We start from the raw sequence: 57,671 nt of genomic DNA on the forward strand, positions 1-57,671 counted from the left end.
TCATTTACGCACCGGCATAATTGTGTCCAGATTTTGTTCAAGCTATTTGGTGGAAGTTAACCATTGTCACGTAGGTCTCTCTTTAAAATTTATGATGTCCGCTGTAAAATAAGAGGCTGACCACTTATTGGGCAGCCCTGTTCCTCAAGCATTTTTTAGTTATATACCCTTTCACTTTATCCGCATGAACAGGCTTCCACCTCAAGGCCTGAGCAGAGGTGGGAGTCTTACGTTCCTGTTGGTGAGAGCTAGCTAAAGTATCACATCTATGTGACTACGTTGGCATTAGCATGTCCTGCCCATCAAAAACTTTACTGATTAAGATTTCATTTTGTTACTTCTACAATAGTATTTGCCATTTCTTCTGCTTGATGTAATGCCGATAATGGGTCAGAGGCAAAATAGTATTCTGGCGCTAACTCTATCGTTTCATTGTTTTTCACCACATCTAGATTTGTCCATGTTGGTGGAAATTCTCCGTCTTTATTGAAGAAATTTATGACAAACACATAGTCACCTACATAATCTCCTACTACTTCGTAGGAAATCTCATAGCGTCCTCCACTTGATTCTTTTGTCTCAAAGAGCTCTTGTACTTTTTCTTGTGGCTTCATTTCGAGAACTTGGAACAACGCTCGACCACCTGACACACTATCATTCGCCACAATTGTTGCGTTCTTTTCAAATAAATCAAAAATTGTAAATGTAGCTCCTTCTGGTATAGACGAATAAATTTTCTCTTTAGCAGCTTTTATACGCTTTTCAAAATCATTCACAAATGTCTCTGCCTCTGCTTGTCGTCCTAAATATTCACCCATTGCTTTTACCTCTTCTACAGCAGACTGATGTGCCGATTCAGAAAATACAATAGTTGGTGCAATTTTCTCGTATTTTTCTACATCTTCTTTATTCCATGTAATGATTAAATCGGGTTTTAACTCTACTACCTTTTCCAACGATACATTGCCGTCTGTACCTATGTTCGTAATCTCACCATCTTTATAGTACGGTTTTAAAAAGGCTGCATAATCTAAATTTGCTATAACCGCTCCTACCGGCACAACATCTAGTGCTAACACTTGTCCTAAATACCAATCTGTTACAATTCTTTCAGGCTTTATTGGAATTTCAACTTCACGCCCTACATCATCTGTAACAATTGTTGTTGCCTTTTCTGTATTAGGTTCATTATTCTCTTTAACAGCTTTTTGCGCTGTGTCATTTCCACATGCTGTTAACAGCAGCATTAAACTGAATAAAAAGGGAGTTGTTAATTTTTTTAACATTTGTTCATTGCTCCTACTCTCAAATGATTTTGCTTGCGCAAGCTGAATATTATTATAATGAAAATGATTCTCATTATTAATAGATAAATCAGACTTCATGCTGACACTTTTCTCCGAGAATTCACTTGGTGTCATCCCAGTCCATTTTTTAAATATACGACTAAAGTATATTTCCGACTCAAAGTGCATTGCTTTTGCAATATCTTTTATTTGATAGTTAGGCTTTCGCAAATAGTTTTTTGCTAATTGTTGTTGCTGCTCCTGTATGTATTTCTTTGGACCATGTCCGAAATGCAATTGGAACAACGTAAATAGCTTTTGTGTAGAGAGTTGAGTATAGCGAGCAACATCCTGAACGGTAATCGGATGATATAAATGTCGTTCTATATACATTAACGCTTGCTGTAATTTGTTATTATCGTATTCTTGCTGCTCAATTTCCTCAAAAATTCGCGCAATTAAACCGTGAAAATATGCCTGTACCCCCAACATTTGCTGCTTCTCGTATTGACGATAAAGACTGTCGACCATTTCTATTACAATCCAAGGATTTGTTAATGTATAGCAGGAAATTGGACGGCTAATTGAAGCTTGTTGTTGGAGTGCCTTCAACAATTCATCCTGATGAGGAATTTTGCCGATATAAAAAATCACATAGATTCTTGCTGCTGTCGTAGCTTTAATTGAAAGGCTGCCATGCAGTGTAAGATGAAGCATTTGGAAGCCAGTAATATGATGTCTTTGCTTATTAATAGAGAGGAGGATATCACCATGTACAACAACAATCCATACATTTGATTGAACTGTATTTTTAAAATCAATTGAAGTAGACTCGATATGCTCTACAGAAAGCACCTTAATAAACATATTTTCCAATAATAAACGATTCGTATTATGCTCCATTAGTGCACCCCCTGCTGACATATCTTATCTCTTCAAAGTGAAAGAGCTTGCGGACAATTATTCTGTCAACATAGTTGGAAACCTCTCTAATAACATATTACTTGTCGTCATATCAGTATAATTCCATTTATCTTCAATATAATGTACCTTATTATTTTTCACGGCAGGTAGAGATTTCCATAAAGGTTTTTCTTGTAACTCTTTAAAAGAGTTTTTAGCTTCCTCATCTACAGATATCAGTACAAATAAATGGTCACCGATAAGTAAGTCATGCATAGTTTCTTCAGAAATCTCGATATATGGTCCGCTATTTGGTTGTAATTCCTCTACCTTTTCATCCATAGCAAACCCCATAGGAGAATAGATTAAATCGGCTACACCACCTGTTTTCATCACATACATCATTTTATTCCAATAATATTGAAGCACTACTGCCGTCTCTCCTTCAGCTATTAAACCATTTGCTCGAAGTTGTTCCCACATTGCTTCTACATTTTCCTCATAATTTTTAAGTACTTCCTCTGCTTCTGTTTTTTTCCCAATAATATTTGCAACAATAGGCAATCTTTCTTTGAGTGGGAGCATACCATTGAACACAACGGTTGGTGCAATTTTAGATGCTTCTTCTACTTCATTTTCCAGCACATATCCTAGCATAATTAAATCTGGATTTAGCGTTACTACTTTTTCTAAATTTGTTGGATAACCGATATCTGCTGCAGCAATTTTTCCATTATTCTCTATTACTCCACTATCAATAAAGCGACGGTCTACTCCAACAGGTTCTATGCCAAGTGCTAATAAATCTCCAATAGCATTTCCTTGTAAGACGATTCGCTCTGGATTTGTTGGAATTTCTATCTCTTCCCCTGTCAGATCTGTTATTACACGTGTTTCTGCTTCCCCTTTTATTACTTGCTCTACTTTTTTCTCTGTCTCATCATTACCACAAGCTGCTAATAATGCGATTAAGCTGATGATAAATGGTACTCTAATGCTATGAATAAATGTTTGTTTCATTAGTCTATATTCCCTGCTTTCTAATCGAATTGCCTGTACAAGCTGATTCTCATTGTATTGAAAATGATTATCATTTGTAATAGGGAAATCAGACATATTAGCTAGATATTTCAGCCTGAAAGCAGTCGGTGTTATTTGTAGTTGCTTTTTAAAGACTCGACTAAAATAATATTCATCCTCATAGCCAAGTGCGGCTGCAATTTCTTTAATACTCATTGAATTGCTCTGTAAATATTTTTGGGCAAGTGTTAGACGCATTTTTTGTAAATAATTTTGTGGACCCTCCCCATAACGCTCTCTGAAAATACGTAGTAGATGGCGAGTACTTATATTTAATGAGTCTGCCAGCTTTTGTACCGTAACAGCTTCATGCACATGCTGTTCGATGTAACGGCGTGCTGTTTCCGCTAAATCTACTTCATGTGACTTTCCTTGTCCTTCTGTAAATTCACGAAAGATTCGATAAATTAATTCGTAAAAAATTGCCTTAACAGATAAATGTTCCTGAAACGACTCTGTCTTCCATTTGTTGTACATATCTCGCAGCAATAATTCAATGGCAATTGGATTTGCAGGTAGACAAGAAAAATTAGTATGAAAAGGTCGGTACTCTATATATAAATGCTGGATAAAAGCATCTAGATAAATAACATCTCCTTGATAATAAATCATGTAATAACTATAGCTTTCAGTAGTTTTCATATCGAGGAATTCAGATTTCCCTACATGAAATATACTAAAATTTTGAATATGATAAGGAGTTTGGCCTAGACAGAGGTCTACATTACCACCGACGATGACTAGCAAGGCACTGTATGGCATCACTTGTTGAATTGTTGCATTTGTCTGATATGCATAATCTATTTTCTTTATTTTTGCATATGTATTTTCCCACAACAGCATATGTGCTTCATAATTCATAATGCTTACCTCCAATTTATTACGTTTCAGGGTAATTACACTTCGCCTCGTCTTGGTGCCTTTGGACATTCATTAAAAACGCTCATTTTATCGCCTAAAGATTATGAGGTGGGAGACTTCTGTACCCGTCACCTTGCTATCGGCACAAAAAATATGTGCTCCTGCGGTGGTCACAATAAATTATCACGTAAAGCGCATGTCTCAAAATAGCTTTCAGACCGCTCCTCTACATTTATCCCGCATTAACGGGCAGCAAGACGCCCACTGATTGAAGTTTCACTTTATCACTTTTCTACTACTTCAATTATTTTTTGTGCCATTTGCTCTGCTTGATTAATAACTGAGATTGGGTCTGCTAGGAAAAAGTACTTGCCATCAAATGTAATGACTTTATTGTTCTTGACAACATCTAAGTTTTTCCATGTAGAAGTAGCTTCATACTGCGCCCCGTAATCTATAACACCTACGTAATCCCCTACATAGTCGCCTACGATTTCCCATGAAATACGGCGCTTTTGCCAATCTCCATTGCTGTCTTCAATCAATTTTTCAACAGAGGCTGGTGCTGTAAGTCTCAATAAATCATACATTGCCTCGCCACCAGATGTACCACTTGGGATTACTGCAATATCCTTATCTGATAATGTGAAAAGTGAAAATGTTACACCTTCTGGTATAGAAGCCTTTATTTTTTCTTCAGCTGCCTTTGCACGTGCTGAATAATCTGCCATAAATTTTTTAGCCTCTTCTTGACGATTTAAAAACTCACCTATCGCTGTCATTTCTGCCTCCACATCAGCATAAGCAGCTGTACTAAATACGATAGTTGGTGCAATTTTCTCATATTGCTCTATTTTTTCTTCCCCATATGTAATGATTAAATCTGGCTTCAGACTAGTAGCAGTTTCTAAAGATACGGCATCCTCATTCCCTAAATCAACAATTTCTTGCCCCTGATAATAATCTTTTAAAAACTCACCATAGCCCATAACCTTTGTAGTTGAGCCTACTGGTACAATGCCTACTGCTAACACATGACCTAAATCCCAATCCACGATGATACGCTGCGGATTTGTCGGTATTTCTACTTTACGACCTACCGAATCTGTTACTGTACGTGTCATGTCATTTACCGTATCTTCAGAAGTATCCTTATTTTTATTACTACATGCTGCTAAAATGAACAGCATACTAACCGCTATTATTACGAACAATGATTTTTTAATATAAAGCTTCATTAATGCTCCTCCTCGTTTTATCTATAATACTCCCTCATTATAACGATAATGATTCTCATTATCAATGTAATTTTAAAAAAGACTGTCCAAAAAGGTATTCCTTTTCGGACAGCCTTAGTTTCTATATTAAAGCTTCACTATGTAAGAAGTGGCATCCTAATTTTTTACTCAGTTTCTCTAATAATGCTCTCAGAGATATATTGTTCAATTTGCTGTAACCAACTGGACATGCTCTCTTTAGCATATAAGTTTTCTACATTGCTTAGTAGGATGACAGTATAGCCTGCCTCTAGATAACTAGCTAACATAGTTGAATAGCCTGGCCATCCCCCACTATGAGAAATTCGTATTCCTATGTTAGGAATATTATCGATAAACCAGCCATAGCCACAAGGCGTTTTTTGACCATCTTCTGTCAAAATTGGTGATAAAGCTAAATCTAATGAAGATGCACTAAGTAAATCACCGCTTCGTAGCTTAGTGTCCAAAGAAAGTAAATCTATAATTGTTGAATGAATCATGCCATCCCCTTGAATACCGTCTAAATATTTGACAAATTCATAGCCTGGTAGTCCATCAGGCAAAATGAGTGGCGAGTTTTCCGCGCTCCGAATAAAGCCATAGGCAAAATCCTCGATAAATTCAGGCTTATATCTACGATTCATTATTTTTGTACGGTGCATTTTAGCAGGGGTGAAAACATAGTTCTGCATAAAGGTTGAATAAGGCATACGGGCTGCCGCTTCAATTACACTAGCTAAACAAACATAGCCTGTATTACTATACTGATATTTCTCCCCAGCATTAAAATAAGGTTGGGGTCTATATGTAGCTAATAAATGTAGAACATCTGTATTTGTCGCAATTCGCTGATAATCCCAATGCTTTTCAAACAGCTCCATATAATCAGGTAAGCCAGATGTATGTGTCAATGCATGTCGCAAAGTAATGCGAGGATATGGGAAATTAGGAAGCCATTTTTCAATAGAATCACTATAATTAAGCTTTCCTTGCTCCACTAAAATCCCAATACCAATAGCTGTTAATGGCTTCGTAACAGAGGCAAGCTCAAAGATAGAGTTGCTTGTAAGCTGTTCTTCACTATAGTAATTCGATAAACCGAATATCCCTGTATAGAGCACTTTACCATCTTTAGCTACTAGCACATTCCCTGAAAATAGCCCCCGCTCGAAACTAGTGGAAAACAGTTGCTCAAGTTTTTCTGATATATTCACATAGTTCCCCTTTCCGTTGTTGTTTTACTTTATCGTTTGCATTGCCGCTTCTAAAATGCGGATTCGACCATTTAATGTACCGCCCCCCATAACGAGTGGGTCAATCTTGTTAACAAATACTTGATTGCTTTGAACTGCCTTTAGCCCTTTCCACACCTCACTCTGCTGCAGCTCATCTAGTATACTTCCATCCATATCATTTTCATATAAATCATATTGAATAAAAATGTAATCTGGATTAGCCTGATAAAGACCTTCTAACGAAATCACTGTTTGCTGATTTACTTGTTGAATGCTTTTTGGTACTCGGAGATTTAATTCGCCGTACAGTACATCGTTCAGGAAGACATCTTCAGGATAAACCATCATCTCGCCACCCCTAACACGGATTGCCATTACATCTTTCTCTTGGAAAGAGCTTAAATAGCTAACTGCTTCTCGCTTATCTTGATGATAGTTTTCAATAAGTGCTTTCGCTTTCTCTGTTTTTCCCGTCACCTCTGCAAGCATTTCAAGATTCGCCTGCCAGTCTGGTCCATAATGCGATGTTGGAATTACTGGAGCAATTTTCTCTAGCTGTTCTAAAATTTTAGGGTCTTCCATATCCGTACTAATAATTAAATCTGGCGCTAGCTTCAAAATATATTCCAAGCTGTCACCACTTGTTTCTAGGAGTGGAATTGTATTGGTTGTTGTTTCCCCAAAAAAGCTAGGAAAAGGCTCTTCCTCATCCCCAATTGCACTTGCTGCATATGGCTCAACCCCTAAAACAATTGCATCCTCTATTGACTCAAAAGCATTTAAGAAAATAATTTTTTGCGGTTTGGCTGGAATTATATAGTCATCGTTTAAATAAGTAATTGTTTTTGTTTGTTCCTCGTTTTGTAAACTAGAGCCCTGCTGCTTTTCTTTACATGCTGATAATACAAAAATAAACATGAAAATACTCAATATAATCATTGTTTTCTTCATCAAGAACGCCTCCTCTACACTTAGCCCCAATGAGAATGAGAACTATTATCAATGATAAATAAATAGTTCCCTCTCGTCCATGTAGAAAAGGAGGTTGTTATGATGAACTTTTGGAGGTTAACCGTTTTTCTATTTCCTTCACCATGAGATAATGTGGTAAAGGTGCATAATCACGCCACGGGAAATGTGTCAGCCTATATACATTTCGATTGCGTACAGACTTCAATTCAAGCCATGTTTCATCCACTTGCAGTTCACTCCATGTTTGCATAGATTCCTCATCTTCATAAACAAGAACCATTATAACGTCTGGATTTATTTTCGCTAACTGCCCCACCGTAACAGATTGCTTTTCCCCGCCCGTTAATGTATTTGCAAGTCGTAATCCTAAATCCCCCAACAAAACCTCTTGAATGCTACGATCCTGATACTGATAACATTTATTGCCCATCACTAATAAAAATAAAAAGGTTTGCTCATGATAAGTTGTTTCTAGGCAGGCTACAGCCTTTTGCACAGCCTGCTCATATTCAATTAGCCAATTATTTGCTTCATTTTCCGCATCTAAAAGCCGAGCCACTTCTAATAATTGTTCTCGCCATGATAAACGAGTCCATGCTAATTGATATACATGACCTAGCTTTTGCAATGAAGTGAGCTGTTCCTCGTTGATATTATCTAAACAGAGTATGAGGTCGTATTGAATATTTTTTCGCTGTAGCAGCATAATATTTTCATTTAAAATAGGAGGTGTTCTACCGACAACTAAATGAGTCACTACATGATTGCCGAACTCCTTATAATAATAAAATCGCCATGTGGGGTGAAGAGGTGCTGCAACTGGAATATAGTGTAAAGGTGCAAGTAAACCAAAAAAGGAGCTATCTAACACAACGATATTCTTTCTACGACTTTTCATAAATAACGAGGGGGAAACCCCAACTTCTTGCTTAAATCTTCTGCTGAAATAAAATTCATCTTTATAGCCTACCTCACTAGCTATTTCCCGAAGCGTTTTATTCTCTTTTATCAGCAGCCATTTCGATGCTTCAATTCTCACTTTCGTTAAATATTGGGTAGCGCTAAGACCAAATTGTTTTCTAAATAGCTCCATATAATACTTAGAGCTTATATTCATCATTTGGGCTAAATCCTTCACTTGAATGGATTCATGAAAATGATATTGTATATGTTGCTTTGTTTTTTCTAGCATACCTAGTAAATTTTTATCTGAAGATATACGATTTTTTACAATAGCATGTAGCAGCATATAAAAATTGGCTTGTCCAAGCAGTTGGTCTTCTTTTATTGGACTTTTCGAGAGCCAGACAAGTCGGTTGCATAGTTCAATAATTTCTCCTGTTTGTGCTAAATAGATTTTTTCACCTGCTTCCTTTACAGGTATAATGTTTTGCTCCTTTTCATGCATGTCAAAGCGAATAAGATAAGCAGTGACAACATTCTCTAAATCTATCTGAAGTGCAAGATGTTTCTGCTTAGAGCAAATATACATGCTATTTTTAGTTAAGTAATATTGTTTGTCATCTTTAGTAACATTGACCTCTCCCTTTGTGACAAGCAATATGTAGTTACTTTCAAGATTTTGCTGTTCATATCGTTTCAATTTGCTATTCAACACTTCAATATCAAGAAAATGAAACAACGCCATTCCCCTTTCTTTTATCGTTAATAGCAGGCTTGTTGATTATCCTTTATTTTACAGATAATACCTAAAAATCATCGTTTTCCGTTGCAGGTGCGGCTTCAACTAATTTATTTCGGCAAATACCGAAATAAATGGATTTACAGCTCGCACTCTTTCTGCTGGAAAGTTTACTTTGCGACGAGTAGCCACTAGGAGCACTCGCCATCCTCTACTTCAATCAACAAGTGTAAAGTATTTCTCCCTAAAAACACGCCAATCAATAGGAGGCATTTACATAATCAACACGCCTACGTTAATAGGAGAAAGTCCATTTTGTTTTGACGATGCATTGAAATAAAAGTTTTCATCGCTTCTCTTTTACGAAGAGAAACACTGCTAAAGCGAGTGTTCGTCACACTTGCAAATGAGACCTTCCGTATTTATATGAGTCAACACTTTTGTAAAAAATTATCGCTACTGTCCCAAAAGCCGGCTATGCACGGCTTTTTGGGACAGCCCCTATCAAAGTAACTGAATTTCGTCTAACTACAAGAAAAACAGCAGATTTTTCTCGTGCTTAAGGCTACGAGCTTTATCTGCTGTTCATAATCTATCAAGTATTCGATGCGCTGTTCCCTTCTATCAAAAATTCAAGCACACTAGCGTGCTTATCATACGAAGTGTGGGAAATTGCACCATTCAGTGAAAATCAGCTTATTGCAAAAGGTTTATCACCTATAATAACCCTTTACCATTCGTTGCTTTTTTCATGTCCTCATTGAGCTTGTCGAAAAATTCCTCGTTTGTTTCCGTTGTGCGCAACTTGCGTAAAAACTTTTCAGCAAAGTCTGGTGCATCACTAAATGTTTTGCGAATTGCCCATAGTTTATCTAGCTGCTCTTTTGGAATAAGCAATTCCTCTTTTCGCGTACCCGAGCGGCGAATATCTAAAGCAGGGAAAATTCGACGCTCTGCTAAAGCTCGGTCTAAATGCAGCTCTAAGTTCCCTGTACCTTTAAACTCCTCATAAATAACTTCATCCATACGGCTTCCTGTATCAACTAAAGCTGTTGCTAAAATTGTTAAACTTCCACCCTCTTCAATATTACGGGCTGAGCCGAAGAAGCGTTTTGGGCGATGGAATGCGGCAGGATCAATACCGCCTGATAATGTACGTCCACTTGGTGGAATAACTAAGTTATAAGCGCGCGCTAGACGAGTAATAGAGTCCATTAAAATAATTACATCACGTTTATGCTCTACTAAACGACGCGCACGCTCTAGTACGATTTCCGCTACCTTGACATGATTTTCAGGTACTTCATCGAATGTCGAGGAAACAACGTCCGCTTTTACGGAACGCTCAATATCTGTTACCTCTTCAGGTCGCTCATCGATTAATAATACGATTAACTCTGCCTCAGGGTAATTTGTCGTAATCGCATTTGCAATTTCCTTTAATAAAGATGTCTTCCCTGCTTTCGGTGGCGCGACAATTAAACCGCGCTGGCCAAATCCTACCGGTGCAATTAAATCCATGATACGTGTAGATAATTTTTTAGATGTTGTTTCTAGTTTAATTTGACGGTCTGGATAAAGTGGTGTTAAGGCAGGGAAATGCACTCGCTCTTTTGCAACTTCAGGGTCTTCACCATTTACTGCATCTACCTGTAATAAGCCATAATAGCGCTCATTTTCTTTTGGTGGACGTACCTTCCCTGAAACTTTATCACCATTACGTAAATCAAAACGTCGAATTTGCGAGGCAGAAATATATATGTCTTCTTTAGAAGGTGAGTAGTTGATTGGACGTAAAAATCCAAAGCCTTCCTGCGATACAATTTCAAGTACCCCTTCCATAAAGAAGAAGCCTTCCTGCTCGGAACGTGTTTTTAAAATCGCAAAAATTAATTCTTTTTTTGTTAATTTGCTATAATATGAAATTTTATAATCTCGTGCAAGAGCGTAAAGCTCTTTTAATGTCATATTTTCTAATTGCCCAATTGTAAGAGCTGTCATATGATGACCCCAGTCTTTTTAAAATTTTACTTGTCGGAGAATTGTTCTTAAGAAGAGCAGGGCTGATTCAACTCAGCCCTATCGTAGAGAAGCTTAATACGTTGGTTTTTTCTCAATGCTGTGACGACCTTCAATAAATCGTACAGTTCCCGATTTAGCACGCATTACAACTGAATGTGTTAAGGCATATGCTCCTTTGTATTGAACGCCTCGTAAAAGCTCACAGTCTGTTACAGCCGTTGCTGCAAAAATAGCATCATCACCTTTTACTAAATCGTCCATATACAATACTTTATTCACATCAATGCCCATTTTATTACAACGTTCTAACTGTTCTTCATTTTCAGGTACAAGTTTCGCTTGGAAATCGCCACCTAAGCATTTCAACGCAACTGCTGAGATGACACCTTCTGGTGCGCCACCGATACCAAACATAATATCGATACCTGTCTCATCGAATGCTGTATTAATTGCTGCGCCTACATCCCCATCTTGAATAAACTTAATGCGCGCTCCTGCCTCACGAATTTCATCGACAATCGCTTGATGGCGTGGTCGATCCAGTAATGTAGCCACAACATCGGAGACATTTTTATTTTTTGCTTTGGCAACTTGTAATAAATTATATGTGACAGAAGCATTAATATCAATTTTACCCGCAGCCTCGGGGCCAACAGCAATTTTATCCATATACATATCTGGTGCATTGAGCAAGTTACCCCGGTCTGCAATTGCTAACACTGTCATTGCGCCGTTTGCTCCTTTAGCAATAATATTCGTACCCTCTAATGGGTCTACAGCGATGTCAACCTCTGGACCACCGTTGCGTAATCCAAGCTCTTCGCCAATATAAAGCATTGGCGCTTCGTCCATTTCGCCTTCCCCAATTACTACTGTCGCGTGCATTGGAATTGTATCGAACATCGTACGCATCGCCGTTGTAGCTGCATCATCGGCAGCTACTTTTTCGCCTCGTCCCATCCATTTCGCAGAGGCAATCGCTGCTGCTTCTGTTACTCGTACTACTTCCATTGATAAACTGCGTTCCATGTTTCCTTTTCCTCCTGCTATCATACCTTCACGGTTTCTTTTTCGTCGATTGTAAACAGTCAATTATTTGCTTGTATGTACAATTGTTTCACGGTGAATTTCCGCTCCAAGTGCACAAAGTTTTTCAATCAATCCACCGTAACCCCGCTCGATATGGTAAATGTCGTGAATTTCTGTTTCGCCTTCTGCAATTAATCCAGCTAATACTAATGCTGCACCCGCACGTAAATCTGTGGCAGTGACAGTTGAGCCTTGCAATTGTGTAGGCCCTTGAATAATTGCTGTATTGCCCTCAACTCGTGCATTTGCATTCATTCTACGCAGCTCGTCAATATGCTTAAATCTTGCAGAATAGATTGTATCCGTTACTTTTGAAGAGCCATTTGCTTGTGTTAGTAGCACAGATAAAGGCTGCTGAATATCTGTGGCAATACCAGGATAAACAAGTGTTTTTATATCGACAGCAGTTAAATCAGTTGTTTGCTTTGGTATAAAAATACTTTCTTCTCCTATTTCTACTTTAACGCCCATTTCCCTTAATTTAGCTACTAATGACTCTAAATGCAATGGGATGACGTTATCAATTGTGACACCATCACCAATAGCTGCCGCCATAATCGTAAAGGTAGAGGCTTCAATACGGTCGGGAATAATCGTATGATTTGTACCATGTAAGTCCTCTACACCATCAATGCGAATCACGCTCGTACCTGCACCTTTAATTTTCGCACCCATATTTGTTAACAATGTGGCAACGTCGATAATTTCTGGTTCTTTCGCAGCATTCTCAATAACTGTGCGTCCTTTTGCGCGAACAGCGGCAAGCATAATATTAATAGTTGCACCTACACTTGCTACGTCTAAATAAATTTTCGCACCTATCAATTCGTCAGCACGTAAATAAATTGCACCATGCTCATTTGACACTGTTGCACCTAATGCCTCAAAGCCTTTAATATGCTGGTCAATTGGGCGTGGTCCTAAGAAACAGCCTCCAGGTAAGCCAATAACTGCTTTTTTAAAGCGACCTAGCATTGCGCCCATCATATAGTATGAGGCACGTAGCTTTTTCACATTGCCATTTGGCAGTGGCATTGCTGTCATCTTGCTTGGGTCAACTGTCATTTGCCCGTCCTCGAATGACACTTCCCCACCAATTTCTTCTAGTAAAGCTTTCAATGTCCATGCGTCTGAAATTGCAGGGATTCCTTCAATTGTGACGGAGGAACTCGCTAGGATTGATGCCGGAATTAAAGCAACTGCACTATTTTTGGCTCCACTAACTTTCACTGTACCTTTTAAACGTCGTTGTCCTGTGATTTTATAAACATCCATAACGAATCTCCCTCAAAGTGAAAGTGTTTTTTATTGTCCTTGGCGCTTTGACCAGTCCGCTAAAAACCCTTCAATTCCTTTATCTGTTAATGGATGGTTGAATAATTGCTGTAATACTTTAAATGGTGTTGTTGAGATATGAGCACCAGCTAGAGCTGCGTCTGTAATATGCTGTGGGTGACGGATTGATGCAGCAATGATTTCTGTTTTAATATCGTGTATCGTGAAAATATCTGCAATTGTAGAAATTAACTCTACACCATTATGTCCGATATCATCTAAACGACCTAGAAATGGAGAGACGTAAGTTGCACCTGCGCGGGCAGCCATTAAAGCTTGATTGGCGCTGAAAATAAGCGTTACGTTTGTTTTAATACCTTTTTCAGAGAAATGTTTACATGCCTTTAAACCTTCTGGCGTCATTGGTAGCTTCACTGTAATATTTGGATGAATTGCAGCTAGCTCCTCGCCTTCTCTAATCATTCCTTCAGCATCTAAAGAAATAACCTCACCAGAAACTGAGCCGTCAACAAGCTCTGCGATTTCCTTTAGGCGATCATGGAAGTTAACACCTGGCTCCTTTGCTACTAGCGATGGGTTTGTCGTAACACCAGATAAAATCCCCCATGAGTAGGCTTCTTTGATTTCTTCAAAGTTTGCTGTATCAATAAAAAATTTCATTTTATAATATCCTCCTAAATAACAATTTCACTTCAAACAAAAAATGAAGAGAAGGTCAAGCTTAATAATCTGACACTTCTCCTGCGAATAATTCATTGTTTCCAAATTTTTTGGATGATTTATCTCGCATATACAGGCAAGTGGTCCTATATTTGCTGAAAAACAGTTCAAATGGACGATAAATAACCTGAATGATTGATGAAAACTAACAATCAGTGGAGGATGAGGACCCACCCACTGATTGCAATTGCATTTTATGCTTTTTGAGAGCTGCCGAATTCACGCATTTTCCCAACTACTGTTGTTTTAATTGCTTCACGTGCAGGTGTTAAATATTTACGTGGGTCATATACTTTTGTATCATTTGCTAGCACTTCACGAATTGCTTTTGTTGCCGCAATTTGATTTTCTGTATTGACGTTAATTTTCGCTGTACCTAATGAAATAGAACGTTGAATATCCTTTGTTGGGATACCTGTTCCACCGTGTAATACTAATGGAAGGTCTGCTAATTTAGAGATTTCCTCCATTTCAGTAAAACCTAAATTTGGCTCTCCTTTGTATGGTCCATGCACAGAGCCTAATGCTGGTGCTAAGCAATCAATATTCGTTGCTTCAACTAGTCGCTTACATTCGGCTGGATCTGCATAAATAATACCACCGATGACGCCATCTTCTTCCCCACCAACTGTGCCAAGCTCCGCTTCAACAGATACGCCTTTTGCATGCGCATACTCCACAACAGCCTTAGTTGTACTCACATTTTCATCGAATGGATGGTGAGAAGCATCAATCATAACAGAAGTAAAGCCTGCATCGATTGCCTCTTTACATTTTTCAAAGCTCGAGCCGTGGTCTAAATGAATTGCCACAGGTACTGTAATCTTATAGGATTCGATTAAACCTTTTACCATATGAACAACCGCAATAAAGCCACCCATATATTTCCCGGCACCTTCCGATACACCTAAAATAACTGGTGAATTTTCTTCTTGTGCAGCTTGTAAAATGGCTTGTGTGAATTCTAAGTTATTAATATTGAACTGTCCTACTGCGTAACCTTCTGCTTTTGCTTTAATTAACATTTCTTTCATCGAAACTAATGCCATGATTAAATCCTCCTCGGATAGTTGATCAGTTATTGTTTATTTTGACTCCAAATGAGCCTTCGCTGAATCTAGATAAACGCATATCCTTATCATAACAAAAATGAAGGGGTCTGAAAAGTTATTTCAAACACCTTCATTTTTACGGTTATTTAGTATTTCATTGACTGCATCGCGCACTTCAAAAATATTAAATGGTTTGGTAAAATACTTTGTTGCTCCTAGTTGAAATGCCTCATCAATTAGTTGTTGCTCACCGTAGGCTGTCATCATAACAACATTTATTACATCGCTTTGCGCACGTAATTCACGTAATATTTCAATTCCATTCATGCCGGGAATTTTCATATCAAGCAAGACGCAATCAATTTCTTCATTTTTAAATATATTTAATGCTTCAATTCCATTTGACGCTAAATACGTTTCATATCCCTCTTTTTTGAAAACTTCGTTTAACAATAGTCGAATCCCTTGTTGATCGTCTACAATAAGTATTTTTGCCACAATAGCATCCCCCTTTATTCATCAATCACACTTTGGTTAATTCTAATCCAGATTTTTCCGAGCTTGTTAGTAAATTATTTCCTAAAATTATTACGACACGTGCCAACGATTAACTGACATGCATCGGGCTTGCCTCCCTTCAAAATCTGTGACATCCATTGAAAGAAGTTAAATATCTAAAATTTGAACAATTACCTTATGTTAGTAATTTATTACATATATCGAAATAAATCAATAGTTCCATGAGATTAATTTCCTTTTTTTGTAGTGAGATTCATAATCAGCAATATAATTTGCATTTTTGCATTTTATTTTAGTGAAAATTATAATGATGGAGAGGTGTATTTATGTCGAAAATTTTAACAACACAACTAACAGGTGTATTGCAAAAAATTCAACAAAACGAAGAGGATGCCATCGAGGAAACAGCTCGCCTATTAGCACAAGCTGCTATCGGGCAAGGAACTGTCTATTTTGCCTGTTTTGGTGAAATGCAGGGGGTAGCACAAAATGCGCAACTTTCAGCCGAACCAATGACAAAAATGGCTTTATGGACAGACGATGCAGTTATTACTGAAGCCGACCGAGTATGTATTTTTACTCGACATGCTAACGATGCGCAAGCTCTTGCATTAGCAGAGCAGCTATATGATGCGTTTATTCCTTTTGCAGCAATTGCTAGTGAATGTGCAGATGATAATAATAAGTTAAGCGAGCTCGCTTATACTTACGTCTCCCTAAATTTACGTGGAGCCATTTTGCCTCATCCAACAAAGCTTGGGGCACGTATTGTAATGCCACATTTACTAGTCGCGCTTTTCGTCTATGAGGCAATTAAGCTGTCTTATGACGAAATGCTTGCAGTGGATGATGAGGCAGACGATGAAATTCAGTCGCCTTTTGGTTAATTCGAAAAATAGAAGAGGCTGTTAGGAAGTATTGGTGTATACCTACTCTCCTAACAGCCTTTTCTTACTTATTTATTGTTAAATGCCGCACCAACAAACTCACGGAATAGCGGTTGTGGACGTTGCGGACGTGAAATGAGCTCTGGGTGGAATTGTGCAGCTACAAAGAACTTTTTGTCTGGAAGCTCGATAATTTCCACTAGCTTATTATCTGGTGAAACACCTGAAAAGACAATACCTTCCGCCTCCATCGCCTCACGGAATTCATTGTTGAATTCATAACGGTGACGATGGCGCTCATAAACTAATTCTTCATCATTGTAGGCATGGCGTGCTACTGAACCCTCCCTTAGCTTACATGGATATAAGCCTAAACGTAAAGTACCGCCTAAATCTGTATCCTCGGATTGGTCTGCTAGGAAATCGATAATCGGATATTTTGTTTCTTTATCTAATTCTGTAGAATTCGCACCTTCTAAGCCCATTTTATTGCGTGCGAATTCAATTGTCGCAAGCTGCATCCCTAAGCAAATACCTAAAAATGGAACATCATTTTCACGCGCATAGCGAATTGCTTCGATTTTCCCTTCAATACCACGATCACCAAAGCCACCCGGTACTAAAATACCATCCGCTTTATTTAATATTTGCTCTACATTCGCAGCCGTTACTTCCTCGGCATTAATCCAATCAATTTCAATATCCGAGTCATATACATAGCCGGCATGCTTTAATGCTTCAACTACAGAAATATAGGCATCTTGAAGCTCTACGTATTTTCCTACTAAAGCAATGCGAGTTTTATTCCCTAAATTTTTCACTTTATGAACAAGCTCTTTCCAATCTTCCATATCTGCTTTTGGCGCTTCAATACCAAAATGGTCTAATACAATTTGGTCAAAGCCTTGTGCCAATAAATTTAGTGGTACTTCGTATAAATGCTCTGCATCACGTGATTCAATAATATCTGATGGTCGAACGTCACAAAATAGTGCAATTTTTTCCTTCATTTCTTGCGGTACAGGCTGCTCTGTACGCAAGACGATAATGTTTGGCTGAATACCTAATGAGCGCAATTCTTTCACAGAGTGTTGAGTTGGCTTTGTTTTCATTTCGCCCGCCGCTTTAATGTACGGCATCAATGTACAGTGAACGTACATAACATTATTATGTCCTAAGTTTGTACGCATTTGGCGTATTGCCTCTAGAAATGAAAGCGATTCAAAGTCTCCTACAGTACCGCCAATTTCTGTAATCACAACGTCTGCCGAAGTTTCGCGACCCGCACGTTGAATGCGTTCTTTAATTTCATTTGTTACATGAGGAATTACCTGAACAGTGCCACCGTTATAATCGCCACGTCGTTCTTTATTTAAAACAGATTGATATACTTTACCTGACGTAACCGTTGAGTGTTTGCCAAGGTTGATATCGATAAAGCGCTCATAATGCCCTAAGTCTAAGTCAGCCTCAGCACCATCGTCTGTTACGAAAACTTCTCCGTGCTGGTATGGGCTCATCGTGCCTGGGTCGATATTTAAGTATGGGTCGAATTTTTGAATCGTTACTTCCAATCCACGATTTTTTAATATGCGACCTAATGATGCCGCTACGATTCCTTTTCCTAATGAAGATACAACGCCGCCTGTTACGAAAATATACTTTGTCATTTTGTATTCCTCCTTCTAATTATGAAAAACTTGAATTACCCCCCTTCATATCTACTGAAGGTTTTAACTTCATCTCACCATTTGTAGAAATGGGAGGTTTCTACCTTTCAGTACATTGAATGAAGTTAATCATAGGTAATCAAGTTTTGTGGGTATGTTAGCAACAACAAAAAACGCTCCTCCTGCATTTATTTTGCAGGGGGAGCGTGTTACTTATCCGGTCAATCTCCTTTTTTAAGGAGCCCAATTAAAAGATTATATGGAAGCGGAAAAGAAGTCAAGAACTTTTGCTTATGACATTTTAATTTATCTCGTATTAACGATTAGGAATCTTTCCATTACGAGCCATGTCAAAAGAAGAATTACTCTTCGTTCTCTTCATCTTCCTCTAATTCTTCTTCCTCATCGATAAGGAATTCATCTTCTTCCTCAATTAAGTCCTCGTCGATTTCAGCGTCGATATCTTCGATTTCTTCATCATCAAAATCGATTAGCTCTTCTTCAATTTCTTCCTCTTCTTCTACGAACTCGTCGAAGTCTTCTTCAAAGCCGATATCTTCCTCATCGAGGTCTTCAATTTCTTCATCCTCATCTTCTACTTGCTTCGACTTCTTCTTACGTACTTTAACTGTTGGAGCAGTTTCCTCTTCAATTGTTTCAATCTTATACCAAATGCGTAAGCCCCAGCCATTTTCATGGTTTAATAAGAAGCGACCATCTATGTTCATATCTGTATAAAATTGTATTAAGCGTGTTTTCATTTCAGCATCTGATAGACCATTATACACTTGAATTTCTTTTAATAAATCGGCGAATAATAGTGGTGATTTTCTTTCTTCTAAAATTGCGTATGCTAAGTCGATTAGTGATTCTTCAGCTAATTGTTCTTTTGTCATTTCACGAAGGTTCAAAATCGTGCACGTCCTTTCTTTTTACGTTTATTTAGTTTTGGCATGATCCTGAAAGTTAATTATGCCTTTAGAAACTATTTTAGTCCAATTTTTCAAATCATGTTATCCATTATATACAAACATAGCGTAACTATGCTAGCTTCATTTTCTATTTTTTATTTTTGCAACCTCTTTCGCACCTATGTAAAAGAAAAATGCTGATAAAAGCAGTAAAGGAATCGAGGCCATTTGTCTATTGTACAATACAAAGGTGGCAAATAAGCCCGTTATAATAACCATAAATGTTAGAAAGCTTTTCATTTTGCCACCCGCCCTTTTTGGTCTCATTCATCTTACTTCAGTATACTGCAATTATAGCACTTCAATATATTATTATATTTGCATTTTCGAAATTTTTTCAATTTTAACATCGGAGGTGTAAATTGGGCCGCTCAGAAAGCAATTGCTTTCCAAACAGCCCCAGTCAATTTACATATTACGACGGTATTGTCCGCCCACTTCATAAAGCGCTTTCGTAATTTGGCCTAAGCTTGCAACTTGCACAGTATCCATTAATTGTGCAAAAATATTGCCACCTGTCACAGCTGCGTGCTTTAAGCGTTTGATTGCTTCATCTGCTTCGTTTGCATGACGTGCCTTAAATGCTTCTAAGTTCGCAATTTGTAAATCCTTTTCCTCCTGCGTTGCACGTGCAATTTCCATGCTGTCAATTTGCTCTGCTGAAGGTGGATTTGGATTTAGATACGTATTAACACCGATAATCGGTAACTCTCCAGAATGCTTCAAATGCTCATAGTACATGGACTCTTCTTGAATCTTTCCACGCTGATATTGCGTTTCCATTGCCCCAAGTACACCGCCACGGTCATTCATACGGTCAAATTCCTCTAGAACAGCCTGCTCTACTAAATCCGTTAACTCCTCCACGATAAAGGCTCCTTGTAGGGGATTTTCGTTTTTCGATAAGCCGTGTTCTTTCGTAATAATCATTTGAATGGCCATCGCGCGTCGCACAGATTCCTCAGTCGGTGTTGTAATCGCTTCGTCATAGGCATTCGTGTGCAATGAATTACAATTGTCCTGCAGTGCCATTAATGCCTGCAATGTTGTACGAATATCATTGAAATCAATTTCCTGTGCATGTAAGCTACGACCTGATGTTTGAATATGGTATTTCAGCTTTTGCGAACGCTCGTTAGCGCCATATTTATCGCGCATTACAATTGCCCAAATACGGCGTGCAACGCGACCAATTACCGTATATTCAGGGTCTAAACCGTTCGAGAAGAAGAAGCTCAAATTTGGTGCAAAATCATCGATATGCATGCCTCGGCTTAAATAATATTCCACATAAGTAAAGCCATTTGCTAATGTAAAGGCAAGCTGTGAAATTGGATTTGCCCCTGCCTCCGCAATATGATAGCCCGAAATTGATACCGAGTAGTAATTGCGCACTTTATGGTCAATAAAATATTGCTGAATATCGCCCATCATGCGCAGCGCAAATTCCGTAGAGAAAATACATGTATTTTGACCTTGGTCTTCCTTTAAAATATCAGCTTGCACTGTGCCACGCACGACCTGAAGCGTTTTTGCACGCACTTCAGCAAATTCTTCCACTGTGAGGACACGCCCTAGCTCCTCCTCATGCTTTTTTACCTGCTGGTCAATTGCTGTATTCATAAACATCGCTAAAATAATTGGCGCTGGTCCATTAATTGTCATTGATACAGATGTGGAAGGTGCACATAAGTCAAAGCCTGCATACAGCTTTTTCATATCATCTAAAGTACAAATGCTGACGCCTGATTCCCCAACTTTACCGTAAATATCAGGTCTTATATGTGGGTCCTCGCCGTATAACGTTACCGAGTCAAATGCCGTTGATAAACGCTTAGCATCATCGTCCTTTGATAAATAGTGGAAGCGTTTATTTGTGCGCTCTGGCGTCCCCTCTCCAGCAAATTGACGCTTCGGGTCTTCCCCTTCACGTTTAAACGGGAATACTCCTGCTGTATATGGGAATTCGCCCGGTACATTTTCCGCATAGACCCAACGTAAAATTTCACCGTAGTCTACAAATTTCGGCAAGGCAACTTTCGGAATTTTTGTACCTGATAAAGATGTCGTTCGCAAAACTGTACGAATTTCCTTGTCACGCACTTTCGTTACAAGCTCTTCACCAGCATACGCCTCTTTTAAAGCTGCCCAGTTCGCTAAAATTCGCTTGGATTCAGCGGATAATTCATTTTTGACAGCTTCTATTAATGTATCAATTGATGCAATTAATGCTTCCTCTGATGCAGCAAGCTGCTGCCTTGTTCCCTCCAGCTGATATAATTTGCGAGCAAATTCCACTTGCTGTTCGGCTTTTTTATGATAACCACGCACTGCATCTGTAATTTCACGTAAATAATAGCGTCGCTCATTTGGAATAATCACATCTTGCTTTTGTGTTTTTATAGATTGCTCATAAGCTGTTTCCCAATCTAGTTCAAACTTTTCATTAATTGTTTTTACAAGTGCTGCAAATAGAGAGTTTGTTCCTTTATCGTTAAATTGACTAGCAATCGTTCCATAAACAGGCATATCATCTAAATTAGCAGTCCATAGTTCACGTGAGCGTTGATACTGCTTTTGCACTTGACGCAGCGCATCCTCGGAGCCTTTACGCTCAAATTTATTAATTGCAATAATATCAGCAAAATCAATCATATCAATTTTTTCAAGCTGTGTCGGTGCACCAAATTCGCTCGTCATCACATACATGGACAAATCTGTATGCTTCGTAATTTCAGCGTCACCCTGACCGATACCACTTGTTTCAACAACGATTAAATCATAGCCAGCTACTTTTACAACATCGAGTACATCACCAATTGAAGCAGATAGCTCCGTATGTGAGTCTCGCGTTGCTAAGCTGCGCATATACACACGATTGTTGAAAATTGCATTCATACGAATACGGTCCCCTAGTAATGCGCCACCCGTTTTTTGCTTCGTTGGGTCCACCGAAATAATAGCGATTTTTTTATCTGGAAATTCTTGCAAGAAACGACGAATAAGCTCATCTGTTAAAGAGGATTTACCTGCCCCACCAGTACCTGTAATCCCGAGAACAGGCGTATTTTTCGATTTAGTACGTGCCTCTTGCAATAAAGGCTGAACACCTTCACCACCAATTTCCGCAGCCGTAATTAAATTTGCTAAAATTTCAGGTGTATCCGTTGAAAGCTGATGGAGTTTTTCTAAATAATCGCCTTGCAATGTCGAAAAATCTGTCCCCTCAATTTGACGATTAATCATCCCCTGCAAGCCAAGTACACGCCCATCCTCTGGTGAGAAAATACCTGCGATGCCGTATTCATGTAGTTCTTTAATTTCACGCGGTAAAATAACGCCACCACCGCCACCATAAATTTTAATATGTGGTGCACCTTTCTCTCGCAAAAGGTCGTACATATATTTGAAATATTCCATATGCCCGCCTTGATAGCTTGAAATAGCGATTCCTTGTGCATCCTCTTGAATAGCTGCATTCACAACCTCTTCAACAGAGCGGTTATGTCCTAAATGAATCACTTCCACACCACTTGATTGTAAAATGCGGCGCATAATATTAATCGATGCATCATGCCCATCAAATAAACTAGATGCCGTCACGAAGCGTACATGATGCTGCGCACGGTATACCTCTACTTTTCCCATTGCTCTTTCCCCTTTCGCTTGCTTTTTGCCCCTTATAGTAAAAGCGCAAATTGCATAGCGGCTACGTATGCAATTTGCGCTAATTTTAGCTAAAATTTTTTCCTACTGCTTGCGCATAATACCAAATAACAATGTATTCGTTTGGTATGCAATAAACTCATCGACTGTACAATGCTTATGCAAGGCCCACTTTCGAAATGCCCAGCTTTGCCCTTGTATAACGATATGGTTCGCTGCTAAAAATAGCTCCTGCTCTGAGAGGCGCAAGACTTCTTGTTCAGCACAATTTTTCAGTATATTTTGAAAGAGTGCAACCATTTCCAATTCTTTATTTAAAACGTAATGCAGCGCCTCTTTCGATAATGACTTTGATTCTTGATACATAATTGTGAATGCATCTGTCATGCTATCAATTAATAAAAAGTACTGCTTAATCGCTTCTTTTAGCTCATCAATTGTGCCCGAATGCTGTGGGAAACGATCAAGTCGCTGCTTTACTTCGTGGTAAATGCTGTCACATAGCAAGTACAGCACATCTTCCTTCGTGCGTACATATTCATATAATGTACCAATACTAAAGCCCGCTACTTTAGCAATTTCACGTGTCGTCGCTCGATGAAAGCCCTTTTCTTTAAATAGCACAATCGCTGCATTAATAATTTGTTGGCGGCGAAATTCGATTAATTGCGCATCTTTTACAGACGTCTCAACTTGCAGTTTTTCCTTGCTCTTAGCCATATATCACTTCGTTAAATTACGCGAAATTACAAGGCGTTGAATTTCTTGTGTGCCTTCGTAAATCTGCGTAATTTTTGCATCGCGCATAAAGCGCTCTACAGGATAATCTTTTGTATAGCCGTAGCCTCCAAAAATTTGCACTGCCTCCGTTGTCACGTCCATCGCTGTATCGCCTGCCATTAATTTTGCCATCGCTGATGCTTGGCCGTATGGTAAATCATTCGACTCCAGCCAAGCTGCCTGATATGTTAATAAACGCGATGCTTCAACCGCTGTTGCCATATCTGCAAGTTTAAATGAAACGCCTTGATTCGCTGCAATCGGCTTGCCAAATTGCACCCGTTCCTTCGCGTATTCTACCGCTGCATCTAATGCGCCTTGTGCAATACCAACCGCTTGTGCAGCAATTCCGTTGCGTCCACCATCTAATGTTTTCATCGCGATAATAAAGCCTTGTCCGACTTCACCTAGCACATTTTCCTTTGGTACACGGCAATTATCAAAGATGATTTCCGTTGTTGGCGATGAACGAATACCTAACTTTTTCTCTTTTTTCCCTACAGAGAAGCCCGGCATATCTGCTTCTACAATAAATGCTGTTGTCCCATGCTTCGCCTCTGGGTCAGTTACAGCAAAAACAACATAAATGTCTGCAATCCCACCGTTTGTAATAAAGATTTTCGAACCATTTAGCACATAGTGGTCACCATCTAATGTTGCATAAGTTTTCATACCGCCTGCATCAGAGCCTGAGCCTGGCTCTGTTAAGCCGTATGCGCCGATTTTTTTACCTTCTGCCATTGGGCGAAGATATTTTTGCTTTTGCTCCTCTGAACCATATTTATAAATTGGCCAGCCTGCTAATGACGTATGTGCTGATAATGTTACGCCTGTTGATGCACATACGCGCGAAAGCTCCTCTACTGCGATACAGTATGCAAGATAATCAAAACCTGCACCACCATACTCCTCTGGCCATGGAATACCCGTTAAACCTAACTCCGCCATTTTATCAAAAATCGCGCGGTCAAACGTCTCATGTTCATCGCGCTCTGCCGCACTCGGAGCTACTTCATTTATAGCAAAATCTCGAATCATTTCACGTAATTGCTCATGTTCCTCTGTTAATTGAAAATTCATTTCTTAATCCCCCTTGTATTTATTTCAATAGGTTTTTTCCAATAACAATGCGCTGAATTTCACTCGTACCCTCATAAATTTCCGTTACTTTAGCATCACGGAAATAGCGTTCCACTGGATAATCCTCTGTATAACCGTAGCCTCCAAACACTTGCACCGCATCAATTGCTACTTGAACTGCTGTTTTAGAGGCAAATAGTTTCGCCATAGATGCTTCCTTTCCACATGCCATGCCCTGCGAGCGTAAATTTGCAGCCTGATAAACAAGAAGCTTCGCCGCCTCTACCGCCGTCGCCATATCCGCTAGCTTAAAGCCTACACCTTGCTGTGCGGCGATTGGCTTGCCAAACTGTACACGTTCCTTAGCATACGCTGTCGCTGCCTCCAAAGCTGCTTCTGCAATGCCTAATGCCTGCGCCGCAATCCCAATGCGACCTGCATCTAAGTTTGCCATCGCGATTTTGAAACCTTCCCCTTCGTTCCCTAACAAATTGTCTGCTGGCACTAGCATATTTTCAAATGTCAGCTGTACTGTGCGTGAGCCATGTAAGCCCATTTTTTGCTCATCCTTACCAATAATTAAACCAGGTGTATCCTTCTCTACGATAAACGCTGAAATACCGCGTGAGCCAAGCTCTGGCTTTGTATTAGCAAAGACAATATAAACATCCGCTTCTCCGCCGTTTGTAATAAATACTTTCGAGCCATTAATAACATAATGGTCTCCCTCTTTAACAGCACGTGACTTTAATGAGCCTGCATCACTACCAGCACCAGGCTCAGTTAAACAGAAGGCTCCTAAATATTCTCCTGTGGCTAGCTTTGACACATACTTTTCCTTCTGTGTGTCATTGCCAAAATAAAGAATTGGATTCGTACCGACAGATGTGTGTACAGATAAAATAACTCCTACTACTGCACTGACTTTCGATAGCTCATGAATAGCGATAATATATGATGTAAAGTCCATTTCTGAGCCGCCATACTGTTCAGGTGCTGTTATCCCCATTAAACCAAGCTCGCCCATCTTCTTCAAAATCTCGCGTGGAAATTCACCAGCCTCCATTCGTTCAACAAATGGTGCAATCTCACTTTCTGCAAAGTTCTTTACCATGCCGCGCATCATTTGCTGTTCTTCTGTAAAACGTAATTCCATCGTGTACTCCTCCTAGTCGTATACGTAAAAGCCGCGCCCTGATTTCTTACCTAACCAGCCTGCTGCTACGTATTTGCGTAACAATGGGCAAGGGCGATACTTACTATCACCAAAGCCATCATGTAAAATTTCCATAATGTATAGACATGTGTCTAAGCCAATAAAGTCTGCCAATGTTAACGGCCCCATTGGGTGATTCATGCCGAGCTTCATCACATCATCAATGGCTTCCTTTGTCGCAACACCTTCATAAAGTGCATAAATTGCTTCATTAATCATCGGCATTAAAATACGGTTCGAAATAAAGCCTGGGAAGTCATTTACTTCTACAGGGGTTTTCGCTAACTTGACTGTCATCTCCTCTACTGCTTTATAAACTTCATCAGCAGTTGCCAGGCCGCGAATAATTTCTACCAGCTTCATTACAGGCACCGGATTCATAAAATGCATACCAATCACTTGCTCTGGTCGAGTTGTTACAGCAGCAATTTCTGTTATTGGTAAGCTCGATGTATTCGTCGCTAAAATCGCATGCTTTGGCGCAATCGTATCAAGCTGTTTGAAAATTGATTGTTTTATTTCCATATTTTCCACTGCTGCTTCAATAACGATATCCACATTACTTGCATCCTGTAAATCTAGCGACATCGTAATACGCGCTAAAATTTCTTGCTTTTCTTCCTCTGTTTTACGTCCCTTTTCTACATCACGCGTTAAATTTTTTGCAATTACCCCTATGCCTCGTTCAAAAAATTCCTGCTTAATATCATTTAGCAAAACTGTATAGCCAGCCTGTGCACAAACTTGGGCAATTCCTGAGCCCATTTGTCCTGCGCCGATTACCATTACCTTTTGAATCATGCTTCTGCCCCCACTTCAATCATAATTGCATCCCCTTGACCGCCACCTGAACAAATAGCTGCGATGCCGATACCGCCACCGCGACGGCGTAATTCATAAGCTAAAGTTAAAATAATACGTGCACCGCTTGCACCTATTGGATGACCAAACGCAACCGCACCACCATTTACATTTACTTTATTTTCATCTAAGCCAGCTATTTTATTGCTAACGAGTGCAACTGCTGCGAACGCCTCGTTAATTTCAAATAAATCAATATCAGCTAATATCTTCCCTGTTTTATTGAGTAATGCTTGAATGACAAGCCCTGGCGTTTGCGGGAAATCCTGTGGCGCTACACCAACCTCCGCATGTCCGATAATCGTCGCAAGCGGCTTGCGATTTTCACGCTGCGCTCGCTCCTCACTCATACATACTAATGCACAAGCTCCGTCGTTCACTCCTGGTGCATTCCCCGCTGTAATCGTACCATCCTTGCTAAACGCTGATTTCAATCCTGATAACGCTTCCAAAGTTGTGCCAGCTCGTGGTGCTTCATCTGTCTTCACAACGACTGGCTCTCCTTTACGCTGAGGAATTTCGATTGCTACAATTTCCTCTGCCAGCTTACCAGATTCCATCGCTTGTAATGTAAGCTGATGGCTACGTAATGCCCATTCATCCTGCTGCTCACGTGTAATCTGAAAGCTATCCGCAGTCTGATTACCATATGTCCCCATATGTACACGCTGTGGATCAAATGCACAAGATAGTCCGTCAAATACCATACCATCTACAAGCTGCCCATCTCCCATACGTAAACCAAAGCGTCCCTTTGGTAAATAGTACGGTGCATTCGACATCGACTCCATACCACCTGCAACAATCACTTCCTCGTCCCCTAATCGAATTAGCTGATCTGCAAGCGTCACACTTCGCATCCCCGATGCACACACTTTATTGACCGTCTCCGTTTTTACATTCCATGGAATACCAGCTTTCGTTGCAGCTTGACGGGAAGGAATTTGCCCTTGCCCTGCCTGCAACACTGTTCCCATGATGACCTCTCCAACATTTTCAGGTTCGAGATTCGCTCTTTCTAATGCAGCTTTTATAGCTGCCCCTCCTAAATCACTCGCCTGCAAGCTCGATAAGCCTCCCCCAAACTTACCAAATGCCGTACGTGCACCATCTAAAATAACTGTTCTATTCAAAATAAACACCCCTTGTTTAGTTTCGACTGAACGCTCGCTCAGTTATTGTATAAAAAAATATTTAATTGTGCTATTAGTTCAAATTTTACTAGAAAGAATGTGAATTTTCAATCACTGTTTTAAGCTTTTTTAAACTTGCTTGCTTAGATTAATTTATTTTTCTAGTCTGAAAATAACAATTCGCTCGATTAATAGTTGTTTTGTCCATAGAAATCAATTACACCTCAACGTAATTGCTTCCTGTTTTTTTAAGTAGTTTGATGAAAATTAACCTAAAATCGTCCCGCGCTGTGACATCCGCCGCAAGTCTAAGCAACATGATGTTGGTCACTCAGTCGTTACCTTAGTGTACAGTGGGCTTAGGCTGAGTTCCTCTTAATTAATGGGAAATCAGTCTAATGCTTGTATTCATCTTACCATCTATGAGGGAAATACTTTTGTACCTGTACTTGGCATTTGGCAATCGTTACAAAACCATGTGCTCCTCGCAGAAAAATTGCTGAATGAAGTTCAAAGCACAAGAAATCGGCATTTTTATCAAATGGATTTCTTGTGCTTTTTCAGGGCTTCTTCTGCTTGCTTGAACTTCTATTCTCTTTTTTCTGTCGGTGTTTCCTCCGTAGCAGAAGCTTCAGATTCTACCTCTTGAGTAGATTCTACTTGTTCCACAGCTGCATCTATTTGCTCTGATGCTACCTCCTCAACAGGAGCTGCTTCAACCTGTTCAGTCATTGGCTCTGGAATCCCTTCTTCAGCAAGAACTTCAACTTCCTCCTCTACAGGAGCCTCCACTACTTTATCACCGAAAACGGCACGTTCTAGAATTTCTGCGATGTCAAATGTACCTACTGTATCTTCTACTTCTTTTGCTTTTGTGCCATCTGATAACATCGTTAAGCAGTAAGGGCAGCCAGAGGAAATAACAGAGGCATCCGTCGCTAATGCCTGCTCTGTGCGGGCAACATTAATGCGATTGCCGACATGCTCTTCCATCCACATTAAGCCTCCACCAGCGCCACAGCACATACCTGTTTCACGGTTACGCTCCATTTCTACAAGCTTCACACCTGCAATGCCTTTTAAAATTTCACGTGGTGGGTCATAAACATCATTATATCTGCCTAAGTAACAAGAATCGTGGAAAACAATTGTTTCCTCTACTTTATGATTCATAACCAATCGACCTTGTTGAATTAAATCGTATAGTAGCTCTGTATGGTGCAATACCTCACCATTCCAGCCAAAGTCCTTATACTCATTTTTGAAAATATTATAAGCGTGCGGATCGATTGTCACGATTTTTTTAACATCATTTTTCTCGAATTCATCAATATTAGCCGTCGCTAGCTCTTGGAATAAAAACTCGTTTCCTAAGCGACGTGGTGTATCACCTGAGTTTTTCTCTTTATTACCTAAAATCGCAAATTTCACGCCTGCCTCATTCATTAAACGCGCAAACGCCAATGCAATTTTTTGAGAACGATTGTCGAATGAGCCCATTGAGCCTACCCAGAATAAATATTCCATTTCCTCGCCCGATTTTTTCAATTCCTTAACAGTTGGAATCGAAATCGACGAATCCAGCTCGCGCCAGTTTTCTTTCTCTTTACGGTTTAAGCCCCACGGATTTCCTTGACGCTCGATATTCGTCATCGCGCGCTGTGCATCTGGATTTACTTTTCCTTCTGTCATCGTTAAATAACGACGTAAATCAATAATTTTGTCAACATGCTCGTTCATAACTGGACATTGGTCCTCACAGTTACGGCAAGTTGTACAAGCCCAAATTTCTTCTTCTGTAATGACATCACCAATTAATGATGGGCTATAAATATTTTCAATAACCGCACCTTCTGCTCCTGCAGCCATAGCCAGTTGGTTACCTTGTGTGTTTTTGAACATTTGGTATGGTACCCATGGCTTTTGCTTCGTTACGATAGCACCTGTATTTGTTAAATGGTCACGCAATTTGACAATTAAGTCCATTGGAGACAGCATTTTTCCTGTTCCTGTTGCTGGACACATATTTGTACAGCGCCCACATTCCACACATGCATAAAGGTCGATTAATTGTTTTTGTGTAAAATCTTGAATTTTCCCTACACCAAGCGTCGGCATGTCCTCTTCATCCTCTGCCTCTTCAAGCGCTGAAAAGTCGATTGGACGAAGTGTGCCCATACGCTCTTGACGGTTTAAGAAAACATTGAAAATACTCGTAATCAGATGGAAATGCTTTGATTGTGGTACATAAACTAAGAATGTTAATAAAATAAGTAAATGCACCCACCACGCAACATAGAAAATAGCTGCTGCAATTTTTGGTGATAAGAAACCAAAAATAAAGGCAATAGCTGATGCTACTGGCTCTGAGCCTGTTAAACCATGCTCATGCCAAATTAAGCCCATCCCATTGGCAATTAGTGTCGAGACCATTAAACCACCGATGAAAATTAACACAAGTCCATTTTTTAAGCCGCGCTTTAAGCGAACAAGCTTCTCCACATAACGACGATAAAACGCTATAACAACCGCCACTAAAATTGTTAATGCCACAATTTCTTGGAAAAATGTAAAGAACGGATAAAGCGGACCAAACGGTAAATGCGATTCAGGCTTTAGCCCTTTCCAAATTAAATCAATTGCCCCAAGCTGAACAAGTAAAAAGCCATAGAAAAAGAGTACGTGTACAATCCCCATTTTTTTATCTTTTAATAGCTTGGACTGCCCAAATACCTTTTCTACAATATCGCTAATTCGGTCAGACATTTTTTGATTAAATTCTTCTTTTTTCCCCAATTTAATAAATTCATAGCGTGTTTTTAGTAAATATGCAAATAGTCCAACCCCATACAGCACTATTGCGATAAACGCTATCCAATTCACAATTAGCAATGTGCTCATTGTCTTTCCCCCTCATGAATTACTATATTAAGCAAACCCCTTTGTGTGCTTTCCCCTATTATTATAAAGTGTAATCTTCTATAAGTCATATTGTAATTTGTGAATGAGCATTCAGTCAATACTATTTTTATTATTTCTTATCTATTCAAGGCATTTCGAATACTCTCAAGAGCTAAATTCCATGTTTTTTAGAGTTTATTCTATGTTTTCTGGGATTTATTCCATGTTTTCCTGAGTTTATTCCATGTTTGCAAAGGTTTATTCTACGTTCTCAAATTTATCCTTATTTCAGCTAGTGCTCAAAAAGCGCCCAAAACCTCGCAATTGCAAGGATTTTGGACGCTTTCTCCACTTCTTATTTAAACACATCTGCACTGCGAATGTATTCTATATCTGAAACTTTTAGTCTCACGTTTACTACTCGCGCGGCAGCGAATAAGTAGTCTGAAAGTCGATTCAAATATTTTTGTACGACTGGTGATACATCATTATCAGCCTTCATTAATGTTACCGTTTGGCGCTCTGCTCGGCGCGCTATTGTACGGGCAATATGAAGTGTGGCTGCAGCAGGCGAGCCACCAGGTAAAATGAAGCGGCGCAGTGGAGGTGCTTCCTCAACTAAAATGTCGATGCGAGCTTCCATTGTTTCGATTGGTGCTTCTGTTAGCTTGTAAACACGCTCTTTCATTACATTGGCTAAATCGCCACCACCATCAAATAATTCATGCTGAATGCTTTCTAAATCCGCTAAAATATCTTGGAACAATTCTTTCTCTAGCTCCGTCATCGCTTTACCAATAATTGAATTTAGCTCATCCATTGTGCCGTATGCCTCTACGCGTAAATCGTCCTTGTCTACTCGGCGTCCAATAATGCTTGTTTTACCTGTGTCCCCTTTTTTTGTATACAGTTTCATTTCACTCATCCTTCCTTTTTGTATTTTGCAATTGCTTTCGATGTCGCATCGAAAACGCCTCGCCCAATCCATTTACCCACTTTTGTAATAGGTCCTGCATAGGGCAGTTCTTCCCCGCTTTGTGTTGCGGCAATTAAAAGGCTATCTGTACTCGTACCTGTCGCGATTGTACCTGTTCGAGCATCTTGAATGTTTTGCTCTGCTAATGCCCTTGTTTTTGCTTCTGTTGCTGTAATCATCGCTTGATAGAATGCTTCATCAGATAGCTTCCCATTAATAATAACCCATGTATTGATTGTTCCGATATGCGGCTGCTCCTCTTGCTCATAGGCTCTTGTCACATCTACAGCATTGTCTATGCCGGCTGTGACTGCAATGAGCACAAGTCCATCCGCATATGATTCAATTACAGCATTTTTTGCAGCAAGTGCTGTAAGCATAACCACTGTATTCGTCAGCACCAAGTTATGAGCCCTTAAAAATGACTCTACCTCGTCCTTCATATTTTCAGCATGATAAGTAGTTTCGACAGTGCGATTAATAAAGGTCGTATACCAGCCCATACCTGCATTATAAACTGCTGATGATACAACCTTTAGCGGTGCCTCCGCTTGAAAGTGCACATAGCTGTCCGTTATTGCGAAATGCTCCTTCGTCACCGGCGCGAATACATTTTCCTGCTTGAGCCTTGGTAGCTGCGTTACTTGAGGCTTTGGTAGCTCTGGATGTGCATATGTAGTCACCCTTGCCCCGTAGACCTCTGCAATTTGCGCTTCTAGTAACACCTCATGCGGCTTGCCGAATGCCTTGACTTGCCCCTTATCCATTAACAAAAGCTCGTCACAATACAATGCTGCTAAGTTCATATCGTGAAAAACTGATACTACCGTTAATTCACATTCTAACGCTTGTTTGCGAATCATATCTAATATTTGCTGCTGATGCGCAATATCTAAATGATTTGTCGGCTCATCAAGCAATAAAAGATTCGCACATTGCGCAAGTGCCTGTGCGATAAAAGTGCGCTGCTGCTCACCGCCCGATAAATATTCCAAATAAGCATGCTCATATTGTTGCACACCTGTTTGTCGCATCGCCGTTTGTACAGCCTGCTCATCTTGCTCCGACCAACTGGCAAAGAAACTAGATTGATGCGGATAACGACCGAGCGACACCGCATCACGTACAGAATTGGAAAAAGCGTTAGCATGTAACTGAGGCAGTACAGCCATTTTTTTCGCAAGCTCCTTCGTTGAATAGGCATCAATTCCCTTACCATCGAGTAAAATTTGTCCACTTATTGTAGGTAAAACGCCGCTAATCACCTTTAACAATGTAGATTTGCCACTACCATTCGGTCCGAGAATCCCCAGTATTTTCCCTTTAGATACTGTGAATGAAACATTTTTAATAATCGGTGTCGCACCGTAGCCACCAGAAATTTGCTCTACTTGTAGCATTATGCTCCCCCTTTTCTACGTTGCTTGTAAAAAATATAAGCAAAAATGGGCGCACCGATAAATGCTGTAATGACCCCAATAGGCAGCTCTGTTGGGGCAATGATTGTACGTGACACTAAATCGCAAATCACGAGAAGGCTTGCGCCATTAATGAGCGATAAAATTAGCAGCAAACGGTGGTCTGCTCCGACAAGCATGCGCACCATATGTGGCACGACAAGCCCAACGAAACCAATCGTACCAGAGACGGCAACCGCAGCACCTGTCAGTATAGAACCACCAGCTAAAATAATATATTTACTGCGCTTCACATCAACGCCTAAATGCTTTGCACGCTCTTCTCCGTAAACCATCGCATTCAGCTCACGACGGTTTAACCAAATTAAAAGTACACCGATAATAACGAACGGGATAATCATTTGCACATATGGCCAGCCGCGCATCGAAACGCTACCAAGTAGCCAGCCCATAATCATTCGTAGCTGCTCCCCTGTCAACGCAATCATTAAAGAAATACAGGAACCTAAAAAAGAGCTAAAAATAACCCCAGTTAATATTAATGTCTCCATTTTCATCGTTCGGTCAACAAGGCGCGCAAAAGTCATCACAATGATCATTGTTATCGCTGCGCCAAGCATACTAAAAATCGGCAATGTGAAAACGCCAAGCATCGGAAGCGATACTGAAAAATAAATAGTTGCCACTGCACCGACAGAGGCCCCTGACGAGATACCGAGCGTATATGGATCAGCGAGTGGGTTTTTTAATAAACCTTGAAATGCCGCCCCCGCTATCGCCAGCGACGCACCAACGAGCGCAGCAAGCATTACTCTAGGCATTCGAATATTCCATAAAATACTGTAGGCGGTTGGGTCAGCCTCTCTATCCCATAAAGTAGATAGCGGTATGTTCACTGAACCTACCGCAACTCCTAACCATATACTTATGAGTAGTAATGCAATTGATATGACATATGCAATTACTGCCTTTTTATTTTGACTCAAATAGAATCGCCTGCCTTTAAATAAACGCTTATTCTGGAGTAGGGCTATCCAAAAAGGGAATTTTGTATTGGTATCGTATTAAAAGGGAGATTTTCGTTTCTTCTCTATCGCTTAGGAATATAAACCTTTTACCAAAGAGTCATCGTCCAAAACGCTGATTATAGACGTTTTTTTAGATGTCCCCTTTATTTGGAATAATCAACAAATGTTCAATTTCTTATAATTCTTTTAGGCAGCCCTCATCCAGACTTATCCCGCATTAACGGGCAGTAAAACGCCCACTTCAAGACTTAAGTGACAATACGTTAAAAGATAAGTGCGAGATTAACTGCCCGTAAATGCCCGAGTGGGTCAACTAACAATCAGTGGGGATGAGGAATCCCACTGATTGAAGTTTCACTTTATTTAAAAATTTCTGGATACATTGCCTTTGCAATTGATTCTACCCCATCCGCAATGCGAGGACCTTGACGGCTTGTCATACTGCCATCTACAGTGTAAACTGCGCCGTTTTTCACCGCATCCATTTCAGCAAATGCTGGGTTATTTAAAACTGCGTCCACATCTTCTGCGTATGTCACGATAATTGTGCTTGGATTGCTTGCAACAAAATCCTCTGGACTATACATTGGCCATTCATCCGCTTCAACAACGTTTTTAATATTGATTGCTTTTAGCATCTCATCCATAAATGTGTTTTGACCAACTGCATAAATATCTGGTGTCATACCAACAACAACGAAAGCTGATTTTTCTTCTTGTCCTTCCACTTTTGCCTGTATATCAGCTAGCTTCGTTTTAATAGATTCCACCATTTTCTCTGCTTCTTCTACTTTACCTGTTAAAGTACCGATTTGTTCCATTGTCATATATGTTTCTTCAAATGTTGCCGCATTTTTAACGACGAACACCGTTACGCCCGCTGCTTCTAATTGCTCTAATGCTGGCTCAACTGCGAACATGCTTGATTCATGTGCAAAAACAATATCGGGCTGTAAGGAGACGATTTTTTCAACATTGTATTCCATGCTACCGACTCTTTCTTTTTCAGCTACTGCTGGTGGATAATCATCAATATCGTTGACGCCAACAACCTCATTTTCTAAATTTAAAGCAAATAAAATTTCTGTATTTGATGGTGTTAAAGAGATGATTTTTTCTGGTGCATGCTCAAGCGTAACCTCTCTGCCTAAAGCATCTGTTACTGTCGCAGGAAAGGCTGCTGCGAGCTCGTCCGTTTCTTGCTGTACTTCTGTTTGCTGCTCATCTTGCGTTTGTGGCTCCTTATTGTCATCCTGTCCACACGCTGCAAGCAAGCCTGTTGCTAACAGCATCGTCATTATAATTGACCAAAACTTTTTCACTTCTAATTCCTCCTAATTAAACAAAATAACAAAAAAATCCCTCGACAAATACGAGAGATTATAATAGGGCACTATTAAAATAGCGGCGCCACCCTATCCTCGTAGGTTGTCATTGGCTTTACACGAAAGGCAGGTCTCCTGGCTTATGCATCATACATCTCTAGCGCCTTCCCAAAAATTCAGTGGCATACCGCTAGAAACTAGCATTTACAGTGGCGGGACCGCATCAGATTTTCACTGATTTCCCTTTTACTCCTTATCATCTACAAGGAACCTTTTGTGCTTCACTATGAACTTTTTTATCTTTGACAATGAATAAAATCTCAATGTCTCCACTTTAATTATAGCGAAAAAATTGAGATTGTGTAGGTGCTAAATATGGTAGTTATACTCTTCAGGTAGTACGCGACGTAAAAACTGCTTTGTGCGCTCCTCTTTTGGTTGTACAAAAATCTCATGCGCGGAGCCTTCCTCAACAATTTGACCTCCATCCATAAAAATGACATGGCTTGCTACATCTCGCGCAAATGACATTTCATGTGTGACGACAATCATCGTTGTGCCAGACTTCGCGATTGTTTTCATGACCTCTAAAACTTCCCCTACAAGCTCGGGGTCAAGCGCTGATGTCGGCTCATCAAATAAAATTACATCAGGCGATAATACAATAGCTCGGGCTATACCAACCCGCTGCTGCTGACCACCAGATAATTGACTTGGGTAGGCATCATATTTATGCGTCAAACCTACTTGATCGAGTGCCTCTTTCGCAAGTCCATACGCCTGCTCCTTATTCATTTTCCTACCTATAATTAAGCCTTCTGCGACATTTTCCAGTGCCGTTTTATTATGAAATAAATTATAATTTTGAAATACAAAGGCGGTTTTTTTACGTACAGCAAGCACTTCCTTTTTAGAGGCATTTTTTAAATCAACTGTTATTTCACCAAAGCTCGCCGTTCCTTTATCCGCACGCTCCAAAAAATTAATACAGCGCAGCAATGTTGTTTTACCTGAACCACTGGGACCTAAAATAACAACAACATCCCCTTTTGAAACAGTTAAATCAACGCCCTTTAAAATCTCATTGCGCCCGAATGATTTATGAATATTTGTAATTTGTAGCATCAGCTCTCCCCCTTTACATTTAACTTTGAAGATTCATTTTATAGCGACTTAAATAGCGTTCATAGCGTTTAAATAAATACTCTACCGTCATACATAAAATTAAATAAACGATGAAAATATCGATATATGCCTCTAAATAATTGTAGCCAACATTAGCAGCAACCTTCGCCTTCAATGTAATTTCCTGTAACGAAATGGCATAACCAAGCGATGTCGCCTTAATCAAATTAATCGTTGCTGTACATAAATTAGGTAGCGCCACTACCAAAGATTGTGGAATCACAATACGCCAGTAAGCCTGTGCCGTTGTCAAGCCAACAGAATGCGCCGCCTCTAGCTGCCCTTTAGGAACAGTTTGCAATGCAGAGCGGAACACCTCAGTTAAAACTGCGGCTGTATTGAACGTAAATATAATAAGGGCATACCATAATGGATTCACATCATAAATGGAGTAATTGATATTATATTTTTCAAATAGACCTGCTAAAATGAGTGGGATGCTGCTGTAGAGCACAAAAATTTGAATAATTACTGGCGTGCCACGCACAAAAGACACATAAATTTTTGTTAAACGGTTAATAATCGGCACTTCATAAATACGCGACATGGCAAGTAGAAAAGCTAAAGGTATTGCTAATATAAGCGATACAATCGTTACCAATAACGCAATTGGCACACCGCTCACCGCAACCCAAAAGGTATTTATTAAAAATGCTATATTAATAAAATCCATGCACATCACTCCTTATGTTGCCTTGATTGAGCTCTTCCCTTTGCTAAATGCTCGCTCCAATTTTGCAAATAGCTTCTCTAACGTAATCGACAAAATCCAATAAATAATAGCTAAAGCCATAAAAATTTCTAACGTATGCGTACCATAGTTATTCGCAATAATTAAATTTGCCTTTCCTACAATATCGATAAAGCCTATCGTATAGGCAAGTGCCCCTTCCTGTAATACCGCAATTAAGCCATTTCCAAAATTCGGTATGGCAACAACAAATGCTTGTGGAAAAACAATGCGTCGATAGGCTTGCAGTGGTGTGAGACCGACGCTAACAGCTGCCTCATGCTGTCCTCTATCAATTGCTAAATAAGAAGAACGAATTACCTCGGACATCATCGCCGCAAACTGTAAGCTAAATGTTATCACTACAAAAACACCTGTATGCACATTATGCAAATTGATATTTAATAAATTTTCAGCGAATGCCGGAACCCCGTAGTACACAAGAAATAATAATACAATTGAAGGCGTACAACGGATAATTGTTGTATAGCCATTCGCAAGCCAACGCAGCAATGCATGATTGCTTAATTTCGCCATCGCTAACACCAATCCAGCAGCACTACCAAAAGCGACCGCAAGAGCAGCAACATATAATGTCACAAATAAAAATGGCAATAGCTGTGGAAGCGCTGACCATAAATAAATGATATCAAAGTATTTTTCCATTCATCTCACCACCGATTCATTATGTATGCAGCTATTGGGAAAGCAGTTTGCATATGCTCTCCCTTAGCTAATCAATTCATCTAACGTTTTACAGAATCTAACACTTTGAATAAATCCTTACCGTAAAATTGTTCGCTTAGCTTATTTAGCGCATCCGTTTCCTTTAACTGCTGAATTGCTTTATCATAGGCATCTGCGAATTCCTGCTCCTTTTTATTAAATAGCGGCCATGTTTTAATTACTGCAAACTCGTTATACACAACATCATCCTTTAAATGATGATACGGGCCGCCCTCCGTTAATACTTGACCGTTAAAGCTACCTTCGATTTGTACACCACCATCTACACGCCCTTCATTCACCCATTGCACAACATCAACCGAAAACTCCTCCCCTGCCTGTAGCTTGACTTGGTTATCCGGATTCGCTTCATTGTATTCAGCAATGACTGTATACTGGGCGTTATTTGCCGCGATTGGCGCTAGCGTAAACCCTGCTGAAGCAAAGTCGCTCAAATTTTTAATATGGGCATTTTCTTTTTTTACAACAAGCCCTGCACTACTTAATCCTAAAAACTCCTGTGGAAAAATAAATTTTGCTGTTCGCTCCTCTGTCCAGAAGGCATTTTTCACACCTACCTGATACTTCCCTTGCTCAACACCGATTAATAAATCATCGTTCGACGTTCCAACAAATTCAAACTCGTAATCTTCTAAAATTTCATCGACTAATTTCATTACTTCAACGTCATAGCCTGTTGGATTACCGTTTTCATCAATATAAGTCATTGGCTTGCCTGACTGGTCATAAGCTACCTTTACCTTTTTCACCGCTTCTCCATTTGACGTTGTAGCAGCCTCGCCGTCACTGCACGCCACTAGTATAGAAACCGCTGCAAAGCTAATTGCTGTAAACTGTAATATTTTTTTAATTAACATGTAAAGTCTCTCCTTTTGCTTGTTGAATAGCTGCTTCAGCCAACTTTTTTATTGTCATATCATCCATTGGTGGATTGTGTAAGCCTGCCCTCACATCACGATAATAACGCTGCAGTGGATTATTGCGTTGCAAGCTTTTTGCACCAACTAAGCGCATCGCCTTATCCACAATTTGCAATGCATTATTTGTCACAACATGCTTGGCAATATTGAGCTCTTGCTGCACAAACTGTTTACGAGTCGGATTTATATAAGCCTCTGCCGCCCCGTACAATGTGAAGCGTGCTGTTGCCAGTGCTAACTCAATTTCTCCAATGAGTGCTTGCACATTTGGCAAGTCGCTTATCGGACCATTTAAGCTATTTGGTTTATGTGTTGTCGCAAAATGAACAGCATAATCACGTGCAGCTTGTGCGATACCTAAATAAGTAGTAGGAACTAATAATGCCCAACCATTCACCTTAAAACCTGTAGAATAACTCGGAATTTCAACCAAATCAGATGGCTTTAGCTCTACATTTTGCAATACTAAATCATGGCTACCTGTACCACGCATCGCAATTACATCCCATGTTTCATCGATTGTGACACCTTTGGCTTTGTGTGGAATAAGGAAAAATCCAATTTTCTCTTGCTCCTCTATCCAAGCAGATGTTAAAAAATAATCCAGCTCTGGTGCACCTGTTGTATAGTTTTTACGCCCATTAATTAACCAGCCTTCCGCCGTTTTCTTTGCAGTCGTTGTCGGTCTGCCACCACGTGTCGGACTACCCATAGCAAACTCGCTAACCGCACGATTAATAATTGCGCCGTTCGCTACTTCCTGCGCAAATTTTTGTAGCATCGCAGGCTCCCATTCCTCATGTTCAAATAAATCACCTACAGTTAACAGCGTCCAGCCTATAGTGAGCGCTGTACTTGCATCATAGCTAGCCAACGTTTCATGCAATAAAACTGCATCATAAATAGTGAAGCCCTCGCCGCCAAGCTGCTTTGGCAATGTAATTTTCGTATAACCAATCTCCCTTAATGCACGAATATTTTCATGCGGGAAGCTCCCAAGCTCATCAATTTGCTGCGAGCGACTTTTAAACGTCTCCTCCAACGTAGCAATTTTCTCTAACCATTGTCGCTGTTCTGTTGTTTTAATGAAAAGCTGTTTACTCACAATAATAGCCTCCCTAATTTTCAATCAATTTTGAATGATGTTGAAATTGATTGTACGACTAGCAAAAATGGAAGTCAATAGTTTATACCAAGTTTTTTTATAGGTTTTATATATTATTCAAAAAAAGCATATATGCCATAGCTTTTAAAATAAAAATTAAATGCTGGTATCTTAAAATAAAGAAAGTTTGAAAACACGCAAACGCAACTTTCAGACAAAACTTTTTTGAGAATCTCCCTCTCTGAATAACGTGCCTATTTTAGTCATGTCAAAGAAGCCTCAAATCAATCAGTTAGACATTAAAATACGGTTGAAAAGCCAATGCACAAAATAATCGCATGGCGTAGAGAAATGATTTTTTAAGTATTTGGAATTTATCGGTGGCTTTGAATATGATTAGGAGCTTTTAGATATTGGCAGTTTATAAATCATAGCCGCGGCCTACATTGAGATATCAGCGTTTTTTGCATTATATTAGCAGCTGTCATCTAGATATTTACAAATTGCCCTATTTTATTTGCAACCTCTCGGGTATATTTGCGGCTTGCCTTGATTTATTTGCGACTTTTCAAATATATTTGCGACTTGCCCTGGTTTATTTGCGACTTCTCGGATATATTTGCGACTTGACCCGATTTATTTGCAACTTCTCAAGTATGTTTGCGACTTGCCTTGTTTTATTTGCGACTTCTCGGATATATTTGCGGCTTGCCTTGATTTATTTGCGACTTTTCAAATATATTTGCGGCTTGCTTTGATTTATTTGCGACTTCTCGGATATATTTGCGACTTGACCCGATTTATTTGCGACTTTTCAAATATATTTGCAGCTTGCCCTGATTTATTTGCAACCTGTAGAATTATCTGCTCGTTTCCATGACTTATCTGTGTTTTACTTTTCCAACTAAAAAAGCTGAGGGTCGATTTTTTCGACAGCCTCAGCTTTTCATTTCCATATTACATCTTTTCGGGTGCGCTTACGCCGATTAATTTTAAAGCGTTTGCTAGTGTCGTGCGTACTGCTGTAATTAATGCAAGGCGTGCAGACGATAATTGCTCATTTTCCGCGTTTATTACTTTTTCAGCATTGTAGAAGCTATGGAATGCGGCCGCTAACTCTTGGATGTAATTAGCAATACGGTGCGGTGTACGGTGTTTCGCTGCATCTGCAACAACTTGCGGGAATGCACCTATCTTTTTCAATACATCAATTTCTTTTTCAGCCGTTAGTAGCTGTAAATTATCTAAGCTTGCTTGTAAGCCTTGCTCATCCGCTTGACGTAAAATCGAGCAAATACGAGCATGTGCATATTGCGCATAGTAAACAGGGTTTTCGTTTGACTGTGACACAGCTAAATCAAGGTCAAAGTCCATATGCGAATCGCCTGCTGTTTTAACGAAAAAGTACCGTACTGCATCCAAGCCTACCTCTTCTACAAGCTCACGCATCGTCACTGCGTTACCAGTACGCTTTGACATTTTGAACTTCTCACCGTTTTTATAAAGCTGTACCATTTGAATAACTTCTACCTCTAACGTATCGCGCTCGTAGCCAAGTGCCTCGATTGCTGCTTTCATACGTGGAATATAGCCATGGTGGTCAGCTCCCCAAATGTTAATTAGCTTATCGAAGCCGCGCACAATTTTATCCTCATGGTAAGCGATATCTGGTGTTAAGTAAGTGAACGAGCCATCATTTTTAATTAACACGCGGTCTTTATCATCACCAAATGTTGTCGAACGGAACCAAGTTGCCCCTTCCTCTTCAAAAACATGACCATTCGCACGCAATTTATCTAACGCTATTTCAATTTTCCCGTTTTCATATAATGATGTTTCTGAATACCACACATCAAATTCAACGCGGAAGTTTTTTAAATCATTTTGTAATTTTTCTAGCTCTAACTTCAAACCATGCTCACGGAAAAATTTAAAACGTTCTTCATCCGTTCGCTCTAAAATGCTTGCGCCATGTGCTTCGGCCAATTTACCCGCAATGTCGATAATATCTTGCCCATGGTAGCCATCCTCTGGCATTTCCGCCTCCATACCGAGCGCTTGCTTATAGCGTGCTTCTAGTGAATAAGCTAAATTATTAATTTGATTTCCAGCATCATTAATATAATATTCACGTGATACTGCATAGCCAGCGAAATCTAGTACATTACACAATGAATCCCCTACAGACGCTCCACGTGCATGCCCTAAGTGTAAATCGCCTGTTGGATTTGCTGATACAAACTCTACTTGTACTTTTTCGCCTGCGCCTGCTGTCGAACGACCATATGCTTCACCTTGCTCAAGCACCGCTTGGACAACGCCTGTTAAAAGATCTTTGCGCACCGTAATATTAATAAAGCCCGGTCCTGCAATATCAATTTTTTCAATATTCGCCCCTGCTAAATCAATATTTTCAACAATCGCCTCTGCAATTGCGCGTGGTGGCTTTTTCGCAAGCTTCGTTAGCTGCATCGCAATATTTGTTGCAAAATCCCCATTTGCCTTATCCTTCGGTGTTTCTAAATGAATTGTATATTCCGTACTTTCTTCAACCAATTGCGCCTTAGCAACTGCATTTGCTAAAGCCATTTTAATCGATTGTTGTAATTGCTCAACAGCGTTCATTATTTTACCTCCGTATAATGAATTTCTAATTTATAATTGCCTGCCACTGCACCACCTACAATTAAATCATAATGTGCAATAAATTGGCCTTGGATACTGCCTCTATTTGGCTCAAATGCTAAAGCGTATGTTTTGGTTACGAGCGGCAATGTGCCATAGACGCTTTCATAATGACCATTTTCCTTCTGTTCAATATTTAAAGGTAGGCGCATGTTGACATCGCCTCCACGCAAAATAAAGGCTTGTCCGTTTGCTAGCTTCACCGTCGTGCGAATATGAGCCTCTTTCTGCATTTCCTCATAACGCAAATAGCAACTGCCTGCTTTTTCCACATAGGAGCCTTGCAGCCATATTTCATACGTTTCAAGCTCACCGTCTGTCGGGATAATGGATGAAACAAGCTTAATTTTCACCTTTGTTCCTACATCCTGCATGCGCGGCACACTCCTTTTTTGTCAATGACTATAACCTTATTATTATAGGATGGTTTTCGCTGTTTAGGCAAGAGGTATCAACTAAACACTGTCGTAATAAATTTGTATCAAACGTTGATTTTTTTGCCCGTATACTTTTCTAATGATTGATACATTTTAAAAAACTTGCCGAGGTGCACAAGCAAATTAAATAAAACTCTTTGTATACTTAGAGACTTGCCCGCTATTAATGTGTTTTGCAATTTCAAAATTAAAATGAGATGGAAAATATTTTTGGGTACACCTTGCTCGTTCGTTAATCCATCATCCATCAAGCCATAATGAATTCTAACAGATTCCTCAAACTGTGACGGCGGAGTTAATTTCACCCGAAATTGCACATTTTCCTCATGGCGATTATTAAATGTATGTGCTGTGCCAATCTCGGCAGTAATCGACTGCCCCGTAGTTAAAACATGGTCCTGCTCTCCCACTGTAACTGTTAAGATGCCCTCTAAAATCGTAAACTCCTCGACAAATTCATCATGATAATGCAATGGTGGTCCCTCTCCATTTGGCGGCAACATCACCTCTATTAATAAATAGCGACCATTCGTATATGCTGCCGTCTCAATAAATGTAATTTGCTCACCTGTAAATTTATGCCGTACTGTAGCTGCTAGCATTTCCTTCACTCCCTTAAATTTCCGAATCCATTTATTATAAAGTGCCAAGGTTAAAATTTAGTTAAAAAATTTAAAAATGGGCTGGGACAAAACTAGCCTCTATATTTAACCACTACAATAAGGCATTTATTCATTCAAAGCGAATGCCTTTTGTGCGTGAATAACAATATCGAATACTACATACACTATGAAAGCCTTGACGATTTACCCTACAAGGGGTAAAATAATAGGCAGAAAGGTTCTTGTCGTGAGAATCGCATGTAGTACAACGTCCAAGTGGCTCTTGGGCGTTTTTTATTTTATCTAAAAGAAAACACCACCCAGTAAAATACTGAATGGTGCTCCTTGTTTACAGCATCATACGAAAGAAACGATAGATAGTGTCTATCACACGGAATACATCCGTTACGTATCGAAAGATGGCTAGTCTTTCTTTACGCCGTATTCTTTCTCTTAGCTTTGTTCTTTTTTGTCGTGAGAACTTAGGCATGTAGTGCACCTCCTTTCAAGAAAAAAGGAAGTCAGCTAGATGCTGCGTATTTATTGTAGCATGCTGATGTTACTCGTCAAGATTGCCTTGAATGCGGTCCCTAAGCTTTAGGTGGTCACACAGTAATATCTTTTCATTAAGAACTAGCGCTTTTTAATACCTTTAAATTAAAGAATTTCAAAATTACATACTTCAACGTTTCCTTTAAAGTGGTACCCCATTCACCTTCATTCGCTTCGTTGAATTTTGAGTTTCAATATCACGAACAACTTTATCGTAGTCTTTTCCAAACATTTCGGCAATTGTTAAACTGTCTGTAATAACTTGGCTATCTTGAATAAATACTAATTGACTCATGTTAATGCTCCTTTCAAATTTGACCTACTCCCACTTACACACTGCCAAGCTTGAAAGTACCTTACTCCTAGTCCACTTAGTGTACTACTGAACCATACTAAGCAGCATGAAGATATTGTTTACTATAGCTTATTTTTAACAATTGCTTATAAAGGGCGAAATATCGACTTTGCTAATCAAACAATCACAATTGAGCGAACAAGAGGGAATAACGGTGTAAACAAAGAATAGCGAATGTAAGATAGCATGGTCATAGAGCAGCTACAAAAGCTATCCAACGGCTGTTAAAGCGTTGTTATTTTCACATGACCGCAAGCTACATAATGATCTAACGAAAGATGATTCGTTTATTTTTCTATCACCACATACTTGTTTCTACAGGCTTAAATGCAATCTTTAATCGCCTCGTAAAGGCAGTTAAGCTACCAGCTACAACGATACATGGTTTACGGCATACACATGCTACCATCCTTATGAATAACAGTATTCCTGATAAAGCCATTGCGGAACATTTAGGAAACACTCCCGAAATGATTCATTCGGTTTGTGGACATGTACTACAAGAGATGGAAGCTCAAACTGTAGCAGTGTTTAGTGAGAGCTTAAAAGGAAATGGGGCTAAAAGTGGGGCTAGCTCTCAGCTAAACCCCACTCAAACCGCTTCATATCAATGTTTATAAAGTCCTCGTTATTTCACCCAGCCGAGAATCATTTCACGAATAAGCTTTGCGGCTGTGTTAGCTGTCATTTCAGACACATCATAAATTGGAGCTACTTCAACTAAATCGAAACCAACTACGTTGACACCACTGCCTGCGATGGCGTGGATAGATGCAAGTAGCTCCTTCGGTGTAATACCACCGCAATCTACTGTACCTGTACCTGGTGCGTGCCCTGGGTCTAGAACATCGATGTCGATTGTTACATAAACATTGCGACCAGCAAGTGTTGGTAATACTTGCTTTAATGGCTCTAGCACTTCGAATTTTGAAATATGCATGCCATTTTCCTTTGCCCAAATAAATTCTTCCTTTAGTCCAGAGCGAATGCCAAATGAATATACATTATGCGGTCCAATATGCTCTGCAATTTTACGAATAGGTGTTGCGTGTGAATACGGCTCGCCTTCATAATCTGTTCGTAAATCTGTATGTGCATCAAAATGAATTACTGCTAAATCATTATATTTTTCGTACACGGCCTCCATTACCGGAAGGGATACTAAATGTTCACCGCCCATACCAATTGGCACCTTACCGTCAGCTAACACCTTGCGCACAAATCCTTTAATTTCCTCTAATGACTGCTTCGGATTTCCGAATGGTAGTGGAATATCTCCCGCATCGAAAAACTTTACTTCCTCCAACTCACGATCTAAATATGGGCTGTATTCCTCTAAGCCAATCGATACTTCTCGAATACGTGTTGGACCGAAGCGAGAGCCTGGACGATAGCTGACTGTCCAATCCATCGGCATACCATATAAAACAGCCTTTGCTTGCTCATAATTTTGATGACTTTTAATAAATACATTACCTGAATATGTTTCATCGAATCTCATAGGTCGTTCACCTGCTTATTATTATTCGGTCTTCAACGACGGGCTATTCTGCCTAGCTCGTTAATGCCATGTTTATTGTATTTTATTCTTGCCATTGTACGCAAGTAGCCTTATGCGAAACCTTTATTCGACATTTTTCGTATACATAGACACAAGCTCAAAGATTTTTTAGATACTTGTATGAAAAATAAGGGTTCAGACACATACTATACGTAGCACGAATTGTGTGTAAATTGTGTGTGTGCCTGGCACTCAAAACAACGGGGTGATTGTTAATGAAACGACAACATTATATTCGCCGAAAAAAACGTAAGCGCTTTGGTAAAAGGCTTGCTTTATTAACAGTCGCCATGCTCTGCGCTGCCGCTGTGGCGTTATTATCACTTCGCATTTATGCACAAATTGCAGGAGCGCCGACATTGACTGTACCGAAGGCGACTGTTTTTTTAGATCAGCACGACCATCAAATTGGCGACTACTTTCAATCAGAGCGTCGTTATTGGTTAGAGCTAGATAAGATGTCACCGTATTTAGCCGAAGCTACTATTGCTATCGAGGATAAAGATTTTTATCAGCATGGTGGATTTGATTATTCGAGAATCGCTGGTGCCGTACTTGCAGACATTAAAGCAGGACGTAAAGTGCAAGGCGCAAGTACATTAACTCAGCAATACGCCCGTAATTTATATTTATCACATGAAAAAACATGGACACGCAAAATAAATGAAGCACTCTATGCATATCGTTTAGAAATTTTCTATTCAAAGGACGAAATTTTAGAAGGCTACTTAAATACGGTATATTATGGGCACGGTATGTATGGTGCTGAAGCAGCAAGTCGCTATTATTTTGGTAAATCAGCGAGCGACCTCACTTTAGCGGAAGCGGCGATGCTTGCAGGCATCCCAAAAGGTCCGACCTACTATTCACCAATTGCTAATCTTGAAAAAGCAACGAATCGTCAAAAGCTTATTTTAAGCTTAATGGAGCAGCAGGAAAAGATTACTACTGAAGAGAAAGTTCATGCTGAAAAAGAAGAGCTTGTTTATAAAAACAGCGAATGGGTCGCTAGTAAATCAATTGCTCCTTATTTTTTAGATGTAGTATGGACAGAAGCCAGCGAAATATTAGAGTCTAAAAATATGAATATTAGCGAAGGCGGCTGGACAATTAAAACTACATTAAACCAAGCACATCAAAATGCCGCTGAGCAGGCTGTTCAAAAAAACATGCCAAACACTGACTTGCAGGTCGGTCTCGTAAGCTTAGATGTTGATACGGGCTACGTCACAGCGCTTGTTGGTGGGCGTGATTACAGCAAGAGCTCATTTAATCGTGTCACCCTTGCGGAAAGGCAGCCCGGCTCGTCAATAAAACCAATTTTGTACGCTGCAGCATTAGAAAATGGCTTTACACCACTGACCTTTTTAAATGTAAGTGAAACAATATTCACTTATGATGATGGGCGTGCTACTTATAAGCCACAAAATGTAAATGGACAATTTGCAGCACAGGATATGTCCCTTGCACAAGCAATGGCTATTTCAGACAATATTTACGCTGTGAAAACGTTAGAGCAGGTTGGCTATAAAGCCTTTCGGGAAATGTTACAACGCTTTGGGTTAAATTATACCGAGAAGGACAACCCTTCCATTGCACTCGGCACAATTGAAACATCACTGTATGATTTAACAAATGCCTATAATACAATTGCCGCAGGGGGAGAAAAACGCAACGCAACAACTATTTTGTCAATTACAAATGCCAAGGGAGATGTCGTTTATAAATATACGGAGCCTGAAACAAAGCATGTTTTAACTGAACAAGATGCTTATTTACTAACAGATATGATGACAGGCATATTCGACCCTGTTTATAGTGATTATTCACCTGCGACAGGTGTGTCTATTCGTGGGCGTATGACTCATACGTACGCTGCTAAATCAGGTACAACGATTAGTGACCAATGGTTAATTGGCTATACGCCAAGCATTACAGCTGGTGTTTGGAATGGCTACGACCAAGGCAAAACATTATCCGTTCAAGAAGACATGGCCGCAACCAAGCAAGTATGGATTGACTTTATGGAAACCGTTCATAATGGCAAAGCAAACGAAAACTTCCTGGTGCCAGATGGAATTCAAGGTGTCGTTATCGATATCGAAACGGGCAAGCTAGGGATGGATGCATGTCCAAAGCAGCGCCTTATTTATATGAAAGAAACAGATGTACCAACCGAAAAATGCCGCTCCTTTGAAATCTTCGAACCAGATACATGGGGGAGCTGGCTCGACTTTGAAGTGTTCCGCAACTTTTGGCGCAACTAATGCGTCATAATGAACAGAACCTAATCAAAAAAGCTCTTTCTTCCCCGGAATAACGGTTTCCGTGGGAAGAAAGAGCCTTCTTTTATGGTAAACGTAAGCATGAGAATCATGGGGCATTCGGCTTGGGTTGGTTCAAATGCCGCATAGCTCTCATAGCTTGTCCATTTACCAAAGTGTCCTAGCTCACTAGCTGTAAGCCTTACATACAAGTTTACTTTTTTTCATGTGCACTTTCAACCACCTTATGCCCACTGAAGGCAATTGTCACATTTTGTTCATCTATTTTTCAGTAATGTAGCAAAAAGGATTGACGATAGCTAAATCAGTAATAAAGTGAATGTATTTTAGTGTGGAGTTTAGTTTTTGCGAAAGAATTATGTACGGTTTTGTAGGGGTATCTGTAGTTTTTCATGAAGTTATCTGCGGTTTCGCGTAGTTATCTGTGTTTTTCATAGTATCTAAGTTATCTATATTTTTTGGGGGATTTATGTACAATTTCATAAGATTTGTTTGTATTTGTGCATGGGCGGTCAAACATGGTGGACCGCCCATGACTTTTTAGGCTAAATCATTGCGGAGCTTGGCGTCGCTTCGATTCCATAGCTCACTGTTATGCTGCTGTAAAAATTCAGTGAGTATTTTTTTGGAGACATCATCCATATGGTCAACAATAATTTGGCGTTTCATGGATTTATCCATTTTATTTACATGGTCAGCTAAAATTTTATAGCCTCGGCGTTTTTCGCGGTTGACAACCATTTCACATGCTGTCACACCTGCGTAGTAAGGTCCTTCCTCTTTGTAATCAATCGTTACCCATACGAGCCAATAATTTTTACCACCTGCAGAATCCTCTCGATTCACGGTAAATTTAATGCCACGTTCTACATCACTTTTCGCATGCATTGCGCCGATATCCACAATAGCTGTTTTTTCTTCCACATCTATAATAACAGGCGATACATTTTCCAATGATAAAGAACCAATTCCAAATCCTTTATGCCCATCTGTTGGGTCATTTTTTATAATCGTAAAGCCCATTTTTTGCTTTGGTTTTTCTTCATTAAACATCTCGTATAACCTCCAATTGTGCTATTATTAATAATATACACTAAAATACATAGAGGGGGGCAATATTATGCCAATCATTACGATTAAAATGCTCGAAGGACGCACGGATGAGCAAAAGCGTGCTTTAGTGCAAGAAGTCACAGAGGCTGTATCTAAAACAGTGAACGCACCAAAAGAAAATATTTCGATTATTATTGAAGAAATGTCAAAAAATCATTACGCGAATGCAGGCGTGCTTCATATCGACAAATAATTACACAGAGCTATGGTTATCCAAAAAGGGTGTACCTTTTTCGAACAACTTAGCTTCTATATTAAATATTCACTCTGCGATAGTAACAATACATTGTCACTATCCTCAGTGCAAGCGGCCTTCTCAAAATGACTTTTCAGACGGCTTCTTTCTATAAGGCAGGTGCTTATGAAAAAATTACGCTCTATTTTGAATATTTTGGCAATAATCGCACTTTTTGCGGTTGGGCTGACACTCATTTTTATCAAGCCGATTCAAGCATTACTTGTACAACGATTAAGCGAGGAGCTTGTCACTGTTTCAACATCTTCTGAAATGCTTGAATTTAACGATGAAATAGAGGCAGATTTCGATTTTGAAGAGGTACAATCTTTGTCGATTTGGGAAGTATTACAGGCACAGGCAAACCGCAAGGATTTACCTGTAATTGGTAGTATTGGCATTCCAAGTGTCGACATGCAGCTCCCAATTTTGAAAGGGGTCGGCAAAAATGCATTGGCGGTTGGCGCTGGTACGATGAAGCCCGAACAAATAATGGGTCAAGGAAACTACGCTTTAGCTGCCCACTATTTTGAGGACCGTGATATTTTATTTGGCCCACTGTATCATAGCGAAATCGGTGATACGATATATTTAACAAATGCTAATGCTATTTTCGAATATCATATTACAAAAATTGAAGTAGTTGAAGCAACGGCCGTACACGTCATTGACGATGTAGCAAACGAAACGCTATTAACACTCATTACATGCGCTGATGAAGGTGTAAGACGTCTCTTCGTACAGGCAAGCTTTTCAAAGCAATATGACTTGGATGCACCACCAGAAGCGCTCACTAAAATTGCTAATTAAACAGAGAAAACCCCTCAAACAAATGGATTATCCATCGCTTGAGGGGTTTCTTTTTGATTATTTTTCTGTTGTCATAAAGCGACGACGTAATAACACGAAGCCTAGTGCTAATAATCCAAAGCCGACAACCATTGCAGTTGTTGAATTTGCATCATTTGTTTGTGGCAGTTTGTTTTGGTTATTATTCGCTGCCGCAAGCACGTTAGCCGCTTCTTTCAATTCATTTAGAAGGCTTCTCACTAAATCCATGTTTACAAGCTCGTCAACGTATGCTTGCTCCTCTGGAGATAATGATTCATATTGCTTAATGAATGCTTCTAGGTCTTGAATTGTTTGCTGAAGCTTCGCTGGATCTTTCGCTAGTTCTTCAACAATTTGAGGAATATTCGGTACTTCATAGCGTACCGGCTCCTCTGAACCTGGTGTTGGTGGTACCGGCACGATACCTGGGATTTGAGGAATTTTCTTAATTACTTCCTCTACTCCTGGTGGTGTCGTTGGCTCTTCTGGTGCTGTTGGTGGAGTTGTTGGCTCCTCCGGTGTTGTCGGTGGAGTTGTTGGCTCCTCTGGCGTTGTTGGTGGAGTTGTTGGCTCCTCCGGTGTTGTTGGTGGAATTGTTGGCTCCTCTGGCGTTGTTGGTGGTGTTCCACCGCCGCCTCCACCGCCTCCACCACCAGGTGTTGGTGGAGTTGGCTTAGCCAATGCCTGACATTCTACAACTGTAATCGTAAGTGGTGATTCTGTACCTACAATCACTTGATACTCACCCGGTTCAACTGTATAAGGAACTGTCGCTTTACCATCTACGTCTGTCGTACCCGTTACAATTGTATTACCTAATTTATCTTTTACAGTAAATGCTACATTTTCACGTGCGTTACCATTAACGTCTTGAATTGTTAATGTGAATAGCGGACATGCATTTGCTGGAACTTGAACTTCCGCTCCACATACTTCATCTGTGTAGCTTACAGTGATTGTACCTAGTACTTTTCCAGCCTCATTAACAATTTTATATGTCTCATCTTGTTTTAACGGACCACTTCCACCATCGCGCTCATAAATGATTTGCCCATCATTATTTGTTTCACGATTTGCAACTACTACATGACCATTTTCATCAACAATGCTTACTTTCACACCAGCTTGAACGGATGTTCCATCTGCTGTTTTCACTGTTAATGTAAACTGTGGACATGCATTTCTAGGAAGCTCCACTGCTTCACAGTTATCTGCATATGTTACTTTTACTGGCTCTGTGCCAATTTGGCTCCCCTTCGAACCGTCTTCATTCACTTCATAAACAGTGTAATACCCCGGTTCTTGGTTTGCTGGGAACTCTACTTTACCATCTTCGCCTACCTCAAGTGGGTCAGATGTAATAGGGTTACCATTTGCATCTTCAACAATAACTTTTGTACCTTGTTCTTCATTGCTACCATCTGGTTTTTTCACGATAATTGTGAATACTGTACATGCACGTGGTTTTTCTACTGCATCGGCACAATCACTAGCATAAGAAACTTGGAATGCACCATCAACACTATCAAATGTTCTAACTTTACCATGTGCATCTGTATAAGATACTACTGTATAGTTACCCGGCTCTAATGAATAAACTCCGTCAGTTACTGGGAAAATCACTTGACCATTTTCACCTACTGCATAGTCAGTTGTAGCTGTTTCACCATCTTTTAAAATCGTTACGATTGTACCCTCTGGTAATAAGCCATCTTCATTGCTTACCGTTAGGGTGAATTGTGAACATCCTGATACTAGTGGTTGAACTGTAGCTTCACAGTTTAATGTTTCAACTGTATATGTTTCACCATCTACCTCAACAGTATATAGCCCTGGCAGAATTGGATTATTTTCTCCACCGCCAATTGTAATTTTGCCATCTATAGTATTTACATTTGCAATTTCAGAACCATTTGCATCCTTTACAACTACTTGTGTACCATCTGCTACAGGATTTCCATCCACATCATTTACATGAACTGTGAATTGCGGACATGATGGGCTCTGAATTAACTCAGTTTCACAGTTACCTTTATATGAAACAGTAATTTTGCCTAAGAATTGATTACCTTCATATACTGCATAATCTCCAGCTTTTAAACCATCTTCATTGTCTCTAGTAGATGGTAATTTTACTTGACCATTTTCGTCTGTTTCCAGCAACACTGTGTCACCTTGTGTATCTTTCACAATAACAGTTTGGCCTTGTTCATCTATTAATGTGATAGTTGCGTTTTGACGTGGGTTTTGACCATCACCGTTCTCATCCGCAGATTCAAAAATCGTAATTGTGAATTGTGGACATGCTGGCTGTGGTTGTACCTCAGCATTACAATCTGAACCGCTATACTCGACTGTGACATCTGCCTGATAACCATCTTCATAAGTAACTTCATACTCACCAGCAATTAAAACAGGTTGAGCTCCACTTATACTTGCATTACGTTTAAATTCAATTTCACCATCATTTATAGTAACAATTTGAGCGAAACCTGTTACTTTATTTGTTAATGTGATATTTTCACCATTTACCAGTTGAGCGTCAACGTCTCTTACTGTTAATTCGAAGTAATCACATACCCCACCTACAATTGGCATATTTTGAATTTCTACAACTTGCTTGCCAATATATTCTCCCGTGGTAGCTACATTTGCTCGATTTAAAGCAAAGTTAAATGTTTCTTGATTATAACCATCTGGAACAATCGTTTCATCTAAGTAGTACATACCTTCAGCTAACATATAACCAAAGTCTAATATACCGTCTTCATCTGTTGTTCCTGTCACAAGCACTTTGTTTCCACCGTATTGACTTCTTAAATTAAACGTTACACCTTCTAATGGTTCACCAGTTGCTGCATCTGTTTTTACAATAACAAATGGTACTTTAATGCCTGTGGCACCTGCCCCATAGTTAATTGCTGCAGATAATACGTAATCAGAGCCTGAAGTTCTATCTACACCTACGTAGTCTGCAGTAACCGTATTCTCTGCTCCAGTACCTGATGCACCAATAAATATTGTTTCATACTCTACGAAATAAGCATCTTCGACAGCCCCTAGAGTTAATGTGAATGTTCCATTTCTCACATTAATATCTAAGTCATATTCATCAGATGCTAAAAGTGTTCGATTTACTGTTGGGGAGGCTGGTGTTTCACCCGTCAGCTCAACCTTATAAACCTTAAATGTATCCTCTAAAATAATTTGGTTCGGGTTATCGTCAGCATCTTTTCCAACAGTATCTGTAATAACTACATCTTTTAATTCTGATTGTGCATAGTTAAATTCAAAATTCCATGCAATTTGTTGACTATTTGGAGTAACTGTAGCGTATTTTTCTAAAATCTTTTCTGTTTTCTCTACGTTAACAGTAGTCTCCCATCTAGCATTGAATATTGTACCATTATATAACTCTGCTGTATTCGTAATACTTAAGCTACTACCAGTATGTTCAATTACATCATCTGTATCAACAGATTCATACGTAACTTTTACTGGACCGGTAATTTCACCTAACTCTAAGCGAATTTCATTAGGAACCGTCGCACTATTCGAAACATTTAAAGTACCAGTTCGGCTAAAAGTACCCGCAGCATTTACTGTACCTGTTTCCACTACGATGTTTTGTATTGTTTGAGTTGTTGGAAGCGCATCTACAAATATAGCATTTTCTAACGTATTGTAATTAAAGTTTAATTCTACATCCCAATAAAAAGTTTTCTCTGCATAGTCGTAGTGTCCAGATTTTTTACCATTCGCTTGTTGCTCAGCTCTAGGAAAATGTGTAGCAGAGTCCGTAACTCCCTCTGGTGGCAAATTATAATTTGTCATATGAACAGAGTTGCGATATTGGTTGTCATTTTGACCATCATTTTTAATATCGTATTCTGTTGTATAACTAATCGTAATACGCTCATTTGTAGCGCTTATTAGAGTGATTGTGAAACCATCTTTATTGTTATTAGTTAAAGTATATCCAGATCCTCTGGTTAAAGCTGTACCACCAACATTAACAATTAATGTACCTTCTATTAATGTTAAGTTGTTGTCTGTAAAAGTATCTGTAAAGACTGTACCTGCAACTAATTCATAACCTGCTTGGTTTGCTGTAATTGTCCAATCCATCGTTTTCTGTTCATAGTTAATACCATTGTTTACTGCTGCTTTATTTAATAATAAACTATTTTTATTATACGTTACATTTGCAGATTGTTCTTCTCCAGGCATATCTGGACGTTCTACAGTGTTAATAACTGGAATGTTATTAACTGGATAAACATTCGCTTTTGGCTGTGTTTTATAAGTAATCGTATAGGCTTTATCTATATTACCAGTAAAATCAATTTCAAATGTATTGGAACCAGGTATATGATTGATAACATAGTTACTCTCATCTGGGCTCACTTTAATACCCGCGATACCATCGACTAATTCTTGAGAATCTGTCCATGTATCCGTAATTTTCGCAACAGCTTCTGAAATTGTACGTTTATTATAATTGTATCTAATTTGCCAAGCTGTTGTTAAATCCGATGCACTTGGCTGTTTCGTAACAGATTTTGCTAATGGGTCACCAAAATTAACATGTTGGCTTCCTTGGGCTGTTTCACCATTATACTTTGCCGTATTTCTAAATGCGTGGTCTCTTACATTACCTGGATCTCCTACAAGTGTACGATATTTAATTTTGTAGCCTGTATATGTCGTATCAGGTAAATTAAATGACATTGTAGTAGCAGTGTATGTTATATCACTTACTGGAACTTGTTGTGGAGTTCCTTCATTGCCAATCCCCGCAGGTGTAATTGTAATTGGTGTAATTGTTACTGGATGATTTTGATCATATTCTAAAAGCGGGTCTAGCTCATCCTCAAATATTTGTGGACCTGTAGTTTGTGCATTCGTATTAACAGTTACAACCCAATCAATCCACTGGCTATCTTGACCATTACCATCGACTGTATCAACGTCCTTATTAACAGTTGTCCCTTGCCCTGCTCGTGGGTTAAATTTCAACGTAATTGTTTCGGAACCTGGGATATCAATGTCTTTTTCCCATTCAGTATTATTAGCATCAAACCGAGCTGTAATATTAAAGAAAGCCTCTTCAATTGCAAAAGGCCCACCGAATTCATCTAAAATATTGTCATTGAAAGTAATTTCTACTGCATTCCCTTGGACACTAAACGTACCATAACCACTTACATTCCCTTGCCCTTGAATATTATTAAATATTGGATCTAAAGGAATTGTTAACTTAGATCCCGGTCCATATGGATGCCCTTCTTGTAAAGCAAATTCAAATTGGAACTGCGCAGTATCACCGTTCCGAACAGATAATTCTGTCATACTTTCAACATTTTGGCCATTTAATGTTACAGATTGAATAATGTCTAAATCTACATCCTCCTGATAAACTCTGTCACTTAAAGGGCCCACAATGTTTTGTGGCACATCTAATGAAGCCGTATCTTCAGATGTTACTTGTGATTCCTCACCAACATCCCCTCCCCCATTATTTTCCTCTACTGGCGGTGTTTGTTCAGGAATGATTACTTCGTCCGCAAATACCGACAACGGTCCAATCAACGTCTGGAACACTAATAGCATTGTCAGCATTGCAATATTAATCTTTTTCCTCATGTCCCTCTCCTCTTCTTAGGTGTGAGAGATTGCCCTTGTTGTTTGCTGACGACGTGTAACCTAATGTTAGGAATGGCTACTGCAAACAGTTGGCTAGTCTCTCTTTCCTAGTTTAGTTAGTCGTCATTGTCGAACACACATTCAATCTTTGAAGAAAAGCGGAGACAAGGTCACTTTGTTGCCTGTTTCCTAAAATATGTGTATTCATTTTTTGTAACGAGCCGATAAAAATTTGTCTCACCTCCTTCAAAGCATCGGCATATTTAAGGGCTTAATTGGAATTAGATTTTAGTTAATTTGTCTACTCCTATTTTACGGAAGACACCTAAACAAATTCTGTACAGCCTTTGGTACTAGAAGGCTTTCATACCTTCATCAATCTATATGTCTACAAAGTCGTAATATAACTAATTTTCCCATTATAAAAACCGACAAAAAAACCTTAACTAAATATGAAAGTTCATAAATAGTTAAGGTTTTAACTCATGTTTTTATTTTTTTACTTTGCTCACTAATTTTTTTATGTTTTTTAACAGTACAGGCTTTACTTCTTTATGTTTACTTTCTGCCCCATCAAATTTTGCTACCGAGCTTACTGCTGTTACTGGTGCTTCTACCACCACCATTGTTGCCGATGCTTTAATTGGGCTACAAGCGATGATAATTGCTGCTAGTAAAACAAGTGTTACTGTATTGATTTTTTTCTTCATAATTTCCTATGCCCCCGTTTATTCCTTATATTTCAAGTTGGTAGTATCTCGATTAATCATGTATTCTAAAATATATACTTAATGACCTACATCCATAATCATCGGCTGGATAAATATAAAATTA

General features: G+C 39.5%; 43 protein-coding genes and 1 riboswitch. Of the genes, 5 read left to right on the plus strand and 38 right to left on the minus strand.

Annotated elements, in window-relative coordinates; genetic code table 11:
- Positions 1-326 precede the first annotated feature (326 nt).
- The 12 genes from MHH70_RS08870 to MHH70_RS08925 all read right to left on the minus strand — a co-directional run bounded on the left by MHH70_RS08870 (position 327) and on the right by MHH70_RS08925 (position 15,918).
- Positions 327-2,189: an AraC family transcriptional regulator gene (locus tag MHH70_RS08870; RefSeq protein WP_342473116.1), complete on the minus strand. Its 1,863-nt coding sequence runs from the start codon at positions 2,187-2,189 to the stop codon at positions 327-329.
- Between the two features lie 57 nt (positions 2,190-2,246).
- Positions 2,247-4,130: an AraC family transcriptional regulator gene (locus tag MHH70_RS08875; protein WP_342473118.1), complete on the minus strand. Its 1,884-nt coding sequence runs from the start codon at positions 4,128-4,130 to the stop codon at positions 2,247-2,249.
- 284 nt (positions 4,131-4,414) lie between these two features.
- Complete coding sequence (locus MHH70_RS08880) at positions 4,415-5,368, minus strand: ABC transporter substrate-binding protein (protein WP_342473119.1); 954 nt, start codon at positions 5,366-5,368, stop codon at positions 4,415-4,417.
- A gap of 164 nt (positions 5,369-5,532) precedes the next feature.
- On the minus strand, positions 5,533-6,603 hold the full coding sequence (locus MHH70_RS08885; RefSeq protein ID WP_342473120.1) for a serine hydrolase domain-containing protein: 1,071 nt from the start codon (positions 6,601-6,603) through the stop codon (positions 5,533-5,535).
- 24 nt (positions 6,604-6,627) lie between these two features.
- Entirely contained in the window at positions 6,628-7,575 is a 948-nt protein-coding gene (locus MHH70_RS08890; RefSeq protein WP_342473121.1) for an ABC transporter substrate-binding protein, read from the minus strand.
- Between the two features lie 97 nt (positions 7,576-7,672).
- Complete coding sequence (locus tag MHH70_RS08895) at positions 7,673-9,238, minus strand: AraC family transcriptional regulator (protein WP_342473122.1); 1,566 nt, start codon at positions 9,236-9,238, stop codon at positions 7,673-7,675.
- Between the two features lie 717 nt (positions 9,239-9,955).
- The gene (rho, locus tag MHH70_RS08900) at positions 9,956-11,239 is read right to left on the minus strand and encodes a transcription termination factor Rho (RefSeq protein ID WP_066168225.1); all 1,284 of its coding nucleotides are present in this window, start codon (positions 11,237-11,239) and stop codon (positions 9,956-9,958) included.
- Between the two features lie 93 nt (positions 11,240-11,332).
- On the minus strand, positions 11,333-12,289 hold the full coding sequence (gene glpX / locus MHH70_RS08905) for a class II fructose-bisphosphatase (protein WP_066168223.1): 957 nt from the start codon (positions 12,287-12,289) through the stop codon (positions 11,333-11,335).
- Between the two features lie 63 nt (positions 12,290-12,352).
- Positions 12,353-13,624: a UDP-N-acetylglucosamine 1-carboxyvinyltransferase gene (locus MHH70_RS08910; RefSeq protein WP_066168220.1), complete on the minus strand. Its 1,272-nt coding sequence runs from the start codon at positions 13,622-13,624 to the stop codon at positions 12,353-12,355.
- A gap of 30 nt (positions 13,625-13,654) precedes the next feature.
- Positions 13,655-14,305: a fructose-6-phosphate aldolase gene (gene fsa / locus MHH70_RS08915; protein ID WP_066168218.1), complete on the minus strand. Its 651-nt coding sequence runs from the start codon at positions 14,303-14,305 to the stop codon at positions 13,655-13,657.
- A gap of 254 nt (positions 14,306-14,559) precedes the next feature.
- Positions 14,560-15,414, minus strand: coding sequence for a class II fructose-bisphosphate aldolase (locus tag MHH70_RS08920; RefSeq protein WP_066168216.1), 855 nt, complete (start codon positions 15,412-15,414; stop codon positions 14,560-14,562).
- 123 nt (positions 15,415-15,537) lie between these two features.
- Positions 15,538-15,918: a response regulator gene (locus MHH70_RS08925; RefSeq protein WP_235616042.1), complete on the minus strand. Its 381-nt coding sequence runs from the start codon at positions 15,916-15,918 to the stop codon at positions 15,538-15,540.
- A 344-nt stretch (positions 15,919-16,262) separates the two neighbouring features.
- Here MHH70_RS08925 and MHH70_RS08930 point away from each other — a divergent pair, with 344 nt between their 5' ends.
- On the plus strand, positions 16,263-16,823 hold the full coding sequence (locus MHH70_RS08930) for a DUF2529 family protein (RefSeq protein WP_342473124.1): 561 nt from the start codon (positions 16,263-16,265) through the stop codon (positions 16,821-16,823).
- Between the two features lie 68 nt (positions 16,824-16,891).
- Here the strand turns inward: MHH70_RS08930 and MHH70_RS08935 are convergent, their stop codons facing one another.
- The 22 genes from MHH70_RS08935 to MHH70_RS09040 all read right to left on the minus strand — a co-directional run bounded on the left by MHH70_RS08935 (position 16,892) and on the right by MHH70_RS09040 (position 45,106).
- A complete protein-coding gene (locus tag MHH70_RS08935) occupies positions 16,892-18,493 on the minus strand; it encodes a CTP synthase (RefSeq protein ID WP_066168211.1) in 1,602 nt (533 codons plus the stop codon).
- Positions 18,494-18,855: 362 nt separating this feature from the next.
- Complete coding sequence (rpoE, locus tag MHH70_RS08940; RefSeq protein ID WP_201261882.1) at positions 18,856-19,404, minus strand: DNA-directed RNA polymerase subunit delta; 549 nt, start codon at positions 19,402-19,404, stop codon at positions 18,856-18,858.
- A gap of 468 nt (positions 19,405-19,872) precedes the next feature.
- Positions 19,873-23,112: a fused isobutyryl-CoA mutase/GTPase IcmF gene (icmF, locus tag MHH70_RS08945; RefSeq protein WP_066168204.1), complete on the minus strand. Its 3,240-nt coding sequence runs from the start codon at positions 23,110-23,112 to the stop codon at positions 19,873-19,875.
- Between the two features lie 102 nt (positions 23,113-23,214).
- Positions 23,215-23,850 carry a TetR/AcrR family transcriptional regulator gene (locus tag MHH70_RS08950; protein ID WP_066168203.1) on the minus strand — a complete coding sequence of 212 codons (636 nt, stop codon included), beginning with the start codon at positions 23,848-23,850 and terminating at the stop codon, positions 23,215-23,217.
- Positions 23,851-23,853: 3 nt separating this feature from the next.
- A complete protein-coding gene (locus MHH70_RS08955; RefSeq protein WP_342473125.1) occupies positions 23,854-24,990 on the minus strand; it encodes an acyl-CoA dehydrogenase in 1,137 nt (378 codons plus the stop codon).
- Between the two features lie 19 nt (positions 24,991-25,009).
- A complete protein-coding gene (locus tag MHH70_RS08960; RefSeq protein ID WP_107942025.1) occupies positions 25,010-26,146 on the minus strand; it encodes an acyl-CoA dehydrogenase in 1,137 nt (378 codons plus the stop codon).
- Positions 26,147-26,158: 12 nt separating this feature from the next.
- On the minus strand, positions 26,159-27,007 hold the full coding sequence (locus MHH70_RS08965) for a 3-hydroxybutyryl-CoA dehydrogenase (RefSeq protein ID WP_066168197.1): 849 nt from the start codon (positions 27,005-27,007) through the stop codon (positions 26,159-26,161).
- Complete coding sequence (locus tag MHH70_RS08970) at positions 27,004-28,200, minus strand: acetyl-CoA C-acetyltransferase (RefSeq protein ID WP_342473127.1); 1,197 nt, start codon at positions 28,198-28,200, stop codon at positions 27,004-27,006. Before MHH70_RS08970 ends, MHH70_RS08965 begins: the two co-directional genes overlap by 4 nt.
- 588 nt (positions 28,201-28,788) lie before the next feature.
- Positions 28,789-31,101, minus strand: coding sequence for a heterodisulfide reductase-related iron-sulfur binding cluster (locus tag MHH70_RS08975; protein ID WP_342473129.1), 2,313 nt, complete (start codon positions 31,099-31,101; stop codon positions 28,789-28,791).
- Positions 31,102-31,456: 355 nt separating this feature from the next.
- Positions 31,457-32,017 carry a cob(I)yrinic acid a,c-diamide adenosyltransferase gene (locus MHH70_RS08980; protein ID WP_066168449.1) on the minus strand — a complete coding sequence of 187 codons (561 nt, stop codon included), beginning with the start codon at positions 32,015-32,017 and terminating at the stop codon, positions 31,457-31,459.
- A gap of 5 nt (positions 32,018-32,022) precedes the next feature.
- The gene (locus MHH70_RS08985) at positions 32,023-33,477 is read right to left on the minus strand and encodes an adenosylcobinamide amidohydrolase (protein WP_342473130.1); all 1,455 of its coding nucleotides are present in this window, start codon (positions 33,475-33,477) and stop codon (positions 32,023-32,025) included.
- Positions 33,477-34,481 (minus strand): iron ABC transporter permease, encoded by a 1,005-nt coding sequence (locus MHH70_RS08990; protein ID WP_066168190.1) that lies wholly within the window; start codon positions 34,479-34,481, stop codon positions 33,477-33,479. The genes MHH70_RS08985 and MHH70_RS08990 overlap by 1 nt, the downstream gene beginning before the upstream one ends.
- Positions 34,482-34,882: 401 nt before the next feature.
- A complete protein-coding gene (locus MHH70_RS08995; RefSeq protein WP_342473131.1) occupies positions 34,883-35,845 on the minus strand; it encodes an ABC transporter substrate-binding protein in 963 nt (320 codons plus the stop codon).
- A gap of 110 nt (positions 35,846-35,955) precedes the next feature.
- Positions 35,956-36,138: riboswitch (cobalamin riboswitch) on the minus strand.
- Positions 36,139-36,217: 79 nt separating this feature from the next.
- The gene (locus MHH70_RS09000; RefSeq protein WP_342473132.1) at positions 36,218-36,973 is read right to left on the minus strand and encodes an amino acid ABC transporter ATP-binding protein; all 756 of its coding nucleotides are present in this window, start codon (positions 36,971-36,973) and stop codon (positions 36,218-36,220) included.
- 19 nt (positions 36,974-36,992) lie between these two features.
- The gene (locus MHH70_RS09005) at positions 36,993-37,706 is read right to left on the minus strand and encodes an amino acid ABC transporter permease (RefSeq protein ID WP_342473133.1); all 714 of its coding nucleotides are present in this window, start codon (positions 37,704-37,706) and stop codon (positions 36,993-36,995) included.
- A 12-nt stretch (positions 37,707-37,718) separates the two neighbouring features.
- Positions 37,719-38,429, minus strand: coding sequence for an amino acid ABC transporter permease (locus MHH70_RS09010; RefSeq protein WP_342473134.1), 711 nt, complete (start codon positions 38,427-38,429; stop codon positions 37,719-37,721).
- A gap of 80 nt (positions 38,430-38,509) precedes the next feature.
- Positions 38,510-39,367: a transporter substrate-binding domain-containing protein gene (locus MHH70_RS09015; RefSeq protein WP_342473135.1), complete on the minus strand. Its 858-nt coding sequence runs from the start codon at positions 39,365-39,367 to the stop codon at positions 38,510-38,512.
- The gene (locus tag MHH70_RS09020) at positions 39,357-40,535 is read right to left on the minus strand and encodes an acyl-CoA dehydrogenase family protein (RefSeq protein WP_342473136.1); all 1,179 of its coding nucleotides are present in this window, start codon (positions 40,533-40,535) and stop codon (positions 39,357-39,359) included. The genes MHH70_RS09015 and MHH70_RS09020 overlap by 11 nt, the downstream gene beginning before the upstream one ends.
- Before the next feature lie 957 nt (positions 40,536-41,492).
- Positions 41,493-43,160: an arginine--tRNA ligase gene (argS, locus tag MHH70_RS09025; protein ID WP_107942017.1), complete on the minus strand. Its 1,668-nt coding sequence runs from the start codon at positions 43,158-43,160 to the stop codon at positions 41,493-41,495.
- A complete protein-coding gene (locus MHH70_RS09030) occupies positions 43,160-43,594 on the minus strand; it encodes a DUF1934 domain-containing protein (protein ID WP_342473137.1) in 435 nt (144 codons plus the stop codon). Before MHH70_RS09030 ends, argS begins: the two co-directional genes overlap by 1 nt.
- Before the next feature lie 107 nt (positions 43,595-43,701).
- Positions 43,702-44,259, minus strand: a complete 558-nt coding sequence (locus tag MHH70_RS09035) for a cupin domain-containing protein (protein WP_342473138.1) — start codon at positions 44,257-44,259, stop codon at positions 43,702-43,704.
- Between the two features lie 694 nt (positions 44,260-44,953).
- Positions 44,954-45,106 (minus strand): hypothetical protein, encoded by a 153-nt coding sequence (locus tag MHH70_RS09040; RefSeq protein WP_161485097.1) that lies wholly within the window; start codon positions 45,104-45,106, stop codon positions 44,954-44,956.
- A gap of 338 nt (positions 45,107-45,444) precedes the next feature.
- On the opposite strand from MHH70_RS09040, the gene MHH70_RS09045 reads away from it, so the two are divergent.
- On the plus strand, positions 45,445-45,786 hold the full coding sequence (locus MHH70_RS09045; protein ID WP_342473139.1) for a tyrosine-type recombinase/integrase: 342 nt from the start codon (positions 45,445-45,447) through the stop codon (positions 45,784-45,786).
- Between the two features lie 8 nt (positions 45,787-45,794).
- On the opposite strand, the gene speB is transcribed toward MHH70_RS09045, so the two are convergent.
- Positions 45,795-46,667, minus strand: coding sequence for an agmatinase (gene speB / locus MHH70_RS09050; RefSeq protein WP_066168162.1), 873 nt, complete (start codon positions 46,665-46,667; stop codon positions 45,795-45,797).
- Between the two features lie 275 nt (positions 46,668-46,942).
- Here speB and MHH70_RS09055 point away from each other — a divergent pair, with 275 nt between their 5' ends.
- A complete protein-coding gene (locus MHH70_RS09055) occupies positions 46,943-48,994 on the plus strand; it encodes a PBP1A family penicillin-binding protein (protein WP_107942014.1) in 2,052 nt (683 codons plus the stop codon).
- Positions 48,995-49,552: 558 nt separating this feature from the next.
- Here MHH70_RS09055 and MHH70_RS09060 read toward each other — a convergent pair.
- Positions 49,553-50,065, minus strand: a complete 513-nt coding sequence (locus MHH70_RS09060) for a YwhD family protein (RefSeq protein WP_066168157.1) — start codon at positions 50,063-50,065, stop codon at positions 49,553-49,555.
- Positions 50,066-50,132: 67 nt separating this feature from the next.
- On the opposite strand from MHH70_RS09060, the gene MHH70_RS09065 reads away from it, so the two are divergent.
- Positions 50,133-50,318 carry a 2-hydroxymuconate tautomerase gene (locus MHH70_RS09065; RefSeq protein ID WP_066168154.1) on the plus strand — a complete coding sequence of 62 codons (186 nt, stop codon included), beginning with the start codon at positions 50,133-50,135 and terminating at the stop codon, positions 50,316-50,318.
- Between the two features lie 168 nt (positions 50,319-50,486).
- Positions 50,487-51,170: a class A sortase gene (locus MHH70_RS09070; protein ID WP_107942012.1), complete on the plus strand. Its 684-nt coding sequence runs from the start codon at positions 50,487-50,489 to the stop codon at positions 51,168-51,170.
- A gap of 57 nt (positions 51,171-51,227) precedes the next feature.
- Here MHH70_RS09070 and MHH70_RS09075 read toward each other — a convergent pair whose 3' ends face one another.
- Both MHH70_RS09075 and MHH70_RS09080 read right to left on the minus strand, forming a co-directional pair.
- Positions 51,228-56,837, minus strand: a complete 5,610-nt coding sequence (locus tag MHH70_RS09075) for a collagen binding domain-containing protein (RefSeq protein ID WP_342471327.1) — start codon at positions 56,835-56,837, stop codon at positions 51,228-51,230.
- Between the two features lie 491 nt (positions 56,838-57,328).
- Positions 57,329-57,547 (minus strand): hypothetical protein, encoded by a 219-nt coding sequence (locus MHH70_RS09080; protein ID WP_066168144.1) that lies wholly within the window; start codon positions 57,545-57,547, stop codon positions 57,329-57,331.
- Positions 57,548-57,671 lie beyond the last annotated feature (124 nt).

The sequence above is a fragment of the Metasolibacillus sp. FSL H7-0170 genome, from assembly GCF_038593115.1.
GTDB lineage: Bacteria > Bacillota > Bacilli > Bacillales_A > Planococcaceae > Metasolibacillus > Metasolibacillus fluoroglycofenilyticus.

Excerpts from the sequence above, each read along its gene's own strand:
- MHH70_RS08870 (WP_342473116.1), bottom strand. The coding sequence starts at position 2,189 with ATGGAGCATAATACGAATCGTTTATTATTGGAAAATATGTTTATTAAG.
- MHH70_RS08875 (WP_342473118.1), bottom strand. The coding sequence starts at position 4,130 with ATGAATTATGAAGCACATATGCTGTTGTGGGAAAATACATATGCAAAA.
- MHH70_RS08880 (WP_342473119.1), bottom strand. The coding sequence starts at position 5,368 with ATGAAGCTTTATATTAAAAAATCATTGTTCGTAATAATAGCGGTTAGT.
- MHH70_RS08890 (WP_342473121.1), bottom strand. The coding sequence starts at position 7,575 with ATGAAGAAAACAATGATTATATTGAGTATTTTCATGTTTATTTTTGTA.
- rho (WP_066168225.1), bottom strand. The coding sequence starts at position 11,239 with ATGACAGCTCTTACAATTGGGCAATTAGAAAATATGACATTAAAAGAG.
- glpX (WP_066168223.1), bottom strand. The coding sequence starts at position 12,289 with ATGGAACGCAGTTTATCAATGGAAGTAGTACGAGTAACAGAAGCAGCA.
- MHH70_RS08910 (WP_066168220.1), bottom strand. The coding sequence starts at position 13,624 with ATGGATGTTTATAAAATCACAGGACAACGACGTTTAAAAGGTACAGTG.
- fsa (WP_066168218.1), bottom strand. The coding sequence starts at position 14,305 with ATGAAATTTTTTATTGATACAGCAAACTTTGAAGAAATCAAAGAAGCC.
- MHH70_RS08920 (WP_066168216.1), bottom strand. The coding sequence starts at position 15,414 with ATGGCATTAGTTTCGATGAAAGAAATGTTAATTAAAGCAAAAGCAGAA.
- MHH70_RS08930 (WP_342473124.1), top strand. The coding sequence starts at position 16,263 with ATGTCGAAAATTTTAACAACACAACTAACAGGTGTATTGCAAAAAATT.
- MHH70_RS08935 (WP_066168211.1), bottom strand. The coding sequence starts at position 18,493 with ATGACAAAGTATATTTTCGTAACAGGCGGCGTTGTATCTTCATTAGGA.
- icmF (WP_066168204.1), bottom strand. The coding sequence starts at position 23,112 with ATGGGAAAAGTAGAGGTATACCGTGCGCAGCATCATGTACGCTTCGTG.
- MHH70_RS08950 (WP_066168203.1), bottom strand. The coding sequence starts at position 23,850 with ATGGCTAAGAGCAAGGAAAAACTGCAAGTTGAGACGTCTGTAAAAGAT.
- MHH70_RS08955 (WP_342473125.1), bottom strand. The coding sequence starts at position 24,990 with ATGAATTTTCAATTAACAGAGGAACATGAGCAATTACGTGAAATGATT.
- MHH70_RS08960 (WP_107942025.1), bottom strand. The coding sequence starts at position 26,146 with ATGGAATTACGTTTTACAGAAGAACAGCAAATGATGCGCGGCATGGTA.
- MHH70_RS08965 (WP_066168197.1), bottom strand. The coding sequence starts at position 27,007 with ATGATTCAAAAGGTAATGGTAATCGGCGCAGGACAAATGGGCTCAGGA.
- MHH70_RS08975 (WP_342473129.1), bottom strand. The coding sequence starts at position 31,101 with ATGAGCACATTGCTAATTGTGAATTGGATAGCGTTTATCGCAATAGTG.
- MHH70_RS08980 (WP_066168449.1), bottom strand. The coding sequence starts at position 32,017 with ATGAAACTGTATACAAAAAAAGGGGACACAGGTAAAACAAGCATTATT.
- MHH70_RS08985 (WP_342473130.1), bottom strand. The coding sequence starts at position 33,477 with ATGCTACAAGTAGAGCAAATTTCTGGTGGCTACGGTGCGACACCGATT.
- MHH70_RS09000 (WP_342473132.1), bottom strand. The coding sequence starts at position 36,973 with ATGCTACAAATTACAAATATTCATAAATCATTCGGGCGCAATGAGATT.
- MHH70_RS09005 (WP_342473133.1), bottom strand. The coding sequence starts at position 37,706 with ATGGATTTTATTAATATAGCATTTTTAATAAATACCTTTTGGGTTGCG.
- MHH70_RS09010 (WP_342473134.1), bottom strand. The coding sequence starts at position 38,429 with ATGGAAAAATACTTTGATATCATTTATTTATGGTCAGCGCTTCCACAG.
- MHH70_RS09015 (WP_342473135.1), bottom strand. The coding sequence starts at position 39,367 with ATGTTAATTAAAAAAATATTACAGTTTACAGCAATTAGCTTTGCAGCG.
- argS (WP_107942017.1), bottom strand. The coding sequence starts at position 43,160 with ATGAACGCTGTTGAGCAATTACAACAATCGATTAAAATGGCTTTAGCA.
- MHH70_RS09030 (WP_342473137.1), bottom strand. The coding sequence starts at position 43,594 with ATGCAGGATGTAGGAACAAAGGTGAAAATTAAGCTTGTTTCATCCATT.
- MHH70_RS09035 (WP_342473138.1), bottom strand. The coding sequence starts at position 44,259 with ATGCTAGCAGCTACAGTACGGCATAAATTTACAGGTGAGCAAATTACA.
- MHH70_RS09040 (WP_161485097.1), bottom strand. The coding sequence starts at position 45,106 with ATGAGTCAATTAGTATTTATTCAAGATAGCCAAGTTATTACAGACAGT.
- MHH70_RS09045 (WP_342473139.1), top strand. The coding sequence starts at position 45,445 with ATGATTCGTTTATTTTTCTATCACCACATACTTGTTTCTACAGGCTTA.
- speB (WP_066168162.1), bottom strand. The coding sequence starts at position 46,667 with ATGAGATTCGATGAAACATATTCAGGTAATGTATTTATTAAAAGTCAT.
- MHH70_RS09055 (WP_107942014.1), top strand. The coding sequence starts at position 46,943 with ATGAAACGACAACATTATATTCGCCGAAAAAAACGTAAGCGCTTTGGT.
- MHH70_RS09060 (WP_066168157.1), bottom strand. The coding sequence starts at position 50,065 with ATGTTTAATGAAGAAAAACCAAAGCAAAAAATGGGCTTTACGATTATA.
- MHH70_RS09065 (WP_066168154.1), top strand. The coding sequence starts at position 50,133 with ATGCCAATCATTACGATTAAAATGCTCGAAGGACGCACGGATGAGCAA.
- MHH70_RS09070 (WP_107942012.1), top strand. The coding sequence starts at position 50,487 with ATGAAAAAATTACGCTCTATTTTGAATATTTTGGCAATAATCGCACTT.
- MHH70_RS09075 (WP_342471327.1), bottom strand. The coding sequence starts at position 56,837 with ATGAGGAAAAAGATTAATATTGCAATGCTGACAATGCTATTAGTGTTC.
- MHH70_RS09080 (WP_066168144.1), bottom strand. The coding sequence starts at position 57,547 with ATGAAGAAAAAAATCAATACAGTAACACTTGTTTTACTAGCAGCAATT.